This window comes from Aeromonas sp. Y289-2, assembly GCF_027705925.1.
In the GTDB taxonomy this organism is placed as follows: domain Bacteria; phylum Pseudomonadota; class Gammaproteobacteria; order Enterobacterales; family Aeromonadaceae; genus Aeromonas; species Aeromonas veronii.
In genome coordinates this window covers 57,672-112,888 of sequence record NZ_JAPDCH010000015.1, presented here as the reverse complement: position 1 = coordinate 112,888, position 55,217 = coordinate 57,672, and the positions used below count along the sequence as shown (strand labels likewise).

General features: G+C 60.6%; 55 protein-coding genes and 2 tRNA genes (2 of these 57 cut by a window edge). 27 read left to right on the top strand and 30 right to left on the bottom strand.

Annotation, left to right across the window (positions count from 1 at the left end; translation table 11 throughout):
• Positions 1–770 carry the 5' portion of a Na/Pi cotransporter family protein gene (locus tag OKC43_RS18630; protein ID WP_270660738.1) on the bottom strand. It extends 379 nt beyond the left edge of the window, so the window shows 770 of its 1,149 coding nt (coding positions 1–770); its start codon is at positions 768–770; the stop codon falls past the left edge of the window.
• A gap of 249 nt (positions 771–1,019) precedes the next feature.
• On the opposite strand from OKC43_RS18630, the gene OKC43_RS18625 reads away from it, so the two are divergent.
• Positions 1,020–1,394, top strand: a complete 375-nt coding sequence (locus tag OKC43_RS18625) for a hypothetical protein (RefSeq protein WP_005359057.1) — start codon at positions 1,020–1,022, stop codon at positions 1,392–1,394.
• A gap of 94 nt (positions 1,395–1,488) precedes the next feature.
• Here OKC43_RS18625 and OKC43_RS18620 read toward each other — a convergent pair whose 3' ends face one another.
• From OKC43_RS18620 to OKC43_RS18600, 5 genes are all read right to left on the bottom strand, one after another.
• Positions 1,489–2,835: an APC family permease gene (locus tag OKC43_RS18620; protein ID WP_021230506.1), complete on the bottom strand. Its 1,347-nt coding sequence runs from the start codon at positions 2,833–2,835 to the stop codon at positions 1,489–1,491.
• Positions 2,835–3,101 (bottom strand): hypothetical protein, encoded by a 267-nt coding sequence (locus tag OKC43_RS18615; RefSeq protein ID WP_021230505.1) that lies wholly within the window; start codon positions 3,099–3,101, stop codon positions 2,835–2,837. Before OKC43_RS18615 ends, OKC43_RS18620 begins: the two co-directional genes overlap by 1 nt.
• Positions 3,102–3,639: 538 nt before the next feature.
• The gene (locus tag OKC43_RS18610) at positions 3,640–4,989 is read right to left on the bottom strand and encodes an APC family permease (protein WP_270804045.1); all 1,350 of its coding nucleotides are present in this window, start codon (positions 4,987–4,989) and stop codon (positions 3,640–3,642) included.
• Positions 4,990–5,355: 366 nt separating this feature from the next.
• A complete protein-coding gene (gene gabT, locus OKC43_RS18605) occupies positions 5,356–6,645 on the bottom strand; it encodes a 4-aminobutyrate--2-oxoglutarate transaminase (protein ID WP_270660736.1) in 1,290 nt (429 codons plus the stop codon).
• Positions 6,646–6,769: 124 nt separating this feature from the next.
• Positions 6,770–8,233 (bottom strand): NAD-dependent succinate-semialdehyde dehydrogenase, encoded by a 1,464-nt coding sequence (locus OKC43_RS18600; RefSeq protein WP_270804046.1) that lies wholly within the window; start codon positions 8,231–8,233, stop codon positions 6,770–6,772.
• Positions 8,234–8,646: 413 nt separating this feature from the next.
• Between OKC43_RS18600 and puuR the strand changes: the two genes are divergently transcribed.
• Together puuR and OKC43_RS18590 are read left to right on the top strand one after the other, a co-directional pair.
• Positions 8,647–9,249, top strand: a complete 603-nt coding sequence (gene puuR, locus OKC43_RS18595) for an HTH-type transcriptional regulator PuuR (RefSeq protein WP_270804047.1) — start codon at positions 8,647–8,649, stop codon at positions 9,247–9,249.
• Between the two features lie 45 nt (positions 9,250–9,294).
• Positions 9,295–10,572 carry an NAD(P)/FAD-dependent oxidoreductase gene (locus OKC43_RS18590; RefSeq protein WP_064336976.1) on the top strand — a complete coding sequence of 426 codons (1,278 nt, stop codon included), beginning with the start codon at positions 9,295–9,297 and terminating at the stop codon, positions 10,570–10,572.
• Between the two features lie 127 nt (positions 10,573–10,699).
• Here OKC43_RS18590 and OKC43_RS18585 read toward each other — a convergent pair whose 3' ends face one another.
• The 6 genes from OKC43_RS18585 to OKC43_RS18560 all read right to left on the bottom strand — a co-directional run bounded on the left by OKC43_RS18585 (position 10,700) and on the right by OKC43_RS18560 (position 14,306).
• The gene (locus OKC43_RS18585; RefSeq protein ID WP_005338226.1) at positions 10,700–10,948 is read right to left on the bottom strand and encodes a DUF3297 family protein; all 249 of its coding nucleotides are present in this window, start codon (positions 10,946–10,948) and stop codon (positions 10,700–10,702) included.
• A 112-nt stretch (positions 10,949–11,060) separates the two neighbouring features.
• The gene (locus tag OKC43_RS18580; protein ID WP_270808802.1) at positions 11,061–11,240 is read right to left on the bottom strand and encodes a GNAT family N-acetyltransferase; all 180 of its coding nucleotides are present in this window, start codon (positions 11,238–11,240) and stop codon (positions 11,061–11,063) included.
• A 54-nt stretch (positions 11,241–11,294) separates the two neighbouring features.
• A complete protein-coding gene (locus OKC43_RS18575) occupies positions 11,295–11,489 on the bottom strand; it encodes a hypothetical protein (RefSeq protein WP_270804048.1) in 195 nt (64 codons plus the stop codon).
• Positions 11,490–11,574: 85 nt separating this feature from the next.
• The gene (locus OKC43_RS18570; RefSeq protein ID WP_230848197.1) at positions 11,575–12,054 is read right to left on the bottom strand and encodes a TIGR00645 family protein; all 480 of its coding nucleotides are present in this window, start codon (positions 12,052–12,054) and stop codon (positions 11,575–11,577) included.
• 192 nt (positions 12,055–12,246) lie between these two features.
• Positions 12,247–13,632: an ATP-binding protein gene (locus OKC43_RS18565; protein ID WP_005338217.1), complete on the bottom strand. Its 1,386-nt coding sequence runs from the start codon at positions 13,630–13,632 to the stop codon at positions 12,247–12,249.
• Positions 13,632–14,306, bottom strand: a complete 675-nt coding sequence (locus tag OKC43_RS18560) for a response regulator transcription factor (protein ID WP_041201856.1) — start codon at positions 14,304–14,306, stop codon at positions 13,632–13,634. Before OKC43_RS18560 ends, OKC43_RS18565 begins: the two co-directional genes overlap by 1 nt.
• Positions 14,307–14,505: 199 nt before the next feature.
• Here OKC43_RS18560 and OKC43_RS18555 point away from each other — a divergent pair, with 199 nt between their 5' ends.
• The gene (locus OKC43_RS18555) at positions 14,506–15,186 is read left to right on the top strand and encodes a bactofilin family protein (RefSeq protein ID WP_270804049.1); all 681 of its coding nucleotides are present in this window, start codon (positions 14,506–14,508) and stop codon (positions 15,184–15,186) included.
• A 76-nt stretch (positions 15,187–15,262) separates the two neighbouring features.
• Here the strand turns inward: OKC43_RS18555 and OKC43_RS18550 are convergent, their stop codons facing one another.
• Both OKC43_RS18550 and tsaA read right to left on the bottom strand, forming a co-directional pair.
• Entirely contained in the window at positions 15,263–15,811 is a 549-nt protein-coding gene (locus OKC43_RS18550) for a cytochrome b (protein WP_270804050.1), read from the bottom strand.
• Positions 15,812–16,098: 287 nt separating this feature from the next.
• Positions 16,099–16,803 carry a tRNA (N6-threonylcarbamoyladenosine(37)-N6)-methyltransferase TrmO gene (tsaA, locus tag OKC43_RS18545; protein ID WP_201948000.1) on the bottom strand — a complete coding sequence of 235 codons (705 nt, stop codon included), beginning with the start codon at positions 16,801–16,803 and terminating at the stop codon, positions 16,099–16,101.
• 213 nt (positions 16,804–17,016) lie between these two features.
• Here tsaA and OKC43_RS18540 point away from each other — a divergent pair, with 213 nt between their 5' ends.
• On the top strand, positions 17,017–18,015 hold the full coding sequence (locus OKC43_RS18540; RefSeq protein ID WP_270804051.1) for an NAD-dependent epimerase/dehydratase family protein: 999 nt from the start codon (positions 17,017–17,019) through the stop codon (positions 18,013–18,015).
• Between the two features lie 159 nt (positions 18,016–18,174).
• On the opposite strand, the gene OKC43_RS18535 is transcribed toward OKC43_RS18540, so the two are convergent.
• The 4 genes from OKC43_RS18535 to cydD all read right to left on the bottom strand — a co-directional run bounded on the left by OKC43_RS18535 (position 18,175) and on the right by cydD (position 22,609).
• Complete coding sequence (locus tag OKC43_RS18535; RefSeq protein WP_270804052.1) at positions 18,175–18,561, bottom strand: DUF488 domain-containing protein; 387 nt, start codon at positions 18,559–18,561, stop codon at positions 18,175–18,177.
• Between the two features lie 9 nt (positions 18,562–18,570).
• Complete coding sequence (gene rcsF / locus OKC43_RS18530) at positions 18,571–18,942, bottom strand: Rcs stress response system protein RcsF (protein WP_270804053.1); 372 nt, start codon at positions 18,940–18,942, stop codon at positions 18,571–18,573.
• A gap of 174 nt (positions 18,943–19,116) precedes the next feature.
• On the bottom strand, positions 19,117–20,847 hold the full coding sequence (cydC, locus tag OKC43_RS18525) for a heme ABC transporter ATP-binding protein/permease CydC (protein WP_270804054.1): 1,731 nt from the start codon (positions 20,845–20,847) through the stop codon (positions 19,117–19,119).
• Positions 20,840–22,609: a heme ABC transporter permease/ATP-binding protein CydD gene (gene cydD / locus OKC43_RS18520; protein ID WP_270804055.1), complete on the bottom strand. Its 1,770-nt coding sequence runs from the start codon at positions 22,607–22,609 to the stop codon at positions 20,840–20,842. Before cydD ends, cydC begins: the two co-directional genes overlap by 8 nt.
• Positions 22,610–22,810: 201 nt before the next feature.
• Between cydD and OKC43_RS18515 the strand changes: the two genes are divergently transcribed.
• Positions 22,811–22,884 (top strand) — tRNA-Gly (locus tag OKC43_RS18515).
• A gap of 15 nt (positions 22,885–22,899) precedes the next feature.
• Positions 22,900–22,974 (top strand) — tRNA-Gly (locus tag OKC43_RS18510).
• Positions 22,975–23,128: 154 nt separating this feature from the next.
• Here the strand turns inward: OKC43_RS18510 and arcA are convergent.
• The gene (arcA, locus tag OKC43_RS18505) at positions 23,129–23,848 is read right to left on the bottom strand and encodes a two-component system response regulator ArcA (RefSeq protein ID WP_005338193.1); all 720 of its coding nucleotides are present in this window, start codon (positions 23,846–23,848) and stop codon (positions 23,129–23,131) included.
• Positions 23,849–24,244: 396 nt separating this feature from the next.
• Here arcA and OKC43_RS18500 point away from each other — a divergent pair, with 396 nt between their 5' ends.
• A complete protein-coding gene (locus OKC43_RS18500) occupies positions 24,245–24,652 on the top strand; it encodes a DUF3293 domain-containing protein (RefSeq protein WP_265784189.1) in 408 nt (135 codons plus the stop codon).
• A 42-nt stretch (positions 24,653–24,694) separates the two neighbouring features.
• Positions 24,695–25,174 carry a putative 4-hydroxy-4-methyl-2-oxoglutarate aldolase gene (locus tag OKC43_RS18495; protein ID WP_042054958.1) on the top strand — a complete coding sequence of 160 codons (480 nt, stop codon included), beginning with the start codon at positions 24,695–24,697 and terminating at the stop codon, positions 25,172–25,174.
• 3 nt (positions 25,175–25,177) lie between these two features.
• Here OKC43_RS18495 and OKC43_RS18490 read toward each other — a convergent pair whose 3' ends face one another.
• Positions 25,178–25,657 carry a hypothetical protein gene (locus tag OKC43_RS18490; protein WP_005350173.1) on the bottom strand — a complete coding sequence of 160 codons (480 nt, stop codon included), beginning with the start codon at positions 25,655–25,657 and terminating at the stop codon, positions 25,178–25,180.
• Between the two features lie 157 nt (positions 25,658–25,814).
• On the opposite strand from OKC43_RS18490, the gene OKC43_RS18485 reads away from it, so the two are divergent.
• The 7 genes from OKC43_RS18485 (at position 25,815) to OKC43_RS18455 (ending at position 32,248) form a co-directional block, all read left to right on the top strand.
• Positions 25,815–26,213 carry an META domain-containing protein gene (locus OKC43_RS18485; protein ID WP_005359119.1) on the top strand — a complete coding sequence of 133 codons (399 nt, stop codon included), beginning with the start codon at positions 25,815–25,817 and terminating at the stop codon, positions 26,211–26,213.
• A gap of 257 nt (positions 26,214–26,470) precedes the next feature.
• Complete coding sequence (locus OKC43_RS18480; protein ID WP_201938319.1) at positions 26,471–26,839, top strand: ArsR/SmtB family transcription factor; 369 nt, start codon at positions 26,471–26,473, stop codon at positions 26,837–26,839.
• Positions 26,840–26,843: 4 nt separating this feature from the next.
• Positions 26,844–27,212, top strand: coding sequence for an arsenite efflux transporter metallochaperone ArsD (gene arsD / locus OKC43_RS18475; protein WP_100654212.1), 369 nt, complete (start codon positions 26,844–26,846; stop codon positions 27,210–27,212).
• Between the two features lie 27 nt (positions 27,213–27,239).
• Entirely contained in the window at positions 27,240–29,003 is a 1,764-nt protein-coding gene (gene arsA, locus OKC43_RS18470; protein ID WP_270804056.1) for an arsenical pump-driving ATPase, read from the top strand.
• A gap of 109 nt (positions 29,004–29,112) precedes the next feature.
• Positions 29,113–30,177 carry an ACR3 family arsenite efflux transporter gene (arsB, locus tag OKC43_RS18465; protein ID WP_005338173.1) on the top strand — a complete coding sequence of 355 codons (1,065 nt, stop codon included), beginning with the start codon at positions 29,113–29,115 and terminating at the stop codon, positions 30,175–30,177.
• Between the two features lie 75 nt (positions 30,178–30,252).
• Positions 30,253–30,678, top strand: a complete 426-nt coding sequence (arsC, locus tag OKC43_RS18460) for a glutaredoxin-dependent arsenate reductase (protein ID WP_270804057.1) — start codon at positions 30,253–30,255, stop codon at positions 30,676–30,678.
• A 358-nt stretch (positions 30,679–31,036) separates the two neighbouring features.
• A complete protein-coding gene (locus OKC43_RS18455) occupies positions 31,037–32,248 on the top strand; it encodes a NupC/NupG family nucleoside CNT transporter (RefSeq protein ID WP_270804058.1) in 1,212 nt (403 codons plus the stop codon).
• Positions 32,249–32,338: 90 nt separating this feature from the next.
• Here OKC43_RS18455 and OKC43_RS18450 read toward each other — a convergent pair whose 3' ends face one another.
• Both OKC43_RS18450 and OKC43_RS18445 read right to left on the bottom strand, forming a co-directional pair.
• A complete protein-coding gene (locus tag OKC43_RS18450; protein ID WP_270804059.1) occupies positions 32,339–33,655 on the bottom strand; it encodes a HipA domain-containing protein in 1,317 nt (438 codons plus the stop codon).
• Positions 33,639–33,917 (bottom strand): helix-turn-helix domain-containing protein, encoded by a 279-nt coding sequence (locus tag OKC43_RS18445; RefSeq protein ID WP_270660014.1) that lies wholly within the window; start codon positions 33,915–33,917, stop codon positions 33,639–33,641. Before OKC43_RS18445 ends, OKC43_RS18450 begins: the two co-directional genes overlap by 17 nt.
• A 324-nt stretch (positions 33,918–34,241) precedes the next feature.
• Here OKC43_RS18445 and OKC43_RS18440 point away from each other — a divergent pair, with 324 nt between their 5' ends.
• Positions 34,242–35,273, top strand: coding sequence for a hypothetical protein (locus OKC43_RS18440; RefSeq protein ID WP_270804060.1), 1,032 nt, complete (start codon positions 34,242–34,244; stop codon positions 35,271–35,273).
• 124 nt (positions 35,274–35,397) lie between these two features.
• Here OKC43_RS18440 and trpA read toward each other — a convergent pair whose 3' ends face one another.
• The 6 genes from trpA to OKC43_RS18410 form a co-directional block, all read right to left on the bottom strand.
• Positions 35,398–36,204, bottom strand: coding sequence for a tryptophan synthase subunit alpha (gene trpA, locus OKC43_RS18435; RefSeq protein ID WP_270660019.1), 807 nt, complete (start codon positions 36,202–36,204; stop codon positions 35,398–35,400).
• Entirely contained in the window at positions 36,201–37,394 is a 1,194-nt protein-coding gene (trpB, locus tag OKC43_RS18430) for a tryptophan synthase subunit beta (RefSeq protein WP_270660022.1), read from the bottom strand. The genes trpA and trpB overlap by 4 nt, the downstream gene beginning before the upstream one ends.
• Before the next feature lie 69 nt (positions 37,395–37,463).
• On the bottom strand, positions 37,464–38,972 hold the full coding sequence (gene trpCF / locus OKC43_RS18425; protein ID WP_270804089.1) for a bifunctional indole-3-glycerol-phosphate synthase TrpC/phosphoribosylanthranilate isomerase TrpF: 1,509 nt from the start codon (positions 38,970–38,972) through the stop codon (positions 37,464–37,466).
• Positions 38,972–40,000, bottom strand: a complete 1,029-nt coding sequence (gene trpD / locus OKC43_RS18420) for an anthranilate phosphoribosyltransferase (RefSeq protein ID WP_042054975.1) — start codon at positions 39,998–40,000, stop codon at positions 38,972–38,974. The genes trpCF and trpD overlap by 1 nt, the downstream gene beginning before the upstream one ends.
• Before the next feature lie 10 nt (positions 40,001–40,010).
• The gene (locus OKC43_RS18415; RefSeq protein ID WP_270804061.1) at positions 40,011–40,628 is read right to left on the bottom strand and encodes an aminodeoxychorismate/anthranilate synthase component II; all 618 of its coding nucleotides are present in this window, start codon (positions 40,626–40,628) and stop codon (positions 40,011–40,013) included.
• Positions 40,625–42,256: an anthranilate synthase component 1 gene (locus OKC43_RS18410; RefSeq protein ID WP_270804062.1), complete on the bottom strand. Its 1,632-nt coding sequence runs from the start codon at positions 42,254–42,256 to the stop codon at positions 40,625–40,627. The genes OKC43_RS18415 and OKC43_RS18410 overlap by 4 nt, the downstream gene beginning before the upstream one ends.
• Positions 42,257–42,692: 436 nt before the next feature.
• On the opposite strand from OKC43_RS18410, the gene rnm reads away from it, so the two are divergent.
• The 5 genes from rnm to rluB all read left to right on the top strand — a co-directional run bounded on the left by rnm (position 42,693) and on the right by rluB (position 46,777).
• A complete protein-coding gene (rnm, locus tag OKC43_RS18405; RefSeq protein WP_184232436.1) occupies positions 42,693–43,574 on the top strand; it encodes an RNase RNM in 882 nt (293 codons plus the stop codon).
• A 106-nt stretch (positions 43,575–43,680) separates the two neighbouring features.
• Positions 43,681–44,301 (top strand): L-threonylcarbamoyladenylate synthase, encoded by a 621-nt coding sequence (locus OKC43_RS18400; protein ID WP_005338129.1) that lies wholly within the window; start codon positions 43,681–43,683, stop codon positions 44,299–44,301.
• Positions 44,249–45,163 carry a segregation and condensation protein A gene (locus OKC43_RS18395; RefSeq protein ID WP_236303012.1) on the top strand — a complete coding sequence of 305 codons (915 nt, stop codon included), beginning with the start codon at positions 44,249–44,251 and terminating at the stop codon, positions 45,161–45,163. Before OKC43_RS18400 ends, OKC43_RS18395 begins: the two co-directional genes overlap by 53 nt.
• A complete protein-coding gene (gene scpB / locus OKC43_RS18390) occupies positions 45,147–45,719 on the top strand; it encodes an SMC-Scp complex subunit ScpB (RefSeq protein WP_270804063.1) in 573 nt (190 codons plus the stop codon). The genes OKC43_RS18395 and scpB overlap by 17 nt, the downstream gene beginning before the upstream one ends.
• 134 nt (positions 45,720–45,853) lie before the next feature.
• Positions 45,854–46,777: a 23S rRNA pseudouridine(2605) synthase RluB gene (gene rluB, locus OKC43_RS18385; protein WP_005347347.1), complete on the top strand. Its 924-nt coding sequence runs from the start codon at positions 45,854–45,856 to the stop codon at positions 46,775–46,777.
• Positions 46,778–46,933: 156 nt separating this feature from the next.
• On the opposite strand, the gene OKC43_RS18380 is transcribed toward rluB, so the two are convergent.
• Complete coding sequence (locus tag OKC43_RS18380) at positions 46,934–47,662, bottom strand: transporter substrate-binding domain-containing protein (RefSeq protein ID WP_270804064.1); 729 nt, start codon at positions 47,660–47,662, stop codon at positions 46,934–46,936.
• Positions 47,663–47,852: 190 nt separating this feature from the next.
• Here OKC43_RS18380 and tesB point away from each other — a divergent pair, with 190 nt between their 5' ends.
• Positions 47,853–48,719, top strand: coding sequence for an acyl-CoA thioesterase II (tesB, locus tag OKC43_RS18375; protein ID WP_005338122.1), 867 nt, complete (start codon positions 47,853–47,855; stop codon positions 48,717–48,719).
• A gap of 78 nt (positions 48,720–48,797) precedes the next feature.
• Here the strand turns inward: tesB and aceK are convergent, their stop codons facing one another.
• Positions 48,798–50,525 (bottom strand): bifunctional isocitrate dehydrogenase kinase/phosphatase, encoded by a 1,728-nt coding sequence (aceK, locus tag OKC43_RS18370; RefSeq protein WP_047440538.1) that lies wholly within the window; start codon positions 50,523–50,525, stop codon positions 48,798–48,800.
• Positions 50,526–50,731: 206 nt separating this feature from the next.
• On the opposite strand from aceK, the gene OKC43_RS18365 reads away from it, so the two are divergent.
• The 4 genes from OKC43_RS18365 to thrC form a co-directional block, all read left to right on the top strand.
• Positions 50,732–51,439: a tRNA/rRNA methyltransferase gene (locus tag OKC43_RS18365; RefSeq protein ID WP_216953207.1), complete on the top strand. Its 708-nt coding sequence runs from the start codon at positions 50,732–50,734 to the stop codon at positions 51,437–51,439.
• Between the two features lie 250 nt (positions 51,440–51,689).
• A complete protein-coding gene (gene thrA, locus OKC43_RS18360) occupies positions 51,690–54,149 on the top strand; it encodes a bifunctional aspartate kinase/homoserine dehydrogenase I (RefSeq protein ID WP_270804065.1) in 2,460 nt (819 codons plus the stop codon).
• Positions 54,150–54,151: 2 nt separating this feature from the next.
• Positions 54,152–55,147 carry a homoserine kinase gene (gene thrB, locus OKC43_RS18355; RefSeq protein WP_139411142.1) on the top strand — a complete coding sequence of 332 codons (996 nt, stop codon included), beginning with the start codon at positions 54,152–54,154 and terminating at the stop codon, positions 55,145–55,147.
• Positions 55,144–55,217, top strand: partial view of a threonine synthase gene (gene thrC / locus OKC43_RS18350; RefSeq protein WP_270804066.1) — the 5' end (the start) only. 1,201 nt of this gene lie beyond the right edge of the window; the window shows 74 of its 1,275 coding nt (coding positions 1–74); it begins with the start codon at positions 55,144–55,146; its stop codon lies beyond the right edge, outside the window. The genes thrB and thrC overlap by 4 nt, the downstream gene beginning before the upstream one ends.

Below are 55,217 nucleotides of genomic sequence, written 5' to 3'. Positions count from 1 at the left end.
AGCGCACCGGAGGTGATGCCGGTCAGCGGGCCACGGCCCAGCGCCTTGTGCAGCACCTCTTTGGCACGACCAACCAGTACCTGTTGCAGCACTTTGCCGAGATAAGTGACGCAAGCGAGGATCAGCAGGATACCGATGATGATGGTCGCGATGGCGGCGCCCTTGCCCGGCAGGAAGGCCACGGCGCTGTCAATCAGCTGCTGGGCCGGTGCGGTCAGCGGCTTCATGAAGTCCATGCCCTTCATTGACATATTGGCGGAGCCTACCAGCAGGTTGGCCAGCCACTCGGCGCTGTGTTGCAGCAGACCGAACATCAGTTCCAGCGGCAGGAAGATGAACACCGCCAGCAGGTTGAAAAAGTCATGCACAGTGGCGGCGGCGAAGGCGCGGCGGAACTCGGCGCGATCCCGCACATGGCCCATGGAGACGATGGTGTTGGTGATGGTGGTGCCGAGGTTGGCACCCATCACCATGGGGATGGCCATGCTGATGGGCAGGCCGCCAGCCACCAGACCGACGATCACCGAGGTGACGGTGCTGGAGGATTGCACCAGCGCGGTAGCGAGAATACCCAGCAGCAGGGCGACAAAGGGGTTGTTGGCAAAGGCGAAGATCTGGGCTGCGCCCTCGGCGCCGCCGGAGAAATCTTTGAAGCCGTGGGAGATGGCGCCCACGGCAACCAGGATCAGGTAGACCAGTACGATGACACTCATCCAGTTGAACAGGGCGCGGGTCGCGGGCGGCTGTGACAAGGAGTGATGGTGTTGCATAAAGCCTCTTGAGACGGTCGTTCCGTCTTGGGTTGTTGATGACCCGCGCATTTAATCAGTGGTTAATGACAGAAATATGACAACGTGACATTTCGATGATGTTTTTATGACGACGAACTGCGGCGACAGGCGCTGACCGAGCCGGTTGGCTCTGGGGTGGCGAAAGGGGGGACGAAAGCACTGCCGCCTTGCCAGCCGGAATGTGATCGCTACACTGCGCCCCTTTATTGGCAAGCAGGAGTAAACAAGATGATGCGTGCATGGATCCTCTCTCTGTCGCTGGGGCTGCTCTCGGCAGGGGCACAGGCCAGCCTGTTGAAAACCGACTGCAACCTCGACAAGGCCCTCAAAAACGAAGCGGTGAATGCCACTCTGGGAGTCAAGGGCAACTGTGATACCAGCAAGCTGGTGAAGCAGGAGAAAGAGAAGGTGAAAGCTGAGGTGCAAAAAGGCCGCAACGACCTGCTGGGCGAGAAGCGTGCCGACCTCAAGGAGAGCGGCAACGGTATGCAGCAGAAGATGGACAAGGCAAACCAGCAGCTGCACAAGGCGGAGCAGGATGCCAAGACCATCGCTCGCGATCCGCTCAAGGCTGCGGCGACCGCCGTACTGGATAAGCAGTAAGCAGACCGGGTCCAAGCCCGTGTGACCGGCAACAGACCGGCAGCAAAAAGGGGAGCCATGGCTCCCCTTCTGTCTATCCGTTATCCGCAAAGGATCAGGCGTCAGCCGCCTCTTCGTACTGACGGAACGGGATGCGGAACACCGCCAGACGCAGGAACAGATAGGTTGCGCCGAGGCCAGCCCAGATCAGGCCCAGCTCCAGCGAGCTCTGCTCCAGGTTGATCCACAGAGCACCGATGGTGGCGGCGCCGAGCAACGGCATCAACAGGTAGATGACGTGATCCTTGAGGGTCTTGTTGCGTTTCTCGCGCACCCAGAACTGACCGATCACCGACAGGTTGACGAAGCTGAACGCCACCAGTGCGCCGAAGTTGACCAGCGCCAGTGCGGTATCCAGATCAAACGACACGGCGGAGAGGGCCAGACCGCCTACCATCAGCACGTTGATGGCCGGAGTACGGTATTTCGGGTGGATGTAGCCAAACACCCGCTCCGGGATCATGCGGTCACGCCCCATCACGTAGAGGATGCGCGACACACCGGCGTGAGCCGCCATGCCGGAGGCCAGTACCGCGACCGTGGTGCAGACCAGAACTACGGACTGGAAGAAGGTGCCGCCAACGTAGAGGGCGATCTCCGGCAGTACCGCATCCGGATGCTGGAAGCGGGCGAGGCTCGGGAAGTAGAGCTGCAGGCAGTAAGAGACCACCACGAAGATGATGCCGCCGATAAGGGCAGTCAGCACGATCGCCTTGGGGATCACCTTGCCAGCGTTCGGAGTCTCTTCGGAGAGGGAGCTCAGACCGTCAAAGCCCAGGAACGAGAAGCAGAGGATGGTCGCACCGGTAAAGAGCGGTACCAGCTGTGCTGACTCGAAGTGGAACGGACGGCTGCTCATCAGGGTGCCAGCCCCTTCGCCGTGGTAGATGCCCCACGCCATCAGGCCGATAAAGAGGGTGATGATGGCCAGCTGGATCACCACGATCAGACCATTGAAGTTGGCCACCAGATTGATGCCGCGCAGGTTCAGGAAGGTCATCACGGTCACCAGACCGAAGATGAACACCCAGGGCTCGACGCCGGGGAACATGGCGGTCAGGTAGATCTTGGCCAGCAGGATGTTGATCATCGGCATGAACATGTAGTCGAGCAGGGATGACCAGCCGACCATGAAACCGACGTAGGGGTTGAACACTTTCTGGGCATAGGTATAGGCAGAGCCCGCAGAGGGGAACTTGCGTACCAGATGTCCGTAGCTGAAAGCGGTGAGCAGGATGCCACCCAGAGCCAGCAGATAGGCGGTGGCGACCCGGCCATCGGTGATATCACCGACGATGGCGAAGGTGTCGAAGACAGCCATGGGGGTCAGATAGGCCAGACCCATCACAATCACTTGTGTCAGGGTAAGGGTCTTGAGCAGCTTGGCGTTTTGCGATGCCATTACGCTTTCTCCTCAATCAGTGCCGCAGCACGTGCTTGCAACGAGCGCAGGGATACGATGGATTCGCAAGCCTGTACATCAAGGGCGCCGGGGAGGCGCATACCGGGCTGTACCGGCAGGAAAGCATTAAAACGCCCCATTGTTATCCTCTCAACGTCGGGAGATTGTTTGGCAATCTCGAATATCACTTCCGGAAACGTTCCGGCCTCTTGTGGTGGGTTTGTACTGCACTTCAAAAATACAAAAACCGATGTCGCAGTGAACATCGGTCCTTTATTGGCGGCGTATTGTGCATTCGGTCAGCCCCCTTGACAAGCAAAAAAGGGCGGATTAACGCATTTTTTTGCATACGCACGGGGCAGGTAAGTGGTCACTCGCCCCCTGCAGCCGTCCCCGAGCCGTTCCCCCTTTTTCGGGGGGGAAGAGAACCCTGTCATGGCGTATGAAAAATCGGCAAATCGGGGCTGCAGGGTGCATAGCGCCTCAACATTGATCCTGATCATATTTGCCGGCGTTCCCCCGGGCTCGAGTCCAGCGATCTTATCGGCTGGCGAGGGATGGGAGGGGGTGAAGTGGAAAAAGATCTATTGCATATCCATTCACATTAATGACTGAGGATAGAAGGCAACGCGGCTCGGGCCATGGCACGGCGAGCAGCCCGGCTGGGTAGTTATTTGAAATCAGTCACACTTCCTGCAGAAACCGCATTTCTGGCAACCCGTGCTGCTGGCAATCAGCGCGCCGCAAAAACAACAAGGAGCCCGCAGGCTCCTTGTTCGCTATCGGGGGGAGGGGCGCCAGCGGTTACTGGGCGATCTCCACCTTGTCGGCGGTATGCAGCGGGATGCGGAACACGGTCAGGCGCAGGAACAGGTAGATGGCCCCCAGCGCCGCCCAGATCAGCCCCAGCTCGAAGGAGGAGGGCTCGAGGTTGAGCCACAGAACCCCGATGCAGGCGCCGCCACAGAGCGGCAGCAGCAGGTACATCAGGTGATCCTTGAGACACTTGTTGCGGCCCAGCTTCACATAGAAGTGGGCAATCACCGCCAGATTGACGAAGGTGAAGGCCACCAGGGCGCCGAAGTTGATCAGCGCCAGCGCCATCTCCAGATCCAGCGACACCGCAGAGAGGGCCAGCAGGCCGACCAGCAGCACGTTGAACGCCGGGGTCTGCCACTTCGGATGGATGTAGCCGAAGAAGCGGGCAGGCAGGGCGCGATCCCGTCCCATCACGTAGAGCAGGCGCGATACACCGGCGTGGGAGGCGAGCCCCGAGGCCAGCACCGCTACTGTGGTGCAGACCAGCACCACCGCCTGGAACAGTTTGCCGCCGACATAGAGGGCGATCTCCGGCAGTACCGCATCCGGATGCTGGAAGCGGGAGATGTCCGGGAAGTAGAGCTGCAGGAAGTAGGAGGTAGTGACAAACAGCACACCGCCGATCAGCGCCGTCAGCACGATGGCGCGGGGGATCACCCGATCCGCGTCCGGGGTCTCTTCCGACAGGGTACTGATGGCGTCAAAACCCAGGAATGACAGACAGAGGATGGAGGCCCCCATCAGCAGCGGCGATACCTGGATCTGCTCGGAGAAGAAGGGACGGCTGCTGGCCACGGTACCCAGCCCTTCACCGTTGTGAACGCCCCAGGCGATCAGGCCGATGAAGATGGCGATGATGCTGAACTGCATCACCACGATCAGGCTGTTGAAGTTGGCCACCAGCTTGATGCCGCGCAGGTTGAGGGCGGTCATCACCGCCGCCAGACCGAAGATATAGGTCCAGGGCTCCACGTTCGGGAAGAGGGCTTCCAGATAGATCTTGGCCAGCAGCATGTTGATCATCGGCATGAACATGTAGTCGAGCAGGGAGGTCCAGCCCACCATAAAGCCGACATAGGGGTGAAACACCTTCTGGGCATAGGTATAGGCGGAGCCGGCTGACGGGAACTTGCGCACCAGATGGCCGTAGCTCAGGGCAGTGAACAGCATGCCGATGAGGGCAAACAGGTAGGCGGTCGGCACATGGCCTTCGGTGATTTCGGTAACGATGCCGAAGGTGTCGAACACCGCCATGGGGGTGAGGTACGCCAGTCCCATAACCACGACCTGCCACAGTTTGAGGGTCTTTTTCAGACCAACCTGCTGGGCCGCCATTATGCATGTTCCTCATGCAGTGCCAGAGTGGCACGGTCCATCAACGAAACCGGGAGAGAGGCCCGGGAATCAAGGGCGCCAGGGCGGCGCACACCGGCCATGGCCGGTTGGAAAGCATTGAGATGCCCCATGTTGTTCCTCACTAGACTTGGTGTCGGGAGACTGCTGCCAATCTCGCTATCTTTTCCGGGGGTGATCCGGCCTCGTTTATGGGTGTGTTCACTGTCTAAAAAAGAACCGATGCCATTGTTTTACATCGGTTCTTTCAGTGGCGGCGCATTGTGCATTTGCAGGGCCCCCTTGACAAGAAAAAAAGGGGGCAAAAATGCATTTATTTGCACAGGTAAGTGGTCACTTTCCTGCTGGTCAGGCCAGCACGGCCTCCAGTGATTTTTCAAGGAGTTGCAGCCCCTCGTCAATCACGGCCGCAGGGGCTGTCAGGGGGGCGAGAAAACGGATGACATTTGCACGCACCCCGCATGAGAGCAGGACCAGCCCCCGTTTGCCCGCCTCGGCCACCAGACGTTTGGTAAGGTCGGGATCGGGCTGGTTGGCATCACGCCGTTTCACCAGCTCCATGGCCACCATGGCACCGGGGCCGCGAATTTGACCTATGCAGTCAAAACGCTCGGCTATGCGTTCCAGCCCCGCCTTGATCTGCTCACCCTGATCCAGCGCTTTCTGGTTGAGTTTCTCCTCGTCGATCACCTGCAAGACCGCCAGCGCGGCGGCGCAGGCGATGGGGGAACCGGCATAGGTGCCACCCAGACCACCCGGTTTGGCCGAGTTCATGATCTCCGCCTTGCCCACCACGGCGGAGAGGGGGAAGCCGCCAGCCAGACTCTTGGCCAACGTCATGATGTCCGGCTCGATGCCGGCATACTCGGTGGCGAAGGTCTTGCCGGTGCGACAGAAGCCGCTCTGGATCTCGTCGCAGATGAGCAGAATGCCGTGCTGATCGCAGATGCTGCGCAGCTTCTGCATAAAGCTCGGGGAGGCGGGGTAGAAGCCCCCTTCGCCCTGTACCGGCTCGATGATGATGGCGGCAACCCGGCTCGGCTCGATGTCGGCGCTGAAGCAGAGCTCGAGGGCGTGCAGGGCATCCTCTTCACTCACCCCGAGATAATCGGCGGGGAAGGGGATGTGGTAGACCTCGCCCGGGAAGGGGCCAAAGCCGGTCTTGTAGGGCACCACCTTGCCGGTGAGCGCCATCCCCATCATGGTGCGACCGTGAAAGCCCCCCTTGAAGGCGATGGTGCCGCTGCGACCGGTGTGGGCGCGGGCAATCTTGATGGCGTTTTCGACTGCCTCGGCGCCGGTGGAGAGAAACAGGGTGCGCTTCGGCGTCGGGCCGGGTACCAGGGCATTGAGCTTCTCGGCAAGCTCGATATAGCCGGGGTAGGGGGTGACCTGAAAGCAGGTGTGGCTGAATTTTTCCAGCTGCTCGCGCACCGCCGCCACCACTTTCGGGTGGTTGTGGCCGGTATTGAGCACGGCGATGCCGGAGGCAAAGTCGATGTAGCGGTTGCCCTCCACATCCCACAGCTCGGCGTTTTGCGCCCGGTCGATAAAGACCGGCAGCAGGGTGCCTACGCCGTTGACCACGGCCGCTTCGCGGCGCGCTTGCCACGCCTTGTTTGATTCTGACTGACTCATCTTTCCTCCCTGAGGGGCCGCAGCCCCCGATATTCCCTGAAAATGTGGCAGGCGTTTTGGCGCCCATCACCGCCGATCAGCCCATAAGGCCAGATCGGCGGCGCCTTATCTCTCTGTTGCTGCCCTAGCGAATGGCGCCAAAGCAGAGGTATTTGGTCTCCAGATACTCCTCCAGCCCCTCGGCAGCGCCTTCGCGGCCCAGACCCGACTCCTTGATGCCGCCAAAGGGGGCCAATTCGGTCGAGATGATCCCCTCGTTGATGCCGACCATGCCGTATTCCAGCTGTTCGGCGACGCGCCACACCCGGGCGATATCGCGGCCATAGAAGTAGGCGGCCAGGCCATAAGGGGTGTCGTTGGCAATGGCGATGGCCTCGGCTTCCGTCTCGAAGCGTACCAGCGGAGCCACCGGGCCGAAGATCTCCTCCTGCAGGATGGGGTTGGTTTTATCCACCTTGCCCAGAACGGTGGGGCGGTAGAAGAGGGGGCCAGCGGGGTGGGCTTCGCCCCCCAGCAGCACTTCGGCACCGGCGGCGACCGATTGCTGCACCAGCTCGGCCACCTTGCTGGCGGCGGCGGGGTTGATGAGCGGGCCGATCTGGGTGCCCTCCGCCATGCCATCCCCCACCTTGAAGGCCTTGACGGCGGCAGTCAGCTTCTCGGCGAAGGTGTCATAGACGCTGGCCTGCACCAGAATGCGGTTGGCGCAGACGCAGGTCTGCCCGGCGTTGCGGTATTTGGAGGCGAGCGCCCCGGCCACCGCGGCGTCGAGGTCGGCGTCGTCAAAGACGATAAAGGGGGCGTTGCCACCCAGCTCCAGCGACAGCTTCTTCATGGTGTCGGCACACTGGCGCATCAGCAGTTTGCCGATGCGGGTGGAGCCGGTGAAGGAGAGCTTGCGCACCACCGGATTGCTGCACAGCTCGTTGCCCACCGCGCTCGCCTGATGGCTGGTGACGATATTGATGACCCCGGCGGGGATGCCCGCCTGCTCGGCCAACACCGCCAGCGCCAGCGCGCAGAGCGGCGTTTCTGCGGCGGGCTTGATGACGATAGTGCAACCGGCGGCCAGCGCAGGGCCCGCCTTGCGGGTGATCATGGCAATGGGGAAGTTCCACGGAGTGATGGCGGCGACCACGCCCACCGGCTGCTTGATGGTTGCCAACCGGCGATCGCCGCTAAAGCCCGGGATGGTGCGGCCATAGGCGCGCTTGCCCTCCTCGGCGAACCACTGGATAAAGCTGGCGCCATAGGCCACCTCTCCCTTTGCTTCCGCCAGTGGCTTGCCCTGCTCGCAGGTCATGATGCGGGCCAGTTCGTCGCTGTGGGCTGTGATGGCGGCAAACCAGGCGTAGAGCTTGTTGCTGCGCTCCTTGGCGGTCAGCGCTGCCCAGGCGGGTTGCGCCGCGTGGGCGGCCGCGATGGCGCGGCGGGTATCCTCGGCATCCATGTCGGGCACCTGGGTAATGACGGCACCGCTGGCGGGGTTGGTGACCTCGAAGGTGCGGCCGCTGGCGGCCTCGCACCACTGTCCATCTATATAGGCGCGGGATGTGATCAAGCTGGAGTGGGATGTTGTTCCTGACATGAGAAGCCTCGAGTGTGGGTCAGAGCAGCTGGTTGCCGGAGTGAGCCGACCCTTCCTGCGCCGCTGCCGTATAAAATAATAAGCACAGGAAGACCATAATTTGAGCTGAAATGTTTTTCAAGTGTTAAATATATTTGAATTGCTGGGGGGCGCCATGCTAGAAAATGGGCTGTGTAGCGCGCTTTTACCCATTCGCTTGCAGGCTGTAAGTGGGCAAACGACGGGGAGATGGTAAATCAGGTGTGCAAAATAATGAACGGCTGTGCTGTGTAACATAGTGAACGGCAAGGGAAAGCTGGTCGGCTATTTTAACCAGCAGGGTAAACAGGCTGCGCCTGATCCGATGCGATCACGCGCAAGCAGGAGAGGCTGATGATGCAAGGATGCAGATATGGCGCAGCAGGGGGCTTGTCATGAGCGGGCCACAGAGCCGGGAAGGCGTGGCTCGACCGTTGAGTGCGGCTGACACCGGGGCGCGCACCATGGGGGAACGGCTGGCGGCGGTACGCCATCAGCTGGGGCTCTCCCAGCGGCGAGCGGCCGAGCTGAGCGGCCTGACCCACGGTGCCATCTGCATGATCGAGCAGGACAAGGTGAGCCCCTCGGTGGCCTCCCTGCAAAAGCTGCTCACCATCTATGGCCTGCCGCTGTCGCGCTTCTTCGCCGAGGAGGAGAGCCGCACTCCGGAGGTGGTGATCAAGGCGGATCAGTTGATCGAGCTGGGCAGTCAGGGGGTCTCTCTCAAGCTGGTGCACAACGGCAACAACCGCCGCCAGCTCGGCTTTATGCTGGAGACCTATCCCCCCGGCACCGACACCGGCGGTCAGGTGACCCATCAGGGGGAGGAGGTCGGCACCGTGCTGGAGGGGTCGGTGATCCTGACGGTGGCGGGCCAGAGTTATCCGCTGGAGGCGGGCGACAGCTATGTGATCGACACCGGCGAGCCCCACAGCTTCAGCAATCCGTCGGGGGAGACCTGTCGCATCGTCAGCGCCCACACCCCGGCGAGCTTTTAATCCTGACAGTAGTTTGGCAACCGAACCGGTAAGGAAACAGGGATCATGACCGAACATGTAAACAGTTACTACGCAGCCAGCGCTAATAAACACGCGCCCTACCCGACATTGACCGAGCAGCTGGAGTGCGATGTCTGCGTCATCGGGGCGGGCTATACCGGCCTATCCAGCGCCCTGCATCTGGTGGAGAAGGGTTACAAGGTGGTGGTGCTGGAGGCAGCGCGGGTCGGCTTTGGCGCCAGCGGCCGCAACGGCGGCCAGATCGTCAACTCCTACAGCCGCGACATCGACACCATAGAAGCGAACTGCCCGCCGGATCAGGCCAGGCTGCTCGGTTCCATGTTGTTTGAGGGGGGGCAGATCATCCGCGAGCGGATCAAGCGCTACAACATACAGTGCGATCTGCAGGAGGGGGGGGTCTTTGCCGCCGAGACCGAGAAGCAGCTGCACGAGCTCAAATCCCAATACGCCCGCTGGCAGAAGTGGGGTAACGACCAGCTGGAGCTGCTCGATGCCAAGGGGGTGCGCGAGGTGGTCGCGAGCGATCGCTATGTCGGCGCCCTGCTCGACAAGAGCGGCGGTCATATCCACCCCCTCAACCTGGCGTTGGGGGAGGCGGAAGCCATCCGCATCCAGGGTGGGCAGATCTTCGAGCAGTCCGCCGTCACCAGTATCACCCCGGGTCAACCAGCACTGGTCAAGACCGCCAAGGGGGCGGTGAAGGCGCGCTTTGTGGTGGTGGCGGGCAATGCCTACCTCGGCAATCTGGTGCCGGAACTGGCCAGCAAGAGCATGCCCTGCGGCACCCAGGTGATCGCCACCGAAGTGCTGGGGGAGGAGCGGGCCCGTTCACTCTTGCCGCAGAACTACTGTCTGGAGGATTGCAACTACCTGCTCGACTACTACCGTACCTCCGGCGATCACCGGCTTCTCTATGGCGGTGGCGTGGTCTATGGGGCGCGGGATCCGGCGGATATCGAGCGGCTGATCATCCCCAAGATGCTGAAAACCTTCCCGCAGCTGGCCGACGTCAAGGTGGAGTACACCTGGACCGGCAACTTCCTGCTCACCCTGTCGCGGCTGCCGCAGTTTGGCCGCATCGGCCCCAACATCTACTACATGCAGGGCTACAGCGGCCACGGCGTCACCTGCACCCATCTGGCGGGCAAGCTGCTCTCCGAGGTGCTGAGCGGTCAGGCGGAGCGCTTCGATGCCTTTGCCAAACTGCCGCACTACCCCTTCCCGGGTGGCCGCCTGTTCCGCATCCCCTTCACTGCTGCGGGCGCCGCCTGGTACACCCTGCGCGACCGCTTGGGTGTATAAGAGCTGCCCAGCGAGAAATGTGGGCTGGTGGGTGCCGCGTAGATAACGCTGACGCCAGCACCAATACCAGAAACAACAAGGCCACCGTGAGGGTGGCCTTGTTGTTTATCAAGCAGTAGCGCGCTGATTAGCTGTAGAAGGCTTCAACGGTGCCCTTGAGTTTGATCAGGATGGGCTGACCACGGCGATCCAGCGCTTTGGGGGAGGGGATCTTCACCCAACCTTCGCTGATGCAGTACTCCTCGACATCGGTGCGCTCTTTGCCGTTCAGGCGAATACCGATCGGGTGCTCGAAGCAGGCGGCCACATAGTGAGGGCTGCGGGGATTGCAGGAGAGGTGATCTGGCAGAGCCGGTTTGGTGCTGGTATCGCTCATCGATATAACCCGAAATGAATAAAAAGTGGGTCATTGTAGAGAATGCCGCCATGGCATTCAAGGCGGCCACAAAACAGGCAAAGCGTGCTCGCCATCGCTATGGGCGACCCGCTTATCCTCGTTGCCAATGCATCACCAACTCGGGGCGACCGCTACGCTCGCAGAACTGCTGCTCACCCTCTTTAAAACCGTTGCGGGAATAGAAGCGCCGCGCCTGCTCATTTTCGGCGTAGACCGTCAACTCGAGTCGATCATATTGGGCTTTGAGGTGTTCGAGCAGTTGGCGACCCAACCCGTGTGATTGGTGATCAGGGGAAATAAACAGCGCGGCAACAGACCCCTGATATCAGGAGATAAAGCCCAGTAGCTGTCCATCCTCCTCATAGACCCAGCTCTTGCTGGCGGGCAGATAGATATCCCGTATCGCTGCCCGTTGCTCATGCCAAAAGGCGGCGGAAATATAGTCGTGGGCTTGCACCGATGCCTGATACCAGAGCTCGACGGCGGCATCCAGATCGGTGGCAGATAATGGGCGGATCATATTGGCCTCGACTGTGAAGAGTGGTCGCACGATATGCCCGATCCATGTCGTGTTATCGGGCATATCGTCTATCGCAGGCTGGCTACTATTTGCGGGTCAGCTTGTCGAGGTAGCCCATGGCGAAGGCCGAGAGGACAAAGGTGATGTGGATCAGCAGGTACCACTTGATCTTGTCGTTGGGGAGATTTTCGGCATTCATAAACACCTTGAGCAGGTGAATAGAGGAGATGGCGACAATGGAGGCGGCGACCTTGTTTTTCAGGGAGCCGGCATCCAGCTTGCCGAGCCACACCAGTTTGTCGCCCTCATCCCCGACATCGAGGCGCGAGACGAAGTTCTCATAGCCGGAAAACATCACCATCACGATAAGTCCCCCCACCAGGGTGATATCGATCAGCGACAGTGTGACCAGCACCAGGTCCACCTCTTTCATCTCCAGTATGTTGGGCAGGATATGGAGGATCTCCTGAAAGAATTTCACTCCCAGTGCCAGCAGTATGAGGCTGAGCCCAAGATAAATGGGGGCCATGATCCAGCGGGATGCGTACATCAATCTTTCAAACATGTTTTCCATAGTGCGATTACAGATCCATCAAATGGTTAACAAACGAGTCGGCCATAGCTTAACCGAGATGCCTCACATCTCAAGCATCTCGATAGCATATTGCTGAATTGGGTGGTGTCAGGCAGGAGTATTTAACACTGTGTAGGGCAGTGCAGCGGGTGGCAGAGGGCCCGTGGTCGGGCCTATCCGGTGTCAGGGCAGATCCAGGGTAAAGCGGGCGCCGCCGAGGGGGGATTCATCGACCCGGATCTGGCCGCCGTAGCTGTGGACGATTTCAGTCACCACCGCCAGACCTATACCCTGACCGGGTGAACTGTCTGCCCGCACGCCGCGCTGGAAGATCTGCTCCGATTTGGCCGGGTCGATACCCGGGCCATCATCTTCCACTTCGATACGCAGCCGCTCGAGATGGCGGCGCACCGTCACCTTCACTTCGCTGATGGCAAACTTGCAGGCGTTGTCGAGCAGGTTGCCCATCAGCTCCATCAGGTCGCCCTGTTCGCCGTGGAAGAGGGCGTCATCATCGAACTTGAAGTGGGTTTGCAGCTTCTTGTGGCGATAGACCTTGGTCAGGCTGGCCAGCAGTTTTTCAATCAGCGGTACCGGCTCGGTACCCTTGCTGGCAAGGCGCTGGCGGCCGGTCACGGCTCGTCTGAGCTGATACTGGATCATCTGATCCATGGTGAGGATCTGCTCGTTGATGTTGTCGTGGATCTCCCGCCCCAGCTTCACTTCGCGGGTGGTGATCTGGATCAGCGCCAGCCGGGTTTTCAGGCTGTGGGCGAGATCGTTGAGGGCGTGCTGGTAGCGCTGGGTCTGCTGGCGTTCGTTTTCCAGCAGCTGGTTGATGGAGTCGGTCAGCGGGGCCAGCTCTCGCTCAAAATCGCTCGAGAGGTCATCGCGCTTGCCGGCCCGGATATCGTCGATCTGACGGGCGATGGTGCGCAGGGAGCTGAGGCTCCAGAAGGTGGTGAGCAGCAGCAGCCCGGCCAGCAGCATATAGGCGAGCAGCGCCTGTTTGGCGGTCTGGTAGAGGTAGGTGCGGGACTCTTCGTGATAGCGTTTGGCCGAGTCGATCATCACCACGTAGTAGGCGGTGGTGCCGCTGCCGGGATTGCGGATAAACCGCAGGCTGTAGACGAAGTAGCTCTCGCCGTTCTTGATGGTGTGCTTCTTGAAGAAGTAGTCGAGATCCATCCCCCCCAGATACTTCATCAGATCGCCGCAGATGGTCTGTTTGGCCTTGATCACCTCCGGCATATGGAGGCTAGACCAGACCAGATCGCCATCGGCGCGGCAGATCAGGGTATCGAGGTTGCGATCCCCCGCACCACGGGATATCCGCCCCAGCTCGACGTTCGACCCCTTGTCATCCGGCTCGGTGGAGGAAAACAGCTTGGCCAGGTTCTCCTGCATCCGGGCGCTGGCCTTCTGGGTCTGCTCCTCGACGTGGCCAAGATAGAGGGCGTAGACGGCAAACCCCATGATCAGCGCGATGACCAGCAGCGAGCTGAGCAGCAGTTTGATGTGCAGTGAGCTGCGGATCATCTTGATGGGGCGCGGCAGATGAAACTGCATCAGTTACAGGAGAGGTTGAAGATATAACCCTGACGCCGGATGGTGGAGATGGGTTGAATCGTCCCTTCCGGATCCAGCTTCTTGCGCAGGCGGCTCACCATCACCTCGATGGTGTTGGGGTCCCCTTCGCCGTCGCCGTAGAGCTGGTCGAGCAGTTGCTGCTTGGAGACCACCTGACGGGCGTTGCGCATCAGGTACTCCAGAATGAGGTATTCAAAGCTGGTGAGCACCGCTACTTCGCCGGCGATAGTCAGCTCCTTGCGGGAGAGATCCAGCTCGTAATCACCGGCTTTCACCCTGGGCGAGATAAAACCGGCGCTGCGGCGCACCAGCGCATTGAGTCGGGCCAGCAGCTCATCTTTCTGGAACGGTTTGACCAGATAGTCATCAGCACCCGCTTCCAATCCTTCGACCTTGTCCTGCCAGTTGCCACGGGCGGTCAGCACAATGATGGGGAAGGGGATCTGCCGTTCGCGCAGTTGCCGGATCAGTTGCAGGCCGTCCATATCGGGCAGACCGAGGTCGATGATGGCCACATCAATGGGATAGTCGGCGGCGTAGTGCAGTGCAATCCCGGCCTGGTCGGTGCTGTAGACCTGATTGTCGGCTTCGGTCAGCAGAGAGGAGAGGTGGTGATTGAGCAGCTTGTCGTCTTCGACCAACAGAATTTTCATGATGTGAGCGGTCATAGGGATCCAGGCTGTCAATTAGAAAGTGTATGTCGCTTCGAGTCAATTCGAATCCTAATGCATCCCGGCTGTATCGGGACTGAATCAGCGGGACTTCAGAGTTCGTGCCAACTGGTCGTTTAACCATGGTCCGGCTTGTCGATGGCCTGCTGGTCGGCAGCCATGCTGCGAAAGGTTTGATGTGATGAGAGAGATGGCCGGGAGGCTGCTGGCGCGACTGCAACAGCGTGAGCGCAGTGACTTCCTCTATATTGTCTGGCTCTGCTGGGGGGCAGCCTTGCTGCTCTACGTGCTGGGGTCGCCCTGTTTTCTGTGGCCAGTGGCGCCGATGCCGCTGGTTCTGCTTGTGTGGTTGGTGGAGAGAGTACGGATGTTTGGAAGAAACAAAGGTGGTGCGGCTACTGGGTCGGCCGGTGCCACTGTGATTGCAGCCGGTGCCCGCTTCAAGGGCGAGTTGCAGGTGGAGGGGGATCTGGAGGTGCGCGGTCAGGTCAATGGCACCATCCAGCTCATCGGTGGTGTGCTGCGCATCATGCAGGGCGGTAGCGTTGAGGGAGAGGTGAGTGCGCCCCACGTGATCATCAATGGTCTGCTGGAAGGCACCTGTACCTCCGCCGAGGTGGAGATCTTGGAGAGCGGCAAGATGCAGGGGATCTTCAAGGGGGGCAGTCTCTCCATCTGCAAAGGCGGCAACTTTGTTGGCCAGTCCCAGCCCACCGTGGCCGGCAAGGCCTATCCTGTGTTGCAAGCCTTGTCTGAAAACAGTTCGTCCGGGAGCAAGCAGCCGGAGAGCAAGAGCAATGTGAAAAAGCTGCCGCACGAACCGAAAGGCAAGCCGACCGAGGAGCTGGCCAAGCAGGCGTGATGCTCTTTGCAAGCGTGCTGTTCAGGAAAACAGAGAGGGGGCTACGATGGCCCCCTCTGCGTTTATCTGTCACCGGTTAGCTGCGGCGTGGCGGCAGCATATTGGTGAGGGTGTTGTCTTTGAGAATATGGTGGTGATAGAGGGCCGCCACCGTGTGCAGGCCGATCAGGGCGTAACCGATATTACCCAGCGTCTCGTGCACCTCCTTGATCAGTCCCTTGAGGTCCGGACTGGGGGAGAGCAGGGCAGGCAGCTCAAGCCCGAAGAAGGGGATGGGCTTGCCCGCGGCGCTCAGCAGCAGCCAGCCAAACAGCGGGGTGAGCATCAGAAAACCGTAGAGGGCGAGGTGGGCCAGTTTTGCCAGCTTGTGCATGATCGGGGAGAGCTCGGGCACGATACGGGGTGTCGGGCTCATCCAGCGCAGGGCCAGTCTGACAAAGACCAGGGCGAAGATAAGCAGCCCCAGCATAAAGTGCCACTCCTTCATCAGATCCCGGCCAGGGTCCCCTTTGGGGAAAATATCGCGAAATTCGATCAGGGCGTAGACGGCGATCATGGCCCACAGGGTCAGCCAGTGCAGCACGATATTCAGGGTGCCATAACGTTGTTCACTGTTCATCAGCATAGTTTTGTTCCTTCGAAGTGCTGTCACTCCGTGTGGCATCCCCGCACTCAAGCGTGTCGGAGCGAGGCCAGATCCTTTGGCGGCAACAGCCGGGCTACCATGCTTGCCATACATCGATAGCCTGCTGCTGGCATCAGTCAGAGAGGAGATGCCCTCTGCTGTGTGCATGGTATCACTGGCAACCGGGTGGATAGTCTGATCAATGCCACACAATTTACAGGCTCATTAAGCCCCTTGTGACGTGAAGAAGGCGTGAAATAGCATCATTGATGTCGGCCCGCCCAGGTTCAGGCGGGCTCGATGGCCAGCACCACGCAATCCGGCTCGTTGATGCGAAAACGGACGTTGCAGTCAAACAGCCGCACCCCGTACTCCTTCTCATCGGGCTTGCCCTTCTTGTAAGCGGGGCGCGGATCTTGCGCCAGCACTTCGCTCACCAGCTGGCGCAGCTCGGGGTGGGCCTTGAGCCAGGGTTGCAACTGCAGCTCGGCCTCGGCACTGAAGCTCACCGCCAGCGGCGGGGTGGGGGCGTCGGGGGCAAAACCACCACGGGCATCCGGCAGGCTGTCGGCATAGGGAATATAGGGTTTGATATCGACGATGGGGGTGCCATCGAGCAGATCCACCGACCCCAGCTCCAGCCACAGCTTGCCACGCTCGCGACCGACCCCGTGCAGCTCGACCACCGAGAGCCCTAGCGGATTGGGGCGGAAAGTAGAGCGGGTGGCAAAGACGCCGACCCGTTCGTTGCCGCCAAGGCGCGGCGGGCGCACCGTCGGGTGCCAGCCCTGCGCCATGGTCTGATGAAAGACGAAGCTGAGCCACAGATGGGAGAACTGCTCGATGCCGCGCAGCACATCCGGCTGATCGTAAGGGGGGAGCAGCTCGAGGCGGGCGCGGGCCGATTTAACCAGTCCGGGCTGGCGGGGGATGGCGAACTTCTCCTTGTAGGGAGAGCGGATGATCCCGAGGGTGTCGATTTCGAACTTCATGGCGGATCCTGACTGAAAACCCCGGCAATTTAGCACAGGCGGCCCCAAAACGCAGGTTCGGCCTTATTACGCCCATTTCTGCGGCGCTGCCGTGATCCCTGTCCCATCCCGGCCAGTCGGGGGCTGTGCCCGCGCACCAAGTTGCGTAGGGTGGAGGCAACTGGCGTGTCAGAATGAAATGTGCGCACTCGCGCCGAAGGGGGAGGGAGAGGGATGAAACTGCTGATTATCGGTGGCACCGGCTTTTTGGGGCGTCACCTCACCGCGCTGGCGCTGGATTGGGGCCATGAAGTGACGCTGTTCAATCGCGGCCTGCACCAGCATCCGGACTGGCGCGATCTGGTGCAGCTCACCGGCGACAGGGACAAGAGCCTGAGCGCCCTGCAAGGGGCCGGGTTGCAGTGGGATCTCGTCATCGATACCTGCTGCTATCGCCCCGAGCAGGCGGCAAGCCTCTCGGCCGCCTTGCTCGGGCGCTGCACGCGGCTGATCTTTATCTCCACCATCAGCGTCTATCGCGATTTCTCAATGCCCGGGATGAATGAGTCGGCGCCGCTGCATGCTATCCCCGAAGGGGAAATGCCCACTGACTATGGCCCCCTCAAGGTGTTGTGCGAGCAGGCGTATCGCGCCCGCTGGGGTGAGCGGCTTTGCATCCTGCGCCCGGGCGTGTTGTGCGGCCCCCATGATCCTACCGGGCGCATAGCCTGGTGGATTAAGCGGGTGCAGCAGGGCGGGCCCTGGTTGCTGCCGGGCAGTGGCGAGGATCGCTTGCAGTATCTCGATGTGCGCGACTGCGCCGAGTTTGTGTTACGGGCCGCCGAGCAGCAGTTGGGGGGCATCTTCAACCTGCTCAAACCCGGCATTACCCTCTGCGACTGGCTGGAGCGGTTGAGCGCCCGGTTGCAGCCCGCCCGCCCCATCCAGCCCGAATGGTTGCCTTGGTCGACCCTGATGGCAGCCGGTATCGAGCCCTGGCAGAGCTATCCCACCCTCTTGCCCTGCGCGCAGGCGGAGTTTGCCGGTTACGGCTCTATAAGCGCCGAGGCGGCCATCGTCCACGGGTTGAACTTCCGGCCGCTGGAGGAGACCGCCGCCGACCTTGCCCACTGGCTGGCCATCGAGCCTGCCGCCGGGGTAGCGGTGAATGCTATGACTCAGGGCGAGGAGACTTCGCTGCGGCAGCAGTTGCTGGAGCCCAGTCTGCAATAGGAGAGGGAGCATCGTGCCGCTGCTACCGAGCGTGGCGCGGCAGGTGTGAATACAACGAGAGAGGGCATCCCGCGGGATGCCCTCTCTGTCTATCTATGCCTGATGGTTGCCGAATACAGGCTGACGCGATTCCCCGTCCCATCGCTGTCGCTCACCGAGTTAGCGAATGGCGGCCCCCGCGTCTACCAGCAGCTCTTTCAAAATGGTGCGATGGCAGCGGGACTCCTGCTCGCAGTAACAGCCCACCGAGAGGTTGGTGGTGTGGGAGAGGGCGGCCAGTAGCGCCAGATCATGCCTGGCGGCAGGTTGCGCCATCTCGGCCTTGTACAGTTTGCCAAACGCCGCCCACTGGGCGGGTGTCTCGGCGGCCTGTCCCAGCTTCATGGTCTCGCTGCTTGGAGCCAGGTTGGGGAACCAGACATCATACCAATGCTGGTTGGCAAATTCGCTCTTGGGGACGCCGCGGGGCGGGCGGCGCACCGTGCCGATCCGCAGCCCCTCATCGGGCAGGCGCGGGCTGCCAAGGCGAACGATAGCGAGGGCCATGACAGCGAGTTACTTCTCTTCGGCCACTTTCAGCGCCTGCCCGTAGCAGATCACCTGTTTCAGGCAGCCCGGGGTGTCGCTGAGTTCGGTACACTTGTCGATGGTGACGCCGTTGCCACCCATGTCGGCTGCGCGGCGGCGGGCCAGGGTGCGCGCTTCACCGGCGTTGGGCACCGGCTGGTTGGCATCGGCCTGGCAAGACTCCCCCTCGATGGTGCCGAGGTAGAGGTAGTTGAGGTCAGCCAGCTCATCCTGTTCATAGATGCGCACGCTACCGGGTTTGAAGTATTCGTCGAAGTTCTCTTTATCCAGATTGCTGTTGAAGGCGTAGTTGGCACAGCCGGAGGCAATCAGGGGCATCATCAGGATCAGGCGTTTCATCGTCTCGTATCTTGTGTCGGTGATGAGGACAGTAGAAATGCGCAGGCGCTCCATGTCGGCATCTTGTTGAATAATGAGGGGGACATTATAGGGGCCAGCCGCCTGCGGCGACCAGCCCCGTTTTGCGCCCGGTTGTCGGGGTGTGACCCCCATCAGGCTGATATCAGCCTGATATCAAACAGGAGCCAGTCGCTGATAGAGGCTGCGGTAGTAATCATCCCCCAGCAGCTCGTTGTGCGGGGCGCAGAGGCGGATCTGTCCCTCTTCCATCAGGGCAATCCGGTCCATCTGTTCCATCCCCAGCAGGCGGTGGGAGATGAGCAGCAAGGTGCGAGCTGCCCCAAGCCGGAACAGCAGATCCATGATCTCCCGCTCGGTCTGGCTGTCTAGCCCTTCGGTCGGTTCGTCCAGCAGCCAGAGCGGCGCATCGTGCAGCAGGGCGCGGGCGATGCCGATACGGCGACGCTCACCACCGGAGAGGGGGCGGCCGCCGTCACCGAGCCAGGCGTCGAGGCTCGCCTCATCTTCCAGCAGATTGGCCAGTCCGACCTGAGTCAGTACCGCAATCAGCTGCTCGTCAGTGGCGGTCGGGGCTGCCAGTTTGAGGTTGCCCCGCAGGGTATCGGCAAACAGATGCACCCGCTGGCTCACCACCGAGATGGAGGCGCGCAGCGCCCCTTCGCTGTAGTCGGTGAGCGGCTTGCCACCCAGCAGGATCTTGCCAGCCTGAGGGCTCCACTCACGGGTCAGCAGCCCCATCAGGGTCGATTTGCCGCAGCCGGTCTGGCCCAGCAGCGCCAGCTTCTCACCGGCGTGCAGCTGCAGGGTGCAGCCACGCAGCACCGGCTGGGGGTTGCCGGGGTAGCCAAAATAGAGGTCATTGATCTGAAGCGCGCCAGCGGTGGCATGGGTCTGCTCGTCGCCCCACACGGGGGCTTTTGCCTCTTGCAGGATCTCGTTCAGGCGGCGTGCCGAGGTGAGGCTGGTGGAGAGGTGCTGGAAAGCCCCCGCCAGCGGCATCAGTGCCTCGAAGCTTGCCAGGGTGGCAAAGACCATCAGTGCGGTGATGGGGTCGGGCGCAGCGCCCGCTACCCCATGACCGGCCAGCCAGAGCATCAGGGTCAGGGTCCAGCCGCTCAGCAGTTGCACCGAGAAGTTGGCCAGCCCGCTCACCTTGGCCATGCGGGCCTGCGCGACGAGCAGTGCCTGTTCGGCCTGTTGCAGCTCAACCAGCGCCTTGGGGGCGGCGGCAAACATCTGCAGCTCGGCCTGTCCATCCAGATAGTCCACCATCCGGGTACGCAGGGTCGATTTTTCGGCAATCAGCGCCTGACCGGGACGACGGCCGAGGAAGTAGAACACCAGCGGCAGGGCAATCATGCCAAACAGCAGAATGGCCCCCAGGGTAAGGGCGAGGCGACAGTCAAAAAACGACAGGAAGAAGACCAGTCCGGCGGTGCTGAGCAGGGCCGCGCCTATGGGGGTGATCAGCCGCAGATAGACGTGGTCCATCGCATCGATGTCGGCTACCAGTCGGTTGAGCAGATCCGCCTGACGGAAACCGGCCAGGGTACCGGTGGAGAGCGGCGAGAGTTTCTGCCAGAACCAGACCCGCAACCGGGTCAGTACCCGGAAGGTGGCGTCGTGGCTCACCACCCGCTCACCCCAGCGACCGGCGGTGCGGACGATGGAGAAGAAGCGCACCCCGCCCGCGGGGGTCATGTAGTTAAAAGCATGGGTCGTCGCAACTGTCATCCCCGCCACGGCGGCGGCAGAGAGGAACCAGCCGGAGAGGGAGAGCAGCCCCATGCCGGCGGCCAGGGTCACCAGCGCCAGCAGCAAACCAATGGTGAGGCTGAGCCAGTGTTGGCGATAGAGGCGCAGAAACGGCAACAGATCACTCATCGAGAGAACCTCCGGAACGTTGGGAGAGCAGGCGGGCAAAAGGCCCATCCGCCTGACTCAATTGTTGGAAGCTGCCTTGCTCCACCAGCTGGCCATGGGCCAGCACCATTATCTTGTCCATCTTGGTAAGCTGGTCGAGGCGGTGGGTGATCATCAGCAGGGTCTGGCCAGCCATCGCCTGCTCGAGGGTGGTCATGATGGCGCGCTCGGAGTGGCGATCCAGACTGGCGGTCGGCTCATCGAGCACCATCAGCTGGGTTGATTTGAGCAGGGTTCGCGCCAGGGCAAGGCGTTGGGCCTGACCAACCGAGAGGCCGCCTGCCTGATCGCCGACCGGATAGTCGAGCCCCTTCTCCATGGCAAATTCCCACGCCTGTGCCCGTTTCAGGGCATCTTCCAGCTCGGCATCGCTGGCCGTTGGCTTGGCCAGCAGCAGGTTGTCGCGCAAGGAGGCGTGGAACAGCTGCGGGTTTTGCGAGAGCCAGCCCAGTTGCAGGCGCCACTGGCTCATGTCGAGGGTGGCAAGCTCCTGTCCGTTGACCTTGAGCTCGCCACGATAGGGGGCAAAGCCGAGCAGGGCGTTGACCAGCGAGCTTTTGCCTGCGCCGCTGACGCCGATGAGGGCGGTGCGTGAACCGGCTTCCAAAGTGAAGTCGATGGGGCCGACCAGCACCTTGCCCTCGGCGCTCAGCACTTCAAGGCCTTTGGCTTCTACCTTGACCGGGCTGTCGGCATGGAACGGCGCCGTGCCTGCGGCCGGTTCGCTCACCTCGGCTTCTAGGAATTCCAGCAGCTGCTCGGCAGCGCCGATAGCCTGCGCCTTGGCGTGGTAGTGGGCACCCAGTTCCCGCAGCGGGGCGTAGAACTCGGGGGCGAGAAACAGCACGAACAGGCCGGTAAAGAGGGTGACCTTGACCCCATAGCTACCAAAGTTCAGATGGTCGATATAAGAGAAGCCGAAGTAGACGGCAACCAGCGCTACCGAGATGGCGGCGAAGAACTCCAGCACGGCGGTGCTCAAAAACGCCAGGCGCAGCACTTCCATGGTGCGCTCGCGAAAATCTTCCGAGGCGTCGCGAATGGCTTCACCTTCCGCCTGGGTACGCATAAAGAGTTGCAGCGTGCGCAGCCCCTTCAGCCGATCGAGGAAGTGACCAGAGAGACGAGCCAGCGCCTGAAAATTGCGGCGGTTGGCATCGGCGGCGCCCACACCTACCAGGATCATAAAGATGGGGATGAGGGGCGCAGTGCCCAGCAGGATCAGACCCGCCGCCCAGTTGACCGGGAACACGGCCACCAGAATGACCACCGGAATAAAGACGGCGATGGCCATCTGCGGCAGATAGCGGGAGAAGAAATCCTGCATGTTTTCAATCTGTTCCAGCAGCAGGCTGGCCCAGCTACCGGCCGGACGGCGCTGGATATAAGCCGGGCCGAGACGACTCAAACGCGTGAGCACCAGCTGGCGGATGGTCTGGCGCACCGCGCTGCCCGCCTTGAAACTGGCCACTTCGCGGCCATAGGCCAGCGCCGCTTTGCCAAGCGTCACCAGCAGCAGGGTAATAAAGAGCGTGATGGATTGCTCAGGCGTTGAGCCTTCGATGATAAAGCCGTGCAACAGGGTCGCCAGCAGCCAGGCTTGCGCCACCATCAGAATGCCCTGGCCAAGGCCAAAAGCGATGGATATCGTGATCCAGCGGCGACCGTGACTCGATTGCTTGCGCAACCAGCCATAGAGACGTTTTTGCGTTTTTTTATCCATTACCACCATCCTCGCGTCGAGTGGCGCAAGACTATCCTTGCCGTTTGGCCTTGGCAACCTTGTAAATTATCTGTGTTGAAAATGTTTGATTGAAAAAGCAACCGTCTGTTCAATCCTTGTCCGAACAGATTGATTTATTGAAAAAAGTGGCAAAGGCGCCATTGCGCTCAGCGGCAAAATGCATATAGTAGGAGCCCTGACGCGGGTGTAGTTCAATGGTAGAACGGTAGCTTCCCAAGCTGCATACGTGGGTTCGATTCCCATCACCCGCTCCAAATTTCAGATGCCAGGCGGGCATCGTATAATGGCTATTACCTCAGCCTTCCAAGCTGATGATGCGGGTTCGATTCCCGCTGCCCGCTCCAGCTTCAAAACAAAAAGCCCACTCCTGCGAGTGGGCTTTTTGTTTTTCATCTATCTTGTGCGCCGTCACGCTTACCGTTTCTCAGCTTTAAGGCAAACCGCAGAGACAGAAAAGGCGCCCGAGGCGCCTTTTCAGATCAACAGCGTCGCGGGAGCTTATTCCTGCTCCAGCTCACCACAGAAACGGTAGCCTTCGCCGTGGATGGTGGCGATGATCTCCGGAGTATCGTTGACGCTTTCGAAGTGCTTGCGAATGCGACGGATGGTCACATCGACGGTACGGTCGTGGGGCTTGAGCTCACGGCCGGTCATCTTCTTCAGCAGCTCGGCACGGGTCTGGATCTGGCCCGGGTTTTCGCAGAAGTGCAGCATGGCGCGGAACTCGGAGCGCGGCAGCTTGAACATGTCGCCAGTCGGGCTGACCAGTGCGCGGCTGTTGATATCCAGCGCCCAGCCGTTGAACAGGTAGCGCTCAACCAGCTTCTTCTCTTCGCCACCGGCAGCCACGTTCATGGTGCGGCTCAGCAGGTTGCGGGCACGGATGGTCAGCTCGCGCGGGTTGAACGGCTTGGTGATGTAATCATCGGCGCCGATCTCCAGACCCAGGATCTTGTCCACTTCGTTGTCACGACCGGTCAGGAACATCAGGGCGATGTTGTCGTTCTCACGCAGCTCACGGGCCAGCAGCAGGCCGTTCTTGCCTGGCAGGTTGATGTCCATGATCACCAGATTGATGGTGTGGGAAGTGAGGGCCTGGTGCATCTCGTCGCCGTTGTTGGCTTCGAGCACGATGTAGCCTTCGGCTTCAAAAATGCTTTTCAGGGTATTGCGTGTGACCAGCTCGTCTTCGACGATCAGAATGTGTGGTGTTTGCATGAGTATTCCCAGATTCTTATCAGTTAATTATCTTAAATTTAACACTCTTTGGCGTTTCAAACCGATTTCCTGACTGATCCTGAAAATTTATTACGTCATCCTGGGTATGAGAGTCAGGTCGGAATATCGCGAATTAGGCATCAGTACCGGCAAGTATCCCTGTGCCACTTACAGGTTCCCGACAAGTCTGGTCGAGCAGAGCCTGGAAAGGTCGTCCATTACGAAAGTGGCCGCATTTTATCAGTTAACAGGAGCATAACAACACTCTTTGCCGTCAGATAGCAACTTTTTAACTCTGATTTGATATAGGTCAAACCCTGGTACAGCAGCATCATACTTGGCCTGAACCGGGTTTTCGCCCCTACAAAATGTAATGGAATGTAACATGTGATTGACATGAATTTGTGGGAAAACTACAAGAAAATCTGCTTTATCGCGCCATTTGAGCCACCAGACTGGTCTGCTTTTGCCATCATCACAGCCTGGAATCCGGCCAGCCAGTGGGTCACACAACGACGCAATATGCGGCGGGAACGGGCGCTGTGGCACCATCTGACCGTGGATTTGCAGGTGCCCGTGGTGGGGCCATTTTGGGGATCTGACCCGGACGAACGCTGGCAGGAGTCATCGCTGGCGGTGGCGCTATCCCTGCCACAAGCCCGTCAGCTGGCTGCCCGTTTTGGCCAGAACGCCATCTACTGGGTGGAGGATGGCCAGCTTTGGCTGACACCGGTATTGACGGATAAATCAGCAGTTTGCTTGGGCAATATTGAATCCTTCTGGATTGCCAGAAACCTTGCCTGATGAAAGAATGAACACCTTCATGCATCTGAAAGGAATCAAATCATGCTGGATCTCCTGCCCGACCTCTGCGATCAACATGGCGACTTGCTGCAAGTGGCCGACCCGGTGTTTCAGGATTTTGGCGGCAAGGCTATCTTCTATGGTCGCGCCGTAACGCTCTCCTGTTATGAAGACAACAGTCTGGTGCGGGATCTGGTGACCCGCCCCGGTCACGGCAAGGTGATGGTGATCGACGGTGGCGGTTCGCTGCGCCGTGCGCTGCTTGGCGATCAACTGGCGGTCAAGGCGGTGGAGCAGGGGTGGGAGGGTATCCTGATCCACGGCGCGGCGCGGGATGTGGGCACCCTGGCGACATTGGCGCTCGGGGTCAAGGCGCTGGCGGCCTGTCCGGTCAAGACCGAGAAGCGGGGATTGGGTGAGCTGGGGGCCGTGGTCAGCTTTGCCGGGGTGACCATCCACGAAGGGGATTATGTCTATGCGGATCGCAACGGCGTGGTGGTGAGCGCCACGCCGCTGTTGTGATCATCAGAAGTTGAAGCCGACGCCCAGACTCAGTGCCTGATCGGCAGTGATGGCGCTGACGCCGTAGTTGGCGGTGAGGGAGAGTCTGGGGGTCAGCAGCAGGCTGGAGTTAAGCTCCAGCAGGGTGCTGGCCTTGTTGAGATCGAGATGCTTGATCTGGCTGCCGATATTGAATGCCGGAGAGAGCTGGTAGCGTACCCCCGAACTCATATTGAATCCGGATGTGCGATTTTGATCCGCCACTGCCGGGCCCGCTTCCATAAAGAGGGTTACATCATCCACCACCGGATATTGATAGCCGCTATTGACCAGCCAGAGATCAAAACTGTCGCTGTGATGGCTATGGCCATTGAGCAGCACACCCGAGTAACTTTTGACATAGAGAGACGGGTTGGATTGCGGCTGAACCACTGCCCAGTCGGCGGCCTGTACGGCCATGCTGGCGCAGGTTGCAAGCAGTGTGATGATGAGTGATTTGACCATTCGTTTCCCCTCCCTGGGTCCGGAACTGAGCCTAAGCATGGCACATGCCAGCTGGTAGTAAAGTGAAGCGTGATCACAATAAAATCCTTTGGCATGGGCGCCAGCCATGATAAACAGGCTGCCGTATTGATGGCTCTAATCATTAAGAGGTGAATCCATGAACAAGAAACTGACTCTGCTGGCCGCGCTGGCACTGGGAGGCTGCGCAATGGCAACAGGTTCCAGCATGGCTCAACTGCAAGCATCCAGCTGGCAGCTGCAAGGCGCCACCGGCGATACCTTCACCCTGCAAGTGGTTGACGGCAAGGTGGCGGGCAAGGGCGGCTGCAACCGCTATTTTGGCGGTATCACCAAGCAGGGTGACGGTGTCTTGACGCTGGGCGCCATGGGCTCCACTCGCATGATGTGCATCGGCGACGCCATGAACAAAGAGACCGAGTTCCTGCAAAAGCTGGAGAAGGTGGCAACCTACTCCATCAACGGCAACCAGCTGACTCTGAGCGATGCCAACAAGGCGGCCCTGCTCACCTTTAACGCGGTGCCTGCTGCCAAATAAGGCTCGCGTTTGTCTGATTGCCCCGACAGCGCTGACTGTGCTGGCGGGTCAAACGCTCTGATACGCCCTCCCTCTGGAGGGCGTCTGTTTATCTGCGACGAACCCTGTGTGCTCGTCCGCTACTGTTGTTCACTCGTCGATTCTCCAGTCAGCCCGGTTTGATACCAGAATCTCGTATCTTCGCTTTGGTACGTATCTTGATCATTTCAATGATTCTTGTATAGTTGAAATGAAAAGTCGCACCAAGGGGAGTGAAGATGAACAAAGAGATGGCCACCAAGGTCTTTGAATCGCTGGCATCCGGCATCCGGCTCGATGTATGGCGGCTGCTGGTGAAGGCCGGGCTGGAGGGGCGGGTCGCCGGTGAACTGGCCAGCGAGCTCGATATTGCCCCCAATACCCTCTCGTTTCACTTCAAGGCGATGCTCAACACTGGTCTGCTGTCGGTGGAGCAGGAGGGGCGCTTTCTGCGCTACCGCGCCAATATTCCCCTGATGCTGGATGTGATCGCCTACCTCACCGAGGAGTGCTGCGCCGGTCATCCCGAGGCGTGCGGCGTGATGCGTGCCGAGTCAGCCTGCTCCCCCCATGTTCTGCCTGCGCAGCCCTGCTGCAACAAGGAGTAATGCCATGTCCTCCATTCAGATTTTTGATCCCGCCCTCTGCTGCTCCAGCGGTGTCTGCGGTACCGAGGTTGATCAGGCACTGGTCACCTTCGCAGCCGACCTTGCCTGGGCCAAGGAGCAGGGGGTGGCCATCGAGCGTTTCAATCTGGCCCAGCAGCCGATGCAGTTTGCCGAGACGCCTGCCGTCAGCGCTTTTCTGACCCATGCCGGGGAGGAGGGGTTGCCACTGGTGCTGGTGGCGGGGCAGGTGGTGTTGACCGGCCGTTATCCGAGCCGCAGCGAGCTGGCCCGTTATGCCGGGCTGCCTGCGCCACAAGCGGCCATCAAGGGGATCGTCAAGGGCGGCTGCTGCTCTGGCAGCGGTTGCTGCTGAGTCGTGACGCACCATTCGGGAGAGGCTATGTACCATTTTCTGACCAATCCACCGCCGTTTCTCTTTTTCACCGGCAAGGGCGGGGTGGGCAAGACCTCGCTGGCCTGCGCCAGTGCGGTGGCTCTCTGTGATATTGGCAAGCGGGTGCTGCTGGTGAGCACCGACCCTGCCTCCAACGTGGGACAGGTGTTTGCCACCGAGATCGGCAATCGCGTCACCACCATCGCCGCTGTGCCCGGTTTGTCGGCGCTGGAGATAGATCCCCCCGCGGCGGCCAAAGCCTATCGGGAGCGGATCGTCGGGCCGGTGCGCGGCAAGTTGCCCGAGAGCGTGGTGCGCAGCATCGAGGAGCAGCTCTCCGGCGCCTGCACCACCGAGATCGCCGCCTTTGACGAATTCACCGCGCTGCTGACCGACCAAACGCTGCTGGCCGAGTATGACCACATTGTCTTTGATACGGCCCCAACCGGCCACACCATCCGGCTGCTGCAACTGCCGGGCGCCTGGAGCGAATTTCTGGAGCAGGGCAAGGGGGATGCCTCCTGCCTCGGCCCGCTGGCGGGGTTGGAGAAACAGCGCAGCCAGTATGGCGAGGCGGTCGCCGCCCTGGCTGATGCTGCTCGCACCAGGCTGGTGCTGGTGGCGCGGGCCCAGCAATCCACTCTGCGGGAAGTGGCCCGCACCCACGAGGAGCTGGCCGCCATCGGCTTGTTGAACCAGCAACTGGTGATCAATGGCCTCTTCCCCGAAGGCGCCATTGCCGGAGATCCGCTGGCAATGGCGCTCTGGCAGCGCGAGCAACAGGCTCTTGCCCAGATGCCGCAAGGGATAAAGGGGCTGGCGCAGGATCATATCCCGCTGCTGGCCACCAATCTGGTAGGGCTCGACAGTTTGCGCCAGCTGCTGCAATCAGAGGGAAGAGCCGCTCAATCCCCGACAGTACAGTCCACTGTCAAACAAGCCCAGCCCGAGTTGAGTTCGCTGGTGGACGAGCTGGCCGCCGATGGTCACGGCCTCATCATGCTGATGGGCAAGGGCGGGGTGGGCAAAACCACGCTGGCTGCCGCCGTGGCGATGGAGCTGGCGAGCCGCGGCTTGCCGGTGCACCTCACCACCTCGGATCCCGCCGCACACCTGAGCGAGACGCTGGCAGGTAGCTTGTCCCATCTTGAGGTGAGCCGCATCGACCCCCACGCCGAGACCGAGCGTTACCGCGCCCAGGTGCTGGCCAGCAAGGGAGCGGCCCTGGACGAGCAGGGGCGGACACTGCTGGAGGAGGACTTGCGCTCCCCCTGTACCGAGGAGATCGCCGTGTTTCAGGCTTTCTCGCGCATTATTCGCGAGGCGGGCAAGCGCTTCGTGGTGATGGATACTGCCCCCACTGGCCACACCCTGCTGCTGCTCGACGCCACCGGCGCCTACCACAGGGAGATCGCTCGCCAGATGGGAAACAAGGGGCTGCACTTCACCACCCCCATGATGCAGTTGCAGGACCCCAAGCAGACCAAGGTGTTGATTGTGACGTTGCCCGAGCCGACGCCAGTGCAGGAGGCGGCCAATCTGCAGGCAGATCTGCGCCGGGCCGGCATCGAGCCCTGGGGCTGGCTCATCAACCACAGCTTGCAACAAGCCGCGGTCAGCTCACCGCTGCTGCAACTGCGGGCCGAGCGCCAGTTGCCCCATATCGAAGCGGTCGAGCAGCAACATGCCAGCCGCTACGCCGTGGTGCCGCTGCTCGCCGAGGAGCCGGTGGGGCCCGATGCCCTGCGCCGTCTCTGCCAGCACCATTGAGTCGCCGCCCCGGTCTGCTGCCGGGGCGGCTTGAATATGCCGTTACTTGTTATAAACCTGTGTTTTGAACCAATAGAAGATGCGGGATTGCGCCGCATCGGGAGCTGTGATGTCTGCAACATGTGATGCCAAGGCCGTGCCTGCCATCGGCTTTTTTGAACGTTATCTGACCGCCTGGGTCGCCCTCTGCATTCTGGTGGGGATTGGTCTCGGGCAGGGGTTGCCGGATCTCTTCAAGGCGATCGGAGCCATGGAGGTGGCCAAGGTCAACCTGCCGGTGGGGCTGCTGATCTGGGTGATGATCATCCCCATGCTACTCAAGATCGACTTTGGCGCCCTGCATCAGGTGAAAGGGCACATGAAGGGGATTGGGGTCACCCTCTTTATCAACTGGCTGGTCAAACCCTTCTCCATGGCCTTCCTCGGCTGGCTCTTTATCCGCGTGCTGTTTGCCGACTGGTTGCCGGCGGATCAACTCGACAGCTATGTGGCGGGGCTGATCCTGCTGGCGGCGGCCCCCTGCACCGCCATGGTGTTTGTCTGGAGTCGCCTTACCAACGGCGATCCCTACTTCACCCTGTCGCAGGTGGCGGTGAACGACCTCATCATGGTGTTTGCCTTCGCACCGCTGGTGGCGCTGCTGCTCGGGGTCTCCAGCATCATAGTGCCGTGGGATACCCTGCTCACCTCTGTGGTGCTCTATATCGTCATCCCGGTCATCATCGCCCAGCTGCTGCGCAAGGCTTTGCTGAAAAAGGGTGAGGCCCATTTTGACGGCGTTATGACCCGCATCCAGCCCTGGTCGGTGGCGGCCCTGCTGCTCACTCTGGTGCTGCTGTTTGCTTTTCAGGGCAACGCCATCATTGAGCAGCCGCTGGTTATCGCCCTGTTGGCGGTGCCCATCCTGATCCAGGTGCTGTTCAACTCGGGATTGGCTTACTGGCTCAACCGCAAGGTGGGGGAGAAGCACTCGGTTGCCTGTCCTTCCGCCCTGATCGGTGCCTCCAACTTCTTCGAGCTGGCGGTGGCCGCCGCCATCAGCCTGTTCGGCTTTCACTCCGGCGCGGCGCTCGCCACCGTGGTCGGGGTGCTGATCGAGGTGCCGGTCATGCTGCTGGTGGTGCGGGTGGTTAACGCCAGCAAACCCTGGTATGAAGCGGGGCTGAGTCGCTAACTGATGGCCGCTAACAGCTGGCCGCGAACTGATGCTATCCATTTTCTATTCACTTGATTAATGAGAGACACGCAAATGAGTGCAATCACCATCTATCACAACCCGGAATGTGGTACCTCCCGCAACACCCTGGAGCTGATCCGCAACAGCGGCGTGGAACCCACTTTCATCCACTATCTGGAGACGCCCCCCTCCCGTGACCAGCTGGTGGCGCTGATCGCCGCCATGGACATGCCGGTGCGCGATCTGCTGCGCAAGAACGTGCCACCCTACGAGGCGCTCGGGTTGGCGGAGGATCGTTTCAGCGATGATGCGCTGATCGATGCCATGCTGGCCCACCCCATCCTCATCAACCGCCCCATCGTGGTCACGCCGCTTGGCACCAAGCTGTGCCGTCCGTCGGAAGTGGTGCTCGATATTCTGCCCGATCAGCAAAAAGGGGCCTTCGCCAAGGAGGATGGCGAGCAGGTGGTGGACGCGAGCGGCAAGCGCCTCAAGTAATCATCTGAGTACTCAAGTACGGATTGAAACAGGGCCAGTGTCACGCTGGCCCTGTTTCGTTGTGTGAACAAGTTGAAAAAGTTACTCCGGCCAATCGTTTTACCGCTTTTTCTGTGACGATGATCACTGTACCATCGCCGCCCGACCTGCCACCCGGCCGCATCTCCCCCTGCGACGGCGCTGGCGTCACCCGATACATGCTGTCACCCGGAACGTGAATGACCCCAGGATGGGACCCGCCACTAACCTGTAGGTTTGTGGTCTGCGTGTCGCGTGGGTCGGCACCTCTCCTGCCTACACTCCCGCGACGCCTGTCTGCAGACTTGCCATATGAAACTCCTCTCTTCATAGGTGCAAGATGACACTGTTATTGAGTCTGGTCGGTATGCTGGCCCTGATGTTTATCGCCTGGCTGGCGAGTGAAAACCGCCGAGCCATCCGCTGGCGAACCGTGCTGGGTGCGCTCGCCCTGCAAACCGGTTTTGCTGCTCTGGTGCTCTATTTCCCCCCCGGACAAATCATGCTCGGTGCCATGAGCAATGGCGTCTCCGCCCTGCTCGGCTTTGCCGACAGCGGCATCCGTTTCGTGTTTGGCGATCTGGCCAGCAACGGCTTTATCTTCGCCGTGCGGGTGCTGCCGCTGGTGATCTTTATCAGCGCGCTGATCGCCGTGCTCTACCACTTCGGCATCATGCAGTGGGTGATCCGGGTATTGGGCGGCGCAGTACACCGCCTGCTCGGCACCAGCCGCGCCGAATCCCTGGTGGCCACCGGCAACATCTTCCTGTCGCAAGGGGAGTCGCCGCTGCTTATTCGCCCCTTCCTCGCCGGTATGACCCGCTCCGAACTTTTTGCGGTGATGACCTGTGGCATGGCCTCGGTGGCGGGCTCGGTGCTGGGCGGCTACGCCGGGCTGGGGGTGGATCTGAAATACCTCATCGCCGCCTCCTTTATGGCGGCGCCGGGGGGCCTGCTGATGGCGAAACTCTTGGTGCCGGAGCAGCAGCAGGTGAGCGATCAGACCGAGATCACCCTCGACAAGAGTGACTACAGCAACGCCATCGACGCACTGGCGGGCGGCGCTATGGGTGGCATGAAGATCGCCGTGGCCATCGGTACCATCCTGCTCGCCTTTGTCAGTGTCATCACCATGATCAACGCCGGTCTCACCACAGTGGGCGAGTGGTTCGGCTGGGCCGATCTCTCCCTGCAGCAGCTGCTGGGTTACCTGTTTGCCCCGGTGGCCTGGCTGATTGGTGTGCCCGCCAGCGAGATGATGGCGGCAGGATCCCTGATTGGTCAGAAGGTGATCATGAACGAGTTCGTCGCCTATCTGGACTTTGCCAATATCAAGGCCGATCTGAGCGCCCACACCCAGATCATCATCACCTTCGCGCTGTGCGGTTTTGCCAATCTGGGCTCCATTGCGGTGCAGCTTGGCTCCATCGGCACCATGGCGCCGGAGCGCCGCCACGATGTCGCCAATATGGGCTTCAAGGCGGTGCTGGCGGCGACCCTCGTCAATCTGATGAGCGCCACCCTGGCCGGGATCTTTGTCTCGCTGGCTTGATAGCGTGACGCAATAGCCGGTTAGTCAGCGGCAAAAACAAAAGACCCCCTCTTGCCGCTGGGCGAGAGGGGGTCTTTTTCGTCGGATTGATTACAGATGTAGGTCGGGTAACTGCGCAGCCTGTTCCTGAAAATGGCGGCAGCGACGCTCAACGTCGTCTCGGTAGCGTGCCAGATAAGCCAGCTCGGCGGGGTTGTCTGTCTCAACCGTGGCGATGGCGGTATCCAGATGAAGGAGGATGTCGTTGGCCATCTTGTGCAAGGTCTGCTGCAACAGACGTTTGGGCAGGTCACATGTTTCGGCCATCTCCAGCAACTGCCATGCGTTGATCGCCTCGGGGGCAAACTCGTCGCCGATGGCCATGGCCAGATGCTGGTTGAACTCGGGATAAAGCCCCACATTGACCAGATCGTACCAGGGGGTCGGCGTCAGCCCTGCTTTTGATACGAAGAAGCTGTAGTTCTTGCCGTGGGCATCATGGTTGTTGACGCAGAGGTTGAAAAGCAGCCATTGCAGCATGTCCAGTCTGGCCTGCGCCGGATTGACACACAGGGCGCTGAGGCTGAACAGCCGTGGCAGGCTCACCCCTTCCCGAATATGGGCCACATCCCGCCCGTCACCGAAGTTGCGTTCATATTTTCGGGCGACGGGAAACCCCAGCCCCTGACAGGCATCGATCATGTGACGACGGCGCACCCTCGCGCCATCCTCGTCAAGACGCCGATCGAACCGTTCCACCAGCAAACCTCGGTGGGACTTCTCATCTTGACCAAATGTGTGCAGTTCGACCTGTGCTACCGGCATGCCCAGCAACGCGGCCAGCCGCATGGTCACAAATTCATTGATCACCAGATGAGGGTGATGCTCGAACTTGAGGAGGTGGGTGGAACAGAGTTCGCCCTCGCCAAATCCCAGCGCCCCCGCGAGTCGCAGCAGGTTGAGCTTGGCCTGCACGCCCGCAACCGAGAGCCGGGGGCGACCATCCCAGACTTCCAGCGGCCAGATCTCGGGCTGATCGAGTCGCAGCAACAACTCCTCTGGCGTGATGGGGCGAAAGTGGGTGGGAATATCGTGCTCTGCGGGCAGGGTAAAGGTGACCGCCCCAGAGACATCGCGGCCGATGCCGTGGATCAGGGCAAAGAGATTGCTGCGCGAAACGGAGAGCGCCTCAATCAGGTGCTCCAGCCCGCGATTTTCTGGCAGCAAGTTGCCGAGATATGCCCGGATCTGGGCGCTGCTGGCCGAGCCATCCAGCGCCAGCGGCGGTGAAAGCGGGAATCCGCGTGCTTGCCACGCAGGTGTATAGCCGAGCTGAAAAGTATCCCGTTGGGAGTCATATTCAAGATGACCGATCAGCTGGTTACCCAGCCGAAGTTCAAGCTGATGGTGCTCAGAACCACTCATCATCACCGACCTCTGATTGGCTGCTGTCGCTCGTTACCTGTGATCCCGCTTCCTGCACCAGTTGCAACCGCAGTCCCAGTGCGTTCATCACCTGCAGCAGGGTCGAGAGGTAGACATCACCCCCCTTCTCAATCTTGATCAGGGTCTTCTTGGAGATGCCGCACAGTGAGGCCGTCACCTCTTGCGTCATCCTGGCGGCCTTGCGCCTCTCGCGGATCGCCAGCCCCAGCGAGGCGGGATCCAGTGCTTTCGGGGCGATTTGCAACGATGTGTCTGTCATCATGAATACGGAAAAAGTGTAGGTTATTACACCTTAACTCATGGTAAGAGAAAACAGCAATCAAAAGTGTACGATGGTGCACTTTTGATGATCTCGGTGCTGTTTGCGATATAAAAGTGTAGAAGAATTCACTTTTTAGAACAGAAGAGGTGGTTAGGGATAGTCTGGGGGATGGCCGAGGGGCAGGGAGGATGTTGCTTGCAGAGCCGTAGTGCACTTCACTTCACCGAGCGATGGCCTAAATTTCCTTTCGCTGAACCAGAGTGATAATTTTGGTTTCAGTGAAAAAATGGCTTATGGGGATGCGCAATGTTTTTCCAAACATATTACCGATTAGATCCGTGGAGATTTGAGCCGCCGCTAAAGGATTTTGGGGCAATCCAATTCGATGATCCCAAGCAGATGTTTTCGCTGTTCATACGTTACATACATGTGTTCAGCGAGGATGAAGAACCGCAAGTGCTTGTACAAACAATTCATCGCAAGGATGACATTCCGGATTCGGTACGCGTCGTGTTTACCGGAGAGGCAGAAATCGATTGGAGTCTTGGAGGAGAGAATCAGAACGGGTTTACAAACTTGCCTGACGACTATCGCGATTTCATAGTTGCGTTGCACGGGAGTATGGACCGCATGGCGTCTGAAATATTCAATGTGGTTCGTTGGCGCATGGGAATCGTCGGTGGACCATTGGGACTTCAGAGCGAATGGTCATCTATGAGATGGCACGATGACAGCAAGGGCGAGAAGATTATCGACGAGCATGGGTTCTTGAACCGTCAAATGATCGCCGGAGTATTCACTCTCCATATGCCAGAAGTGCAGGACGCCGATTTCGATGAGGAGTGTCGAGCGAATGTCGAAACCTTAATTCAGTTTCAATCCAAGCAACCGTTGTATCACGATCTTTTTCGTGAAGCATGGCAGAATCAACGGGACAATCCTCGAAGTGCACTTGTAATGGGGATTGCCGCAGCAGAGACCGGATTCAAGACAACTATGACGGACTTGAATCCGTCAGTGACTTGGATTGTCGAGAACTTACAGTCTCCGCCACTAGATCTGATGTTGCGCAACTACATGGCGCAACTGCCCGCAAGGAATCAGATTAACGGTGAAGTTCGTCGACCACCTAAAAAGGTAATTTCCGTGATCAAGAAGGGTATCGAATTGCGGAACAAGCTCGTGCACGGGCGTGAAGAAACAGTAACAACCGAAGATGTACGCGAAATGCTCGAAGCCGTTCGCGACTTGCTGTACATGCTGGATTATTACCGAGGACATGGTTGGGCCATGGAGAGACTGAGTCCTGAAGTAGCTGCAAATCTCCAGGAGCAGTAGCACTCGTTGGCGACAGAACAAGGAAATAGAAAAGGGAGCCGGTCAGGCTCCCTTTCTCATGGTTATGGAGTGGTTATGCGAACTGGCAGATCAGGGTCACAACCAGCTGACCCCATAACCGACCTTAGCGATTGGTCGCGGCCTTCATCCCTTCCACAAATTCTTTCAGACGGGTGAGCATATGTTCCGGGTTCTGGTGGTGGGTCTCGATGATCTTCACCACGGCGGAGCCGGAGATGGCACCGGCGGCGCCAGCGGCAATCGCTTCACGCACCTGAGCCGGTTCGCTGATGCCAAAGCCGAGCAGGGCGGGGGGAGCGTTGAACTCGCGCAGGGTATTGATCAATCCCTCAACCGGCATGCCGGCCTTGGTCTCGGCACCGGTGACGCCGGCGCGGCTCACCAGATAGGTGTAACCATTCCCGAGCTCCGCCACCTGTTTCAGGGTCTCGGCATCGCCATTGGGCGGGGCGATAAAGATGCTGTCGATGCCGAACTTGTCGGCCGCCGCCTTGTAGGGGGCGCACATCTGCACCGGCACGTCGGCGACCAGTACCGAATCGACTCCCGCCTGCAGGCACTTCTCATAGAAGCCGTCGATGTGGCGCACATAAACCAGATTCGCGTAAACCAGCAGGCCAATGGGCAGCTGCGGGTACTTGGCGCGGATGCGGCCGAGCAGCTCGAAGCAGTCGTCCGGAGTGGTGTGGCTGGCAAACGCGCGCAGGGCGGCGCCCTGAATGGTGGGGCCATCCGCTACCGGATCGGAGAAGGGAATGCCGAGCTCGAGGGCATCGGCGCCCCCTGCGACCAGCGCATCGACAATGGCCAGCGAGAGTTCAGGAGTGGGGTCACCCAGCATCACGAACGGCACAAAGGCGCCCTGATTGGCCGCGTCCAGACGGGAGAAGAGTTGTGCGTAACGGTTCATGACAAGGTTCCTTCTTTTTCAAAAATGTCTGCCACGGTGAAGATATCTTTGTCGCCACGGCCGGAGAGGTTGACGATAAGCACCTGCTCTTTTTCCGGTTCACTGCGGGCCATCTTGAGGGCGTGGGCCAGCGCGTGGGAGGACTCCAGCGCGGGTATGATGCCTTCTGATTTGGCCAGCTCCAGGAAGGCGTCCAGCGCCTCCTTGTCGGTGATGGAGACATACTCGGCGCGGCCGATGGAGGCCAGATAGGCGTGCTGCGGGCCGACGGAGGGGAAGTCGAGCCCCGCCGAGACGGAGTAGGACTCCTGAATTTGGCCCTGCTTGTCCTGCATCAGGTAGGAGTGCATGCCAAAGAAGACCCCCTTGCTGCCGTGACCCAGTGGCGCACCGTGCTCGCCGCTCTCGATGCCGTGACCACCCGGCTCGACGCCGATCAGACGCACGGAAGGTTCATCGATAAAGTCGGCAAACATGCCGATGGCGTTCGACCCGCCGCCGACGCAGGCGATCACCGCATCAGGCAGTCGCTCTTCCTTTTCGAAGCACTGGGCCTTGGCCTCTTCGCCGATCATCTTCTGGAACTCCCGCACGATAGTGGGGAAGGGGTGCGGGCCAGCGGCGGTGCCGAGCAGGTAGTGGGCGGTGTCGTAGTTGGCAGCCCAGTCGCGCAGCGCCTCGTTGCAGGCATCTTTCAGGGTGGCGGAGCCGGAGTGCACCGGAATGACGGTGGCGCCCATCAATTTCATACGGAATACGTTGGGTTTCTGGCGCTCGCAATCCTTGGCGCCCATATAGACCCGGCACTTGAGGCCGAGCAGGGCACAGGCCAGTGCAGTGGCGACGCCGTGCTGACCGGCACCGGTCTCGGCGATGATCTCGGTTTTGCCCATCCGCTTGGCCAGCAGCGCCTGACCCAGCACCTGGTTGGTCTTGTGGGCGCCGCCGTGCAGCAGATCTTCACGCTTCAGATAAAGGCGGGTCTTGGTGCCCCTGGTCAGGTTGCGGGTCAGGGTAAGCGGGGTCGGGCGACCGGCATACTCGGTCAGCAGCTCCTGAAATTCGGCGATAAAGGCCGGATCATCCTTGGCATCGACGAAGGCTTTCTCCAGCTGGAGCAGGGCGGGGATAAGGATTTGGGGCACGTACATACCGCCAAATTCACCAAAAAACGGGTTGAGCAGGGTCATAGACTATTCCTTGTATTTATAGGCTAATGAGGTTCATTAATCTGGTGCATATCGGGGCGCATAGCCCGTTTACAGTTGGCGCAGGGCAGCAAACACGGCCGCCAGCTTGTGCGCATCCTTCTGGCCCGGGGCACTCTCCACCCCGGAGTTGAAATCAAGGCCGAGGCAGCCGACCTGCGCCGCCTGCAGGGCGTTGTCGGGATTAAGGCCCCCCGCCAGTATCAGCTTGGCTTTATCGAGATGGGCCAGCAGGGCCCAGTCGAACGCCTGACCGGTGCCGCCGCTCTGGCTGCCGGCTTTGGTATCGAGCAGCAGGCGATCGGCCGGGTAGTCGAGGTCGGGCAGCGGTTCGCCACTTTCCTTGCCGAGAGAGACGCCTACGGCCTTCCAGATCTGGCAGCCCGCGGGCAGCAGCGGACGCAGGGTGTCGATATAGGCGGCATCCTCATCCCCATGCAGCTGGACTGCGGCGAGCCCCAGCGCATCCACCGTCTTGGCAATGGTGGCGGGCTGGGCGTTGCGAAATACCCCGACATAGGCGAGCGGCGCCCCTGCCATCACGGCGCGGGCGGCGGGGATGTCCACATAGCGCGGACTTTTGGAAACAAAGATAAGACCCCCAAATACCGCACCCGCCTGATGGGCGGCGGCGGCATCTTCGGCGCGGGTCAGGCCGCACACCTTGTTCTGGCCCAATACCAGCTTGCGCACTGCGGCTTCCAGATCCGGCTCGGCCATCAGGGATGAGCCCACCAGAAAGCCCTTGGCGTGGTGGCGCAGATCCGCTACCTGAGCGCGGTGGTTGATGCCGGACTCGCTGATCACTACCCGCTCGCTTGGAATGTCTGCGGCCAGCTGTTTGGTGCGGTTGAGATCGACGCTCAAGTCGCGCAGATCCCGGTTGTTGATGCCAATCACCGGCGCCCCCAGCGCGATGGCGCGGGTCAGCTCCTCCTCGTTGCTCACCTCGGTGAGCACGCCAAGACCCAGCTCTTTGGCCACCGCGAACAGGGCGCGATAGCCCTCGTCGGTGAGCACCGAGAGCATCAAGAGGATGGCGTCCGCCTGATAGTGGCGGGCCAGATAGACCTGATAGGGGTCAATCATGAAATCCTTGCAGAGCACCGGCTGGCTGACGCGGCTGCGCACCCGTGGCAAAAAGGCAAAATCCCCCTGAAAGAACTTCTCGTCGGTCAGCACCGAGATGGCGGTGGCGTATTTGCCATAGATGTCGGCGATCGCCTCCGGGCTGAAATCATCGCGGATCAAGCCCTTGGAGGGGGAGGCCTTCTTGCACTCCAGAATAAAGCGGGTGGAGCCCGCCTTGAGCGCCCCGACGAAATCCCGATCGCTGGGGGTCAGCGCACTCTGGAAGCTCGCCAGCGGCTGGGCCAGTTTGCGGGCGGCAATCCACTCCTGCTTGGCCGCCACGATCTTGCCGAGGATGGTCTGGCTGATGGAGGCCATGTTCAGAAAAGCATGGGGGGCAATAAGGTCTGACATCTCGTTATCCTTGCGAAACTGGCTCTTGCCCAGTGGGCGTTCTGAATGACTGTTGTGCAACGTGGTGGCTGACATCATGCCTCCTGATGGCCCGCTTCCTGATGGCTCAGAGTAGCCAGCCGAGCAGCCAGATCCGCTGCCTTGCCGCTCGCCAGCACCGCCAGCACCTCGGCTGCCGCGCTCTTGAGATCCTTCGCCTTGCCCGCCATCAGCAGCAGCGGGGCCACATTGGCGGCGATGGCGGCGTTGTGGGCCGGGGTGCCACGCCCTTCCAGAATGGCGGCGGTGATGGCGCGGTTCTCTTCAGGCTCACCACCCTGAATGGCGCTGACCGGATAGGTCTCGAGGCCAAAATCAGCCGGGGTGAGCAGAAATTCGCGGATCTCGCCGTCACGGATCTGGGCCACCTGGGTCGGGCCGTGAATGGCAATCTCATCCAGCCCGGCGCCGTGAACCACCATACCGGTTTTCAGCCCCAGTGCCAGCAGGGTTTCTGCGATGGGGCGCACCAGCTCGGGGGCATAGACGCCCATCAGCTGATAGGTGGGGCGAGCGGGGTTGATGAGCGGCCCCAGTACGTTGAACAGGGTGCGGGTCTTGAGGGCCTGACGCACCGGCATGGCGTGGCGCACCCCGGCGTGGTACTGGGGGGCAAACAGGAAGCAGATGCCGAGTTCATCCAGACAGCGACGCGCCTGCGCCGGGCTCATGTCGAGCTTGATGCCCATTTTGTCGAGCAGATCGCTTGAACCAGACTTGCTCGAGACCGAGCGGTTGCCGTGCTTGGCCACTTTCAGGCCGCAGGCGGCGGCGACCAGCGCCGAAGTGGTGGAGACGTTGATGGTGTTGAGGCCATCGCCACCGGTGCCGACGATGTCGCAAAATTCATAGTCCGGACGCGGGAAGTCGCGCGCTTCCGCCAAGAGAGCCTCGGCGGCACCGGCGATCTCCTCCGGGGTCTCCCCCTTGATCTTGAGGGCAGTCAGCAGGCTTGCGAGCACGATGGGGTCCACTTCGCCACGAACCACCTGGCCGAAGGCGTCACGGGTACTTTCACGGCTCAGAGACTGACCCTGATAGAGGGTGTTGAGATGTTGATGCATGTTGGTCTCCTTACCGCACACTGCTTTCTGGACGGGTGATATGGGCGAGCGCCTGAGTCAGCAGACGGGCCCCTTCCGAGGTCATGATGGATTCGGGATGGAACTGGAAGCCCAGCACCCGCTCATCCTGCTGCTCGATGGCCATGGGCATGCCCTGATAGTGGGCAATCACCGTCAGCTCTTCCGGTACATAGGTAGCGACCAGCGAGTGGTAGCGGGCCACCGGCAGCGGGCTCGGCAGACCGGCGAATGCGCCGTGGCCATTGTGCTCAATCAGGGAACGCTTGCCGTGGACGATCTCGCCCGCCGCGCCGACGGTGCCGCCGTAGGCTTCGCACAGGGCCTGATGGCCGAGGCAGATGCCGAGGATGGGCACCTGACCGCGGGCCAGCTTGATCAGATCAATCAGGCAGCCCGCCTCGTGGGGGGCGCCCGGGCCCGGCGAGAGTACCAGCACGGCGTCCCCTTCGCAGGCGGCGATCTCGCTCATGATGCGGCTGGCCGGCAGGCTGTTGCGGTAGATCCGCACCGGATAGCCGAGGGAGCGGAACTGGTCGACGAGGTTGTAGGTAAACGAGTCGAAGTTGTCGAGCAGGAAGATATTAGTGGCTGCTGATCCGGTACTCATTGGCTCACGTCCTTATGTTGCTCCTGCTGGGCGCTCAGGGCTTGCAGTGAGGTGCCATGGCTGGCGGCGATGGCGGCCAGCACGGCGGCCGCCTTGGCGCGGGTCTCGTCCGCTTCGGCCTGGGGTTTGGAGTCATAGACCACACCGGCACCGGCTTGCACATGGGCCACGCCATCTTTGACAAAGGCGGAGCGAATGACGATGCAGGTATCCATCTCGCCAGCGCCGTTGATGTAGCCGACGGCGCCGCCATAGCTGCCACGACGCTTACCCTCCACCATGCGAATGAGCTCGCTGGCGCGGATCTTGGGGGCGCCGGTCAGGGTGCCCATGTTCATGCAGGCCTGATAGGCGTGCAGGGCGTCAAGGTCGGCGCGCAAGGTGCCGACCACCTTGGAGACCAGGTGCATCACATGGCTGTAGCGATCCACCTTGAGCAGCTCCTTGACGTAGCGGGTGCCGGGCGTCGAGATGCGGGCGATGTCGTTGCGGCCCAGATCCACCAGCATCAGGTGTTCGGCCACCTCTTTTTCATCCTGACGCAGCTCCAGCTCGATGCGGCCATCCAGATCCCGGTTGATGCTGCCATCCGGGTTCAAGCCGCGGCGGCGGGTACCGGCGATGGGGTACATCTCGACGTCGCGGCTGGCGGCGCAGAATTTCACCGCGCTCTCCGGCGAGGCGCCAAACAGGGTGAAGCCCTCATCCTGCACGTAGAACATGTAGGGGCTGGGGTTGGTCTGCTTGAGGCGGCGATAGGCGGCCAGGGGGCTCGGGCAGGGCAGGGAGAAGCAGCGGGACGGCACCACCTGGAAGATGTCGCCACGGCGGATAAAGCCCTTGAGCTTCTCCACCTCGGCGCAGAACTGTTTGTCGCTCTTGTCCACGCTCATGCCGCCGGTCAGGGGCTGGGTGGTCAGCTCGGCGCAGAGGGGTTGCTGGCAAATCTGTTTGAAGTCGGTGAGCCGTTCGGTCAGGCGGGTGTATCTGTCTTCCACCAGGTTTTCGTCGCAATCGCCGCCGAAGATGCAGGCCAGCAGTTGAGTGGTGCGCTCGATATGATCGATGGTGATCAGGGTCTCGGCCACGTAGAAGCAGTAGTCGGGGCAGTCGTTGCTCCCTTCCGGCACTTCGGGCAGATCTTCAAAAGAGGCGATGAGGTCATAGGCAAAGCTGCCCGCCATAAAGAGCGCTTCTTTGCCGAGCTGGCAATCGAGCTCTCGCTGCAGGGTGCGCAGCACGTCCAGCACGCTGCTCCCCTTGAGGCGGGAATCTTCGTCCAGCTCCCGATCGGAGGCCGGGAAGTCGAGCTGCAATTCGCCATCGACCAGCGAGCGGGCAACCACCGCAGGCAGCCGCTCGGCCAGCAGGCTCTGCAACTGGGCGCCGTTGTCGTTCAGGCTGCGAACCCGCACGGTGCGGCCACGGCACTCGATGCGCAGGCAGGCATCCACCAGCAACAGGCTCTGTTTGCCCGCCTTGGAGTCGATCTCCACTGATTCCAGCAGCAGGTTGTTGGGGCGGCCCTGACAGAGGCGGGTATAGAGCGCCAGCGGATCGGCCACATAGGGGGCGTTGAGTTTGAGGGTATCGAATTCACCCAGAGGAAGGCGATGTGTGGCTGTCATAGTGCGTTCCCTTGCGTGTGATGCTGTTTACCGATGTTCATGACGTTGAATTCCTTAGAAATTTAATTGGTCCGGGGTGGCTGGTTCAGGGGCGCCATCGCCAGGTCAGCTTGCTTGTCTGAATTCTCGGTTTCATCACAGGTCCATTTGCCGGATAATAAAAAAGCCCGCTGGGGTCAGCGGGCTTTTTCTTTGGGTTCTTAATTTGCTGTCAGATTACAGGTACAGCAACGACCACACGCCCGCATGTCAGGGAGTGTGCCACCACCAGATGGTCAGGATGGAAGTCGTTTGCATGATAAAGTCCTGTAAAAAGATGTTTGCAATGAAGTGCCTACAGAAAACGATAAAGTCGCGGCCAAGTCAAGTCGCTTTTTAGCCTTCTTTCACCGATTTGCCATGAATGGTGACCTGACCACGAGAGCGGAATAACCTGATGAGATTCGATCTTCACTGCCATACCACTGCCTCCGACGGGGTGCTGAGCCCAGCCGAACTGGTGCGCCGCGCTGCCGAAAAACAGGTCGAGGTGTTAGCAGTTACTGACCACGACACCCTCGCCGGGCTTGATGAGGTGCGCCGCACCATCGAAGCCGAGCAACTGCCGCTGCGACTGGTGAGCGGGGTCGAGATCTCCACCGGCTGGGAGCATCACGAAATTCATATCGTGGCGCTGGGGGTGGATGAAAAAAATCCGCAGCTGACCGACTTTCTGGCCGGTCAGCTGGCCCGCCGTGAGGCGCGCGCGCTGGAGATCGGGCGTCGTCTGGAGAAGTGCCTCATCCCCGGTACCTATGAAGAGGCCAAACAGTTGGCCGGTGACGCCGCCGTGACCCGCGCCCACTTTGCCCGGGTGCTGGTGGCGCGCGGGGTGGCCGACAACATGCAGAAGGTATTCAAAAAGTACCTGAGCCGTGGCAATAAAGGGTATGCCCCGGCCGAGTGGCCCGAGATGAGTGAAGCCATCACCGCCATTCACGCCGCCGGTGGGCTGGCGGTGCTGGCCCACCCCAGCCGTTACGATCTCACCGCCAAGTGGATCAAGCGGCTGCTGGTGGCCTTCAAGGCGGCCGGTGGCGATGCCATGGAGGTCTCGTTGCCCCAGCAGAGCCCGCAGGAGCGGGCCAATCTGGGCCAGTGGGCCAAGGATCACGACCTCTATATCTCGGTGGGATCGGATTTTCACTTCCCCTCCAACTGGACCGAGCTGGGCCGCCACCTCTGGTTACCAAAGGAAGGCATGCCTGTCTGGTTGGCCTATCCTGGTCACTTTGGGCTCACCACCGAGCAACATGCCGAGCTGCTGGCGAGTCGCTAACGGCGCCAGCGAAGCAGCCACAAACAGGTTAAGGTAGTGTCATGGGTCTTTGACCCGTGACCATACGAGCGGGCAGGTATTGCTGCCCCCATTGCGAGAACAAGCTATGAGTCAGCATTTTTACGTACATCCGGAAAACCCCCAGGCCCGACTGATCGGTCAGGCGGTACAGATCATCCAGAACGGCGGTGTGATCGTCTATCCGACCGACTCAGGTTATGCGCTGGGTTGCCAGATGGGTGACAAGGGCGCGCTGGAGCGCATCTGCCGCATCCGTCGCCTCGACGCCAACCACGACTTCACCCTGGTGTGCCGCGATCTCTCCGAGATCTCCACCTACGCCAAGGTCGACAACAGCGCGTTTCGCCTGATCAAGAACAACACCCCGGGTGCCTACACCTTCATCTTCAAGGCGACCAAAGAGGTGCCGCGCCGCCTGATGAACGAGAAGAAAAAGAGCATCGGCATCCGGGTGCCGGACAACAAGATTGCCCAGGCGCTCTTGGAAGCCCTCGGCGAGCCGCTGCTCTCCACCACATTGATCCTGCCGGACTCCGAGATGGCTGAGTTCGACCCGGAAGAGATCTTCGACAAGCTGGGCAAGCAGATCGATCTGGTGGTCAACGGCGGTTATCTGGGCGAGCAGCCCACCACCGTGGTCGATTTCTCTGACGATGAGCCGGTATTGCGTCGTCGCGGCGCCGGGGATCCGACTCCGTTTGAGTGATGTCGCTGAACCGGTGACAGTCCCCTCCGCCGAGACGGGGACTGGCGCCGCACTACCCATCGCGAAAGTCCTGGGGCAGCCCTATCACGAGCTGCCTCAGGACCTGTTCATCCCACCCGATGCGCTGGAGGTGTTCCTCGATACCTTCGAGGGGCCGCTCGATCTGCTGCTCTACCTTATCCGGCGCCAGCAGCTCGATATCCTCAACCTGCCGATCCTGCAGATCACCGCCCAGTACATGGAGTACGTGGAGCTGATGCAGGGGCTCAACCTTGAGCTGGCAGCCGAATATCTGCTGATGGCGGCCTGGCTCGCGGAGATAAAATCCCGTCTGCTGTTGCCCAAGGCGCCGGAGCTGGAGGATGAAGATGAGGGGGAAGACCCGCGGGTGACCCTTATTCGCCGCCTGCAGGAGTACGAGCGCTACAAGGTAGGTGCAGAGAGGGTCAATGAGCTGCCTCGGGTGGAGCGGGAGATTTATATCGCCACCGCCTTGCCCCCCGATTTTGGCGCCCTCAAGCCACTGGCGCCCGATGTTTCGCTGGTTGAGCTCGCCCTTTACATGCAAAGTGTGGTAAAACGCGCGACTCATTTCGAACATCACCAGATCCGCCGCGAACAGATCCCGACCCGGGTACGCATGGCGGAGATCCTCGCCATGCTGACTCTGGGGCAGACCCTGCGCCTTGAGCAGGTGCTGCGCGCCGAAGAGGGGCGCATGGGGGTTCTGGTGACGTTTCTGGCCCTGCTGGAGCTGTGCAAGGAGCAACTGATCTGGATCCTGCAGGCAGAACCACTCGGACCAATCCATTTTGCATTGGCCGAGCAGAGCGAGGAGGGCAACCGTGGCGCTGCCCACTGAACGACTCAAGACCCTGATCGAGGCTGCGCTGTTTGTGGCTGGTCGTCCGCTCAATGTCAGCGAGCTGAAAAGCAGCGTGCTGGCCGATTATCCGGTGACCAGTCGCTATGTTCAGCTGCTGTTGGCCGAGATCAGGCAAGATTACAGCGAACGGGGCGTCGAACTCAAAGAGGTCGCCTCCGGCTGGCGCTTTCAGGCGCGTCAGGAGTATGCCGAAGAGCTCTCGCGGCTCTGGAGCGAGCGGGCGCCGCGCTATTCGCGCGCCGTGATGGAGACACTGACCCTGATCGCCTATCGCCAACCCATTACCCGGGCCGAGATCGAAGCGATCCGCGGAGTGGCGGTGTCGAGCCAGATAGTGAATACCCTGAAAGAGCGTGGCTGGGTGCGCAGCATAGGCCACAAAGAGGTGGCGGGTCGCCCCGAGTTGCTCGCCACCACCAGAGAGTTTCTGGATTACTTTAATCTGCAGAGTCTGGAGCAGCTCCCCGAGCTGGATCCGGAGCTGCAACCCCTGTTGCCCTCTGCGGTGGACGGGGAGAACGATGCCCGGTGAATGGCGCCCAAGCGTGCCGATGTCACCGAGATATACATTATTCAACTGTGGTGAGTGCTCCAACCAGCGTTTGTTACAGTTAACCCCGTTGCCCCTTTTACCAGTGGGCAGCGATCAACAATCAGGTAACCCCGATGAGTGAAAAACTGCAAAAAGTGTTGGCCCGCGCGGGTCACGGCTCCCGTCGTGAGATGGAGGCCCTGATCACCGCAGGTCGGGTCAGTGTGGATGGCAAGGTCGCCACACTGGGGGATCGCGTCGAAGTGAACGCCGTGATCCGGGTGGATGGTCACCAGGTCAAGACCCGTGCCGCAGAGGAAGTGATCTGCCGCGTACTGGCTTACCACAAGCCGGAAGGGGAGATGTGTACCCGTCACGATCCGGAAGGTCGTCCCACCGTGTTTGATCGTCTGCCCAAGATGGAAGGTGCCCGCTGGATCGCGGTCGGCCGCCTCGACGTCAACACCTCCGGTCTGCTGCTGTTCACCACCGATGGTGAGCTGGCCAACCGTCTGATGCATCCGAGCCACGAAGTGGAGCGGGAATACGCGGTACGTGTCTTTGGCGAAATCACCGAAGCCATGCTGCAGCGTCTGCGCAAGGGCGTGCAGCTGGAAGATGGCACCGCCAAGTTCAACAAGATCAAACCGGCTGGCGGTGAGGGTCTGAACCAGTGGTTCAACGTCACCCTGACCGAAGGACGCAACCGTGAAGTGCGCCGCCTGTGGGAATCCCAGGAAGTGCAGGTGAGCCGCCTGATGCGTATCCGCTACGGCGACGTCAAGCTGGACCGCGGCATCCCGCGCGGCGGCTGGCAAGAGCTGAAACTGCCGGAAGTGAACTACCTGCGCGGTCTGGTCAACCTGCCGCCGGAGACCGAATCCAAGGTCGATCTGCAGCAAGATGGCAAAACCAGCCGTCACAAGCAGGCCGCCCAGATCCGTCGCGCCGTGCAGCGTCACAAAGAGATGCAGGGCAAAGAGCCGCGCGCTCGCGCCACCACCGCCCGTCGCAAGCCGCAAGCTTCTACCCGCAACTCCGGTACCGGTAGCAAGTAAGCCGACAACCCGTTGCGAACTGTGTGCTCGTCAAAGAGCGCGCAGTCGGCCAAGCAAAGGCCCGCACCAACAGGTGCGGGCCTTTTTCATCTCTAGCGGGTGACCTCCAGCTGCCGGTTGGCTCCGGTCATATGGCAATGATTGCTCTCACACTCCTCAGTTGGCCGGTGTCATCCACTCTTTGTTGAAGTCGCGGATAAACATCTCTCCCTCTTCATTGCGGGCGGTGACCAGATAGAAGGTGACGTTCTGGCGAAACAGCGAGAGGCGGTAGAGGGCGGCGTTGTCCTCCTCCGAGAGGTTCTTTTTTGAGGTGTCGTTGATGGGCACCAGATCGACTTTGCCCTTTTTCAGTAGTTCGACACACTGGTTGAGGCGGTTGGTGGTTCTGACGATCAGATTCTGCTCGATGGTCACTCGCTCGATGGCATCGGAGAACCACCCCTTGGGCACGCAGGCGGTTTTCTGCTGCCAGGGTGGGGATTCCAGCCCCTTCTTATCGGGCGTGGTGTACCAGGACTGGATATCGAAGGCGATGGGGGTACTGAACAACAGGGTGTTGCTGCGCTCGTTGGTCCAGGTAAAGGGGAAGGCGGCGATAGCGTTGCCCAGCTCGATGTTTTTAAGTCCTCTCGGCCAGGGCTGGTAGGAGACCCTCAGATCCGGGTGGCCTGCCGCTTTGAGAGTGGTGAGCACCTTGCTTGCCAGCTCGCCGCCATTGGCCAGCGTCGCTGAAGAGTAGGGGGGCAATTCGCCGGTGATAATTACCGCGCTCTGCACCGTGGCGGCCGGGAGCAGCGAGAGAGCAAACAGGGTGGCAAGAAAGCGAAGGGACGAGCTGAGGCGATAAGTGGCAGAGGGCGTGACCGGATAACGGATGTGCATGGCGGGTGACCTCACCTCTATCGATTGCTGACAGCGTAGCGGTTCTGGCAAGGAAAAAACAGACTCGATAAATGCTGCTGGTCGCGGTGTATGGCCCTTGAAGTTCCCTTTGGCGGGCGGAAGGGGTTGTGGCGGTTGCTCTGCTCCGGTGAGCTTGTTAGCCTGTGCGGCTCTGATAGAGGAGTGAACGATGAGCAAGGTACTTGATGAGCTGCTGGCGTTGCTGGCGCTGGAAAAAATCGAGGAGGGCCTGTTTCGGGGCCAGAGCCAGGATCTCGGTCTGCGGGCCGTGTTTGGCGGACAGGTAATGGGGCAGGCCTTGTCAGCCGCCAAGCAGACGGTCGAGACCGGCCGTCAGGTTCACAGTTTTCACTCCTACTTCCTGCGTCCGGGGGATGTGACCCGTCCCATCGTCTATGACGTGGAGAATATCCGTGACGGCCAGACCGTCTCCACCCGCCGGGTCAAGGCGATTCAGGGCGGCAAGCCCATCTTCTATCTCAACGCCTCGTTTCAGGTGCCGGCCGACGGCTTCGAGCATCAGGCGCAGATGCCCACCGGCATCACCCCGCCGGAGGAGCTCAAGAGCGAGCTGGAGCTGGTGCGCCCCTACGAGAACCTGATCCCGGCCTCTCTGCGCGACAAGATCCTCTGCGAGCAACCCATCGAGATGCGCCCGGTGACCCTGGTCGACCCTATTCGGCCGACGGTGCAGGATCCGGTGCGTCACGTCTGGTTCAAGGCCAATGGCCAGATGCCGGACGATCTGCGGGTGCACAAATACCTGCTGGCCTACGCCTCCGACTTCAACTTCCTGCTCACCTCGCTGCAGCCCCACGGGGTGTCGTACTGGGAGCCGGATATGCAGGTGGCCACCATCGATCACTCCATGTGGTTCCACCGGGATTTCCGCTTCGACGACTGGCTGCTCTACGTGGTAGACAGCCCGAGCGCCAGCAGCGGTCGCGGTCTGGTGCGCGGTCAGTTCTTTACCCGTGACGGCGTGCTGGTGGCGAGCACCATGCAGGAGGGGGTGATCCGCCGTCGCGGCAGTTAAGGCGCAAAGCGGATAGCAAAACGGGGTGGCTTTGGCCACCCCGTTTTCGTTGCTGCGATGTGCGCGGGCGCTGCGGGATCAGCCGCCGCGCTGGTACTTGAAGCGCTTCTTGCGCCGGTAGGGATAGACATCCTCGAACACCCCCACCTTGATGTTGCTCTGCAGCATCTTCCAGTAGTTGGCGTCGAACATCTCCTTGTGCAGTTGCAGCATGATCTCCCGCACCTGCGGCTTTTGCAGCAGGAAGGTGGCGAACTCCTCGGGGAAGATGTCGTTGGGGGCCACCGAATACCAGGGTTCGGCGCTCCACTCATCCTCGGGGTAGCGCGGCGGCGGGATCTGGCGGAAGTTGCACTCCGTCATGTAGCAGATCTCGTCGTAGTCGTAGAAGACCACCCGGCCATGGCGGGTGACGCCGAAGTTCTTGAACAGCATGTCCCCCGGGAAGATGTTGGCCGCCGCCAGCTGCTTGATGGCGTTGCCGTACTCCTCCAGCGCGAGCCGGGTCTGCTGCTCGTCCGCCTTGTCCAGATAGAGGTTGAGGGGGATCATCTTGCGCTCGGTATAGAGGTGCTTGATCACCAGCTTGTCGTCGCTGATGGTGAGCGCCGATGGTGCCACCGTCTTGAGTTCGGCAAGGAGTTCGGGCGAGATGCGGTCCAGCGGAAACTCGAAGTTGGTGAACTCCTGGGTATCGGCCATCCGGCCAACCCGATCGTGCTGTTTTACCAGCCGATACTTCGCCTTCACCTGCTCGTGGCTCACATCCTTCGGGGGAGTGAACTCGTCTTTTATCACCTTGAACACCACATCGTAGGAGGGGAGGGTGAACACGCTCATCACCATCCCCTTGATGCCGGGAGCGATGATGAACTGATCCCGACTCTGGGCCAGATGGTGGCGGTAGTGGCGATAGAGCTCGGTCTTGCCGTGCTTCTGGCAGCCGATGGCGTTGTAGATCTCGTAATCGGGCTTGTGGGGCATGATTTGGCGCAGGAAGGCGACAAACAGTGCCGGTTCGCGGGCATAAACCATAAAGTAGGCGCGGGCGAAGCCAAACACGATGGAGGCGAGATCCGGCTCAAAGATGACGGTGTCGACATAGATGCTGTGGCCGGTGCTGAGTAGGGGCAGGATAAAGGGGAAGACCTGATCTTTTACCCGGATCAGCCCCACCAGATAGGCCCCCTTGTTGCGGTAGAACACCTCTTTCAAGAGTTCGATGGCAAACGGCTCATCATGGATGATTTGCGGGCCGTTCTCGGCAAGATGGCGGTGGATGTCGACAATATCCCGCTGCTTGTCCTCGTAGGGGAGGGTGAAACTGTAATCCCCCAAAAGCTGGCTCAACGTCTGCGGCAGGTGGGCGAGATCGGTGCGATAGATCCGCAGCAGGGCGCTCAGGTCCGGTTTTTCGCCACGGCTGACAAAGGGGTGGATATAGAGGTTTTCGTCGCGGATATTGCGATGGCGAAAGATCCGGCGATAGACGGAGTTGAAGAAGGACTCCGCCACCTCGAAGTTGTCACAACGGGGCAGCAGGTCGCTGAAGGCGCTTTTGACCCGCTTGAGCAGCTCCTGAGTGGCGTGGTGCTCCCCCATCATCTGGCGGATGGAGCTGGCGGTGGCCCCCACATGGTGGTCATAGAGGCGAATGCGCTCGCGCCCGGCGAGCTGCACCCCCAGCCAGTCACTGTTCTCGAAGCGGCTCTTGCTGCCCTGGGTTATCTCGAGAAACCGGCTGTAAAACGACTCGAAGCGTTGCAAGATAGTCTCGGCGACGGCCTGTTCCAATGGCTGCTGCATCTCTCTCTTCCTTGTGATCTGTCGGGCCGATAGCGCGAAGGATTGGGTGTAATTTGTTCACACGTCAGGCCACTATCGCAACATTCAAACGTCTGTTCAAGTGGCAATTTTCGGGGATAAACGGTAGATTGCGCCCCTGTTTTGGTGATGGTTTAGCGACTGTTTGCTGTCTGTTTGAGAGGCCGTCCGGCCTGTGAGGAAACCCGATGAAGCTCTATTTTGTCCTGGTGGCACCTGCCCGACCTGCGAACGTGGGGGCAGCTGCCCGCGCCATGAAAACCATGGGATTCGATGCCATGCGACTGGTGGCTAGCCGGGTACACGAAGAGGAGGAGGCGAGCTGGGTGGCCCACGGCGCTCAGGAGATCCTGACTCAGGCCGAAGCGTTCGAGACTTTGCCCGAGGCGCTGGCCGACATGGATCTGGTGATCGCCACCACCGCCCGTGAGCGCGGTCGCTACCAGCACTACCTCACGCCGGGGGAGATCCGCGAGCAGATCCGCAGCAAGCCTTCCCTCGACAAGGTCGCCATCGTCTTTGGCTGTGAGGAGTCGGGGCTATCCAACGAGCAGCTGGCCGAGGTCGATCTCATCAGCTATCTGCCCCTCAAGGTGAGCTACCCGTCCCTCAATCTGGGGCAGGCGATCATGCTCTACGCCTACGAGATGAGTCAGCTGATGGATGAGCTGAACGCCGACGGCGCCGCTGCGGTAGCAGAAAATTTTGATAACGCCGGGCAGGTTCGGGTGCTGAAAAGCAAAACAGCAGAATTGCTGGGTGAACTCGGGGTTTCGCAGGATGAAAAACTGCATCAATGGGTGATGGACCGGATACCCATGCTGCCGCAGCGGGATTTGAACATGCTCCACCTGCTCTGCAAAGACCTTGCGCGCAAACTTGGCAAAGAGGTTTAAGTTGACAGCCCATCGCCAGCCGCGGTATTGCTAAAAGCCAGCTTCGTCAACGAGTGTTCGTCATGCAGTTATTCACCAACGTCATCACCACCACCATTATTACCGGTACCACCACAGGTGGCACTGGGGCCGGTTGATGCGCTGACGAACAAGCACAGAAATCAGAAAAGGCCCGTACCCACCCAGTACGGGCCTTTTTGTTGGATTGGTTTTTAGATTGAATTTCATAGATTTACAGGGAGAGAAAGCGATGAGAGTGTTGAAATTTGGCGGGTCTTCACTGGCCGATGCAGAGCGTTTTTTACGGGTGGCCGATATCGCGGTCAACACCCACGGCCAATCTCAGGTAGCCCTGGTGCTCTCTGCACCTGCCAAGGTGACCAATCATCTGGTGGCGCTGGTGGAACAGACCAGTCGCGGCATGGATGCCAGTTCCACCCTGTTTGAAGTCAACGGCATCTTCTCCCGCCTGCTGGCCGGGTTGAAGGCGGCCTATCCGGCGCTCGATGACAAGGCGCTGCTGGCCCGTCTCACCAGCGAACTGGATCAGGTCGAGCGCCTGATGCAGGGCATCCGTCTGCTGGGCCTCTGCCCGGACAACGTGCAGGCGCGCATTCTGAGCCGTGGCGAGAACCTCTCCATCGCCTTTATGCACGAGCTGCTGCGGGTGCGCGGTCTGGATCTGGAGCTGATCGTACCGGAAGAGCTGCTGGTCACCGACGGCGGCTATCTGGAAGCCCATGTCGATATCGAAGCCTCCCGCCTGCGCTTTGCCGCCAAGGGGCTGCGTAGCGACTGTCTTTATCTGATGCCGGGCTTTACCGGTGGCAGCGACAAGGGCGAGACCGTGCTGCTGGGTCGCAACGGCTCCGACTACTCCGCCGCCGTGCTGGCTGCCTGCGTCGATGCCGAGTGCTGCGAGATCTGGACTGACGTCGAGGGCTGCTACAGCTGCGACCCCCGTCTGGTGCCGGATGCCTACCTGCTGAAAACCCTCTCCTACAAGGAGGCGATGGAGCTCTCCTACTTCGGCGCCAAGGTGCTGCACCCGAAAACCATCGCGCCGGTGGCCCAGTTCCATATTCCTTGCCTCATCAAGAACAGCTTCAACCCGCAGGGGCCGGGCACCCTGATCGGCCCCGAGAGCGGCGACGATGACCTGAAAGTGAAGGCCATCTCGGATCTCTCCGGCATGTGCATGTTCAACGTCTCCGGTCCCGGCATGAAGGGGATGGTTGGCATGGCCGGTCGCATCTTCTCCGCCGTCTCCCGCGCCGGGGTCAGTATCGTGCTGATCACCCAGTCCTCTTCCGAGTACAGCGTCAGCTTCTGTATCCACAGCTACGACAGCGAGAAGACCCGCAAGGTGCTGGAGCGCGAGTTCGAGCTGGAATTCAAAAACCAGCTGCTGGAGCCGCTGGATATCATCAGCGATCTGGCGATCATCTCCCTCATCGGTGACGGCATGCGCACTAGCAAGGGGATGGCGGCCCGCTTCTTCACCTCGCTGGCGCAAGCCTCCATCAATATCGTCGCCATCGCGCAGGGCTCCAGCGAGCGCTCCATCTCGGCGGTGGTGCGGGATCGCAAGGTGGCGGAAGCCATCAAGGCGTGTCACCAGAACTTCTTTGGCAGTCAGCAGTTTATCGATCTGTTCGTGGTCGGGGTCGGTGGCGTTGGTGCGGCACTGGTGGATCAGATTGCCCGCCAGCAACCGGTATTGGCCGAGCAGGGCACTGGCCTGCGGGTGGTGGGCATCGCCAACAGCCGCCAGATGGCGGTCAACAAGGATGGCCTGAACCTTGCCAACTGGCGCGAACAGCTGGTGGAAGCCCGTGACAGCTTCTCGCTGGAAGGGGTGAAAAAGCTGGTGGAAGATAGTCACATCATCAACCCGGTGATCGTTGACTGCACCTCCTCCGAGGCGGTCGCCGTCCAGTATGCCGACTTCCTTGCCGCCGGTTTCCATGTGGTCACCCCGAACAAGAAGGCCAACACCGGCTCGCTCGATTACTACAAGGCGCTGCGCCGCACCGCCCGCCAGACTCGCCGCAAGTTCCTCTATGAAACCAACGTCGGCGCGGGCCTGCCGGTTATCGAGAACCTGCAGAACCTCATCAAGGCCGGTGACAAGCTGCGTGCCTTCGATGGCATCCTGTCGGGGTCGCTCTCCTTTATTTTCGGCAAGCTGGACGAGGGGATGGCCTTCTCCGAGGCGACCCAAATCGCCCGTGGCAACGGCTTTACCGAGCCGGATCCCCGCGACGATCTCAACGGCATGGATGTGGCGCGCAAGCTGCTCATCCTGGCTCGCGAGGCTGGTATGGCGCTTGAGCTCTCCGATGTCGAGGTGGAGCAGGCGCTGCCGCCCGGCTTTGACGCCAGCGGCGACGTGGAAGCCTTTATGGCCCGCCTGCCCGAAGCCGACGGCTGGTTCCGCGATCAGTTCGCCGCGGCCCAGCGTGAAGGCAAGGTGCTGCGCTATGTGGGCTCCATCGAGGGTGGCAAGTGCAAGGTCGCCATCAAGGCGGTCGGTGGCGACGAGCCGCTGTTCAAAGTGAAAGACGGGGAGAACGCGCTCGCCTTCTTCTCCACCTACTACCAGCCGATCCCGCTGGTGCTGCGTGGCTATGGCGCCGGTACCGAAGTGACCGCGGCGGGCGTCTTTGCCGACGTGCTGCGCACCCAGAACTGGAAGCAGGAGCTATAAGCATGAGTTCAGACATGTACCCCTCTTATATGACTGAAGGCGGCAGCGTCGTCGCCTATGCCCCCGCCTCCAGCGCCAACCTGAGCGTGGGATTCGATGTACTGGGGGCGGCGCTCGCCCCCGTTGATGGCTCCCTCTTGGGCGATCGGGTGCAGGTAAAAGCGGCTGACGTGCCGTTCGCCCTCTCATCCGTGGGCCGCTACGCCCACAAGCTGCCGGACGATCCGAAAAAGAATATCCTCCATGACTGCTGGGTCGCCTATGGCGAGGCGCTGGAGAAGCGCGGCCTTAAACTCAAGCCCCTCGAAATGGTGCTGGAGAAGAACTTGCCAGTGGGCTCGGGGCTGGGTTCCAGCGCCTGTAGCGTGGTGGCGGCGCTGGAGGGGCTCAACGCCTTTCACGGCGAGCCGCTCGACGAGCACGACATGCTGCTGCTGATGGGGGAGATGGAAGGCAAGATCTCCGGCTCCGTCCACTACGACAACGTGGCACCCTGTTATCTCGGCGGCATGCAGCTGGTGCTGGAAGAGCACGGCGTTATCAGTCAGGGTATTCCGGTGTTCGATCAGTGGTACTGGGTGGTCTGCTACCCGGGGACCGTGGTTTCGACCGCTGCCGCCCGCGCCATCTTGCCGGCCCAATATCGCCGTCAGGATTGCCTCACCTACGGTCGTCGCCTGGCTGCCTTTGTTCACGCCAGCTACACCGGACAGGAGGGGCTGGCCGCCAGCGTTTTGAAAGACGTGATTGCCGAACCCTACCGCGCGGCGCTGATCGAAGGCTTTGCCGAGGTGCGGGCGCAGGCGGCCCAGAACGGGGCGCTGGCTACCGGCATCTCCGGCTCCGGCCCCACCGTGTTTGTGGTGATGAAGGATCTAGCGCAGGCCGAGCGGATGAAGGATTGGATGGAAGCACATTTTGTGCAGAACGAAGATGGATTTGCCCGGGTCTGTAAACTGGACATGGCCGGGGCACGGGTAACAGGAAGCGAGCTATGAATCTCTACAACATCAAGGACAACAGCGAACAGGTGAGCTTCGCGCAGGCGGTGCGTCAGGGCTTGGGTCG

Bases quoted from the DNA above. Each gene is read 5' to 3' on its own strand.
- OKC43_RS18560 (WP_041201856.1), bottom strand. From the start codon at position 14,306: ATGAAAATTCTGTTGGTCGAAGACGACAAGCTGCTCAATCACCACCTC.
- OKC43_RS18380 (WP_270804064.1), bottom strand. From the start codon at position 47,662: ATGCACATCCGTTATCCGGTCACGCCCTCTGCCACTTATCGCCTCAGC.
- OKC43_RS18500 (WP_265784189.1), top strand. From the start codon at position 24,245: ATGAATTTGTGGGAAAACTACAAGAAAATCTGCTTTATCGCGCCATTT.
- OKC43_RS18440 (WP_270804060.1), top strand. From the start codon at position 34,242: ATGTTTTTCCAAACATATTACCGATTAGATCCGTGGAGATTTGAGCCG.
- thrB (WP_139411142.1), top strand. From the start codon at position 54,152: ATGAGTTCAGACATGTACCCCTCTTATATGACTGAAGGCGGCAGCGTC.
- OKC43_RS18555 (WP_270804049.1), top strand. From the start codon at position 14,506: ATGAGAGAGATGGCCGGGAGGCTGCTGGCGCGACTGCAACAGCGTGAG.
- trpD (WP_042054975.1), bottom strand. From the start codon at position 40,000: ATGCATCAACATCTCAACACCCTCTATCAGGGTCAGTCTCTGAGCCGT.
- tsaA (WP_201948000.1), bottom strand. From the start codon at position 16,803: ATGAAGTTCGAAATCGACACCCTCGGGATCATCCGCTCTCCCTACAAG.
- aceK (WP_047440538.1), bottom strand. From the start codon at position 50,525: ATGCAGCAGCCATTGGAACAGGCCGTCGCCGAGACTATCTTGCAACGC.
- OKC43_RS18410 (WP_270804062.1), bottom strand. From the start codon at position 42,256: ATGACAGCCACACATCGCCTTCCTCTGGGTGAATTCGATACCCTCAAA.
- OKC43_RS18485 (WP_005359119.1), top strand. From the start codon at position 25,815: ATGAACAAGAAACTGACTCTGCTGGCCGCGCTGGCACTGGGAGGCTGC.
- arcA (WP_005338193.1), bottom strand. From the start codon at position 23,848: ATGCAAACACCACACATTCTGATCGTCGAAGACGAGCTGGTCACACGC.
- OKC43_RS18550 (WP_270804050.1), bottom strand. From the start codon at position 15,811: ATGCTGATGAACAGTGAACAACGTTATGGCACCCTGAATATCGTGCTG.
- trpA (WP_270660019.1), bottom strand. From the start codon at position 36,204: ATGAACCGTTACGCACAACTCTTCTCCCGTCTGGACGCGGCCAATCAG.
- puuR (WP_270804047.1), top strand. From the start codon at position 8,647: ATGAGCGGGCCACAGAGCCGGGAAGGCGTGGCTCGACCGTTGAGTGCG.
- arsB (WP_005338173.1), top strand. From the start codon at position 29,113: ATGTCTGCAACATGTGATGCCAAGGCCGTGCCTGCCATCGGCTTTTTT.
- OKC43_RS18535 (WP_270804052.1), bottom strand. From the start codon at position 18,561: ATGGCCCTCGCTATCGTTCGCCTTGGCAGCCCGCGCCTGCCCGATGAG.
- OKC43_RS18495 (WP_042054958.1), top strand. From the start codon at position 24,695: ATGCTGGATCTCCTGCCCGACCTCTGCGATCAACATGGCGACTTGCTG.
- trpB (WP_270660022.1), bottom strand. From the start codon at position 37,394: ATGACCCTGCTCAACCCGTTTTTTGGTGAATTTGGCGGTATGTACGTG.
- OKC43_RS18480 (WP_201938319.1), top strand. From the start codon at position 26,471: ATGAACAAAGAGATGGCCACCAAGGTCTTTGAATCGCTGGCATCCGGC.
- OKC43_RS18400 (WP_005338129.1), top strand. From the start codon at position 43,681: ATGAGTCAGCATTTTTACGTACATCCGGAAAACCCCCAGGCCCGACTG.
- rluB (WP_005347347.1), top strand. From the start codon at position 45,854: ATGAGTGAAAAACTGCAAAAAGTGTTGGCCCGCGCGGGTCACGGCTCC.
- OKC43_RS18490 (WP_005350173.1), bottom strand. From the start codon at position 25,657: ATGGTCAAATCACTCATCATCACACTGCTTGCAACCTGCGCCAGCATG.
- OKC43_RS18625 (WP_005359057.1), top strand. From the start codon at position 1,020: ATGATGCGTGCATGGATCCTCTCTCTGTCGCTGGGGCTGCTCTCGGCA.
- trpCF (WP_270804089.1), bottom strand. From the start codon at position 38,972: ATGTCAGCCACCACGTTGCACAACAGTCATTCAGAACGCCCACTGGGC.
- arsC (WP_270804057.1), top strand. From the start codon at position 30,253: ATGAGTGCAATCACCATCTATCACAACCCGGAATGTGGTACCTCCCGC.
- OKC43_RS18610 (WP_270804045.1), bottom strand. From the start codon at position 4,989: ATGGCGGCCCAGCAGGTTGGTCTGAAAAAGACCCTCAAACTGTGGCAG.
- OKC43_RS18565 (WP_005338217.1), bottom strand. From the start codon at position 13,632: ATGCAGTTTCATCTGCCGCGCCCCATCAAGATGATCCGCAGCTCACTG.
- arsD (WP_100654212.1), top strand. From the start codon at position 26,844: ATGTCCTCCATTCAGATTTTTGATCCCGCCCTCTGCTGCTCCAGCGGT.
- OKC43_RS18620 (WP_021230506.1), bottom strand. From the start codon at position 2,835: ATGGCATCGCAAAACGCCAAGCTGCTCAAGACCCTTACCCTGACACAA.
- rnm (WP_184232436.1), top strand. From the start codon at position 42,693: ATGAGATTCGATCTTCACTGCCATACCACTGCCTCCGACGGGGTGCTG.
- OKC43_RS18455 (WP_270804058.1), top strand. From the start codon at position 31,037: ATGACACTGTTATTGAGTCTGGTCGGTATGCTGGCCCTGATGTTTATC.
- thrA (WP_270804065.1), top strand. From the start codon at position 51,690: ATGAGAGTGTTGAAATTTGGCGGGTCTTCACTGGCCGATGCAGAGCGT.
- OKC43_RS18615 (WP_021230505.1), bottom strand. From the start codon at position 3,101: ATGTTCACTGCGACATCGGTTTTTGTATTTTTGAAGTGCAGTACAAAC.
- OKC43_RS18395 (WP_236303012.1), top strand. From the start codon at position 44,249: ATGAGCCGGTATTGCGTCGTCGCGGCGCCGGGGATCCGACTCCGTTTG.
- tesB (WP_005338122.1), top strand. From the start codon at position 47,853: ATGAGCAAGGTACTTGATGAGCTGCTGGCGTTGCTGGCGCTGGAAAAA.
- OKC43_RS18365 (WP_216953207.1), top strand. From the start codon at position 50,732: ATGAAGCTCTATTTTGTCCTGGTGGCACCTGCCCGACCTGCGAACGTG.
- cydD (WP_270804055.1), bottom strand. From the start codon at position 22,609: ATGGATAAAAAAACGCAAAAACGTCTCTATGGCTGGTTGCGCAAGCAA.
- OKC43_RS18600 (WP_270804046.1), bottom strand. From the start codon at position 8,233: ATGTCAGGAACAACATCCCACTCCAGCTTGATCACATCCCGCGCCTAT.
- cydC (WP_270804054.1), bottom strand. From the start codon at position 20,847: ATGAGTGATCTGTTGCCGTTTCTGCGCCTCTATCGCCAACACTGGCTC.
- gabT (WP_270660736.1), bottom strand. From the start codon at position 6,645: ATGAGTCAGTCAGAATCAAACAAGGCGTGGCAAGCGCGCCGCGAAGCG.
- OKC43_RS18575 (WP_270804048.1), bottom strand. From the start codon at position 11,489: ATGATCCGCCCATTATCTGCCACCGATCTGGATGCCGCCGTCGAGCTC.
- OKC43_RS18415 (WP_270804061.1), bottom strand. From the start codon at position 40,628: ATGAGTACCGGATCAGCAGCCACTAATATCTTCCTGCTCGACAACTTC.
- OKC43_RS18585 (WP_005338226.1), bottom strand. From the start codon at position 10,948: ATGAGCGATACCAGCACCAAACCGGCTCTGCCAGATCACCTCTCCTGC.
- arsA (WP_270804056.1), top strand. From the start codon at position 27,240: ATGTACCATTTTCTGACCAATCCACCGCCGTTTCTCTTTTTCACCGGC.
- OKC43_RS18590 (WP_064336976.1), top strand. From the start codon at position 9,295: ATGACCGAACATGTAAACAGTTACTACGCAGCCAGCGCTAATAAACAC.
- OKC43_RS18450 (WP_270804059.1), bottom strand. From the start codon at position 33,655: ATGATGAGTGGTTCTGAGCACCATCAGCTTGAACTTCGGCTGGGTAAC.
- rcsF (WP_270804053.1), bottom strand. From the start codon at position 18,942: ATGAAACGCCTGATCCTGATGATGCCCCTGATTGCCTCCGGCTGTGCC.
- OKC43_RS18570 (WP_230848197.1), bottom strand. From the start codon at position 12,054: ATGTTTGAAAGATTGATGTACGCATCCCGCTGGATCATGGCCCCCATT.
- OKC43_RS18540 (WP_270804051.1), top strand. From the start codon at position 17,017: ATGAAACTGCTGATTATCGGTGGCACCGGCTTTTTGGGGCGTCACCTC.